This is a genomic window from Mesorhizobium sp. 113-3-9, from assembly GCF_016756515.1.
GTDB lineage: Bacteria > Pseudomonadota > Alphaproteobacteria > Rhizobiales > Rhizobiaceae > Mesorhizobium.
Map to the genome: position 1 here is coordinate 6462550 of NZ_AP023246.1, position 57465 is coordinate 6520014.

53 protein-coding genes (2 of these 53 cut by a window edge) are annotated in these 57465 nt (G+C 62.8%); 15 read left to right on the plus strand and 38 right to left on the minus strand.

The annotated features are described in order from the left end of the window. The 9 genes from MesoLj_RS31235 to MesoLj_RS31275 form a co-directional block, all read right to left on the minus strand. Window positions 1-225, minus strand: the 5' end (the start) of a protein-coding gene (locus MesoLj_RS31235; RefSeq protein WP_202323732.1) for an NAD(P)/FAD-dependent oxidoreductase. The gene continues 1041 nt to the left of window position 1, outside the view; only the first 225 of its 1266 coding nucleotides appear in the window; it begins with the start codon at window positions 223-225; its stop codon lies off the left edge, out of view. Between the two features lie 25 nt (window positions 226-250). Further along, a complete protein-coding gene (locus MesoLj_RS31240) occupies window positions 251-1033 on the minus strand; it encodes an HpcH/HpaI aldolase family protein (protein WP_140775071.1) in 783 nt (260 codons plus the stop codon). A gap of 17 nt (window positions 1034-1050) precedes the next feature. After that, window positions 1051-2745 (minus strand): GMC family oxidoreductase, encoded by a 1695-nt coding sequence (locus tag MesoLj_RS31245; protein WP_202323733.1) that lies wholly within the window; start codon window positions 2743-2745, stop codon window positions 1051-1053. Between the two features lie 14 nt (window positions 2746-2759). Next, a complete protein-coding gene (locus MesoLj_RS31250; protein ID WP_202323734.1) occupies window positions 2760-4238 on the minus strand; it encodes an aldehyde dehydrogenase family protein in 1479 nt (492 codons plus the stop codon). An 85-nt stretch (window positions 4239-4323) separates the two neighbouring features. Further along, window positions 4324-5181, minus strand: a complete 858-nt coding sequence (locus MesoLj_RS31255; protein WP_202323735.1) for an amino acid ABC transporter ATP-binding protein — start codon at window positions 5179-5181, stop codon at window positions 4324-4326. Next, complete coding sequence (locus MesoLj_RS31260) at window positions 5178-5831, minus strand: amino acid ABC transporter permease (protein ID WP_202323736.1); 654 nt, start codon at window positions 5829-5831, stop codon at window positions 5178-5180. Before MesoLj_RS31260 ends, MesoLj_RS31255 begins: the two co-directional genes overlap by 4 nt. A 74-nt stretch (window positions 5832-5905) precedes the next feature. Next, window positions 5906-6748, minus strand: coding sequence for a transporter substrate-binding domain-containing protein (locus MesoLj_RS31265; protein ID WP_202323737.1), 843 nt, complete (start codon window positions 6746-6748; stop codon window positions 5906-5908). A gap of 28 nt (window positions 6749-6776) precedes the next feature. Then, window positions 6777-7769: a proline racemase family protein gene (locus MesoLj_RS31270; protein WP_202323738.1), complete on the minus strand. Its 993-nt coding sequence runs from the start codon at window positions 7767-7769 to the stop codon at window positions 6777-6779. Between the two features lie 3 nt (window positions 7770-7772). Then, on the minus strand, window positions 7773-8453 hold the full coding sequence (locus tag MesoLj_RS31275) for a GntR family transcriptional regulator (RefSeq protein ID WP_064987884.1): 681 nt from the start codon (window positions 8451-8453) through the stop codon (window positions 7773-7775). 112 nt (window positions 8454-8565) lie between these two features. Between MesoLj_RS31275 and MesoLj_RS31280 the strand changes: the two genes are divergently transcribed. Further along, window positions 8566-9996 carry an NAD-dependent succinate-semialdehyde dehydrogenase gene (locus MesoLj_RS31280; RefSeq protein WP_202323739.1) on the plus strand — a complete coding sequence of 477 codons (1431 nt, stop codon included), beginning with the start codon at window positions 8566-8568 and terminating at the stop codon, window positions 9994-9996. A gap of 112 nt (window positions 9997-10108) precedes the next feature. Here MesoLj_RS31280 and MesoLj_RS31285 read toward each other — a convergent pair whose 3' ends face one another. Continuing rightward, complete coding sequence (locus MesoLj_RS31285; protein ID WP_202323740.1) at window positions 10109-10582, minus strand: RidA family protein; 474 nt, start codon at window positions 10580-10582, stop codon at window positions 10109-10111. Further along, the gene (locus tag MesoLj_RS31290; RefSeq protein WP_244735222.1) at window positions 10579-11361 is read right to left on the minus strand and encodes an HpcH/HpaI aldolase family protein; all 783 of its coding nucleotides are present in this window, start codon (window positions 11359-11361) and stop codon (window positions 10579-10581) included. Before MesoLj_RS31290 ends, MesoLj_RS31285 begins: the two co-directional genes overlap by 4 nt. 417 nt (window positions 11362-11778) lie before the next feature. Here MesoLj_RS31290 and MesoLj_RS31295 point away from each other — a divergent pair, with 417 nt between their 5' ends. Together MesoLj_RS31295 and MesoLj_RS31300 are read left to right on the plus strand one after the other, a co-directional pair. Next, window positions 11779-12918 carry an amino acid deaminase gene (locus tag MesoLj_RS31295; RefSeq protein WP_202323741.1) on the plus strand — a complete coding sequence of 380 codons (1140 nt, stop codon included), beginning with the start codon at window positions 11779-11781 and terminating at the stop codon, window positions 12916-12918. 51 nt (window positions 12919-12969) lie between these two features. Continuing rightward, window positions 12970-13797, plus strand: a complete 828-nt coding sequence (locus MesoLj_RS31300) for an SDR family NAD(P)-dependent oxidoreductase (RefSeq protein ID WP_140775060.1) — start codon at window positions 12970-12972, stop codon at window positions 13795-13797. Between the two features lie 44 nt (window positions 13798-13841). Here the strand turns inward: MesoLj_RS31300 and MesoLj_RS31305 are convergent, their stop codons facing one another. The 6 genes from MesoLj_RS31305 to MesoLj_RS31330 all read right to left on the minus strand — a co-directional run bounded on the left by MesoLj_RS31305 (window position 13842) and on the right by MesoLj_RS31330 (window position 20190). Further along, window positions 13842-14585, minus strand: coding sequence for a GntR family transcriptional regulator (locus MesoLj_RS31305; protein ID WP_140775059.1), 744 nt, complete (start codon window positions 14583-14585; stop codon window positions 13842-13844). A gap of 97 nt (window positions 14586-14682) precedes the next feature. After that, window positions 14683-15732 carry an ABC transporter ATP-binding protein gene (locus MesoLj_RS31310; RefSeq protein ID WP_202323742.1) on the minus strand — a complete coding sequence of 350 codons (1050 nt, stop codon included), beginning with the start codon at window positions 15730-15732 and terminating at the stop codon, window positions 14683-14685. Then, the gene (locus MesoLj_RS31315; RefSeq protein WP_202327553.1) at window positions 15729-16730 is read right to left on the minus strand and encodes an ABC transporter ATP-binding protein; all 1002 of its coding nucleotides are present in this window, start codon (window positions 16728-16730) and stop codon (window positions 15729-15731) included. Before MesoLj_RS31315 ends, MesoLj_RS31310 begins: the two co-directional genes overlap by 4 nt. Further along, on the minus strand, window positions 16727-17578 hold the full coding sequence (locus MesoLj_RS31320; RefSeq protein WP_202323743.1) for an ABC transporter permease: 852 nt from the start codon (window positions 17576-17578) through the stop codon (window positions 16727-16729). Before MesoLj_RS31320 ends, MesoLj_RS31315 begins: the two co-directional genes overlap by 4 nt. Window positions 17579-17586: 8 nt before the next feature. Continuing rightward, entirely contained in the window at window positions 17587-18606 is a 1020-nt protein-coding gene (locus tag MesoLj_RS31325; RefSeq protein WP_140775055.1) for an ABC transporter permease, read from the minus strand. 39 nt (window positions 18607-18645) lie between these two features. Beyond that, window positions 18646-20190 carry an ABC transporter substrate-binding protein gene (locus MesoLj_RS31330; RefSeq protein ID WP_244735224.1) on the minus strand — a complete coding sequence of 515 codons (1545 nt, stop codon included), beginning with the start codon at window positions 20188-20190 and terminating at the stop codon, window positions 18646-18648. Between the two features lie 451 nt (window positions 20191-20641). Here MesoLj_RS31330 and MesoLj_RS31335 point away from each other — a divergent pair, with 451 nt between their 5' ends. The 3 genes from MesoLj_RS31335 (at window position 20642) to MesoLj_RS31345 (ending at window position 24614) form a co-directional block, all read left to right on the plus strand. Next, window positions 20642-21520, plus strand: coding sequence for an SMP-30/gluconolactonase/LRE family protein (locus tag MesoLj_RS31335; protein ID WP_244735225.1), 879 nt, complete (start codon window positions 20642-20644; stop codon window positions 21518-21520). Window positions 21521-21586: 66 nt separating this feature from the next. Beyond that, window positions 21587-23050 carry an FAD-binding oxidoreductase gene (locus tag MesoLj_RS31340; protein ID WP_202323744.1) on the plus strand — a complete coding sequence of 488 codons (1464 nt, stop codon included), beginning with the start codon at window positions 21587-21589 and terminating at the stop codon, window positions 23048-23050. A 19-nt stretch (window positions 23051-23069) separates the two neighbouring features. Then, complete coding sequence (locus tag MesoLj_RS31345; protein ID WP_202327556.1) at window positions 23070-24614, plus strand: acetolactate synthase large subunit; 1545 nt, start codon at window positions 23070-23072, stop codon at window positions 24612-24614. 205 nt (window positions 24615-24819) lie between these two features. Here MesoLj_RS31345 and MesoLj_RS31350 read toward each other — a convergent pair whose 3' ends face one another. The 11 genes from MesoLj_RS31350 to MesoLj_RS31400 form a co-directional block, all read right to left on the minus strand. Continuing rightward, a complete protein-coding gene (locus tag MesoLj_RS31350; RefSeq protein ID WP_140775053.1) occupies window positions 24820-25749 on the minus strand; it encodes a LysR family transcriptional regulator in 930 nt (309 codons plus the stop codon). A gap of 58 nt (window positions 25750-25807) precedes the next feature. Then, the gene (locus MesoLj_RS31355) at window positions 25808-26722 is read right to left on the minus strand and encodes an SMP-30/gluconolactonase/LRE family protein (protein ID WP_140775052.1); all 915 of its coding nucleotides are present in this window, start codon (window positions 26720-26722) and stop codon (window positions 25808-25810) included. A gap of 15 nt (window positions 26723-26737) precedes the next feature. Continuing rightward, window positions 26738-28240: an aldehyde dehydrogenase family protein gene (locus MesoLj_RS31360; protein WP_140775051.1), complete on the minus strand. Its 1503-nt coding sequence runs from the start codon at window positions 28238-28240 to the stop codon at window positions 26738-26740. 21 nt (window positions 28241-28261) lie between these two features. Next, entirely contained in the window at window positions 28262-29761 is a 1500-nt protein-coding gene (locus MesoLj_RS31365) for an aldehyde dehydrogenase (protein WP_446720270.1), read from the minus strand. Beyond that, a complete protein-coding gene (locus MesoLj_RS31370; RefSeq protein WP_140775049.1) occupies window positions 29758-30135 on the minus strand; it encodes a carboxymuconolactone decarboxylase family protein in 378 nt (125 codons plus the stop codon). Before MesoLj_RS31370 ends, MesoLj_RS31365 begins: the two co-directional genes overlap by 4 nt. Before the next feature lie 29 nt (window positions 30136-30164). Further along, window positions 30165-30572 (minus strand): hypothetical protein, encoded by a 408-nt coding sequence (locus MesoLj_RS31375; protein WP_202323745.1) that lies wholly within the window; start codon window positions 30570-30572, stop codon window positions 30165-30167. Window position 30573: 1 nt separating this feature from the next. Then, window positions 30574-32247, minus strand: a complete 1674-nt coding sequence (locus MesoLj_RS31380) for a GMC family oxidoreductase (protein ID WP_202323746.1) — start codon at window positions 32245-32247, stop codon at window positions 30574-30576. A gap of 36 nt (window positions 32248-32283) precedes the next feature. Further along, window positions 32284-33252 carry an ABC transporter permease gene (locus MesoLj_RS31385; RefSeq protein ID WP_202323747.1) on the minus strand — a complete coding sequence of 323 codons (969 nt, stop codon included), beginning with the start codon at window positions 33250-33252 and terminating at the stop codon, window positions 32284-32286. A 2-nt stretch (window positions 33253-33254) separates the two neighbouring features. Further along, window positions 33255-34205: an ABC transporter permease gene (locus tag MesoLj_RS31390; RefSeq protein WP_202323748.1), complete on the minus strand. Its 951-nt coding sequence runs from the start codon at window positions 34203-34205 to the stop codon at window positions 33255-33257. Then, window positions 34202-35743: a sugar ABC transporter ATP-binding protein gene (locus MesoLj_RS31395; RefSeq protein WP_202323749.1), complete on the minus strand. Its 1542-nt coding sequence runs from the start codon at window positions 35741-35743 to the stop codon at window positions 34202-34204. Before MesoLj_RS31395 ends, MesoLj_RS31390 begins: the two co-directional genes overlap by 4 nt. A gap of 73 nt (window positions 35744-35816) precedes the next feature. Continuing rightward, complete coding sequence (locus MesoLj_RS31400; protein WP_181180074.1) at window positions 35817-37031, minus strand: substrate-binding domain-containing protein; 1215 nt, start codon at window positions 37029-37031, stop codon at window positions 35817-35819. Window positions 37032-37346: 315 nt separating this feature from the next. Here MesoLj_RS31400 and MesoLj_RS31405 point away from each other — a divergent pair, with 315 nt between their 5' ends. The 5 genes from MesoLj_RS31405 (at window position 37347) to MesoLj_RS31425 (ending at window position 42830) form a co-directional block, all read left to right on the plus strand. After that, the gene (locus tag MesoLj_RS31405; RefSeq protein ID WP_202323750.1) at window positions 37347-38111 is read left to right on the plus strand and encodes an electron transfer flavoprotein subunit beta/FixA family protein; all 765 of its coding nucleotides are present in this window, start codon (window positions 37347-37349) and stop codon (window positions 38109-38111) included. Window positions 38112-38114: 3 nt separating this feature from the next. Next, the gene (locus MesoLj_RS31410) at window positions 38115-39083 is read left to right on the plus strand and encodes an electron transfer flavoprotein subunit alpha/FixB family protein (protein ID WP_202323751.1); all 969 of its coding nucleotides are present in this window, start codon (window positions 38115-38117) and stop codon (window positions 39081-39083) included. Between the two features lies 1 nt (window position 39084). Next, window positions 39085-41040: a (Fe-S)-binding protein gene (locus MesoLj_RS31415; protein ID WP_202323752.1), complete on the plus strand. Its 1956-nt coding sequence runs from the start codon at window positions 39085-39087 to the stop codon at window positions 41038-41040. A gap of 69 nt (window positions 41041-41109) precedes the next feature. Further along, window positions 41110-42033, plus strand: a complete 924-nt coding sequence (locus MesoLj_RS31420) for an NAD(P)-dependent oxidoreductase (protein ID WP_140775039.1) — start codon at window positions 41110-41112, stop codon at window positions 42031-42033. A gap of 2 nt (window positions 42034-42035) precedes the next feature. After that, entirely contained in the window at window positions 42036-42830 is a 795-nt protein-coding gene (locus MesoLj_RS31425) for an N-acyl homoserine lactonase family protein (RefSeq protein ID WP_202323753.1), read from the plus strand. 219 nt (window positions 42831-43049) lie between these two features. On the opposite strand, the gene bktB is transcribed toward MesoLj_RS31425, so the two are convergent. From bktB to MesoLj_RS31465, 8 genes are all read right to left on the minus strand, one after another. Next, entirely contained in the window at window positions 43050-44234 is a 1185-nt protein-coding gene (gene bktB / locus MesoLj_RS31430; protein ID WP_140775038.1) for a beta-ketothiolase BktB, read from the minus strand. A gap of 250 nt (window positions 44235-44484) precedes the next feature. After that, entirely contained in the window at window positions 44485-45255 is a 771-nt protein-coding gene (locus MesoLj_RS31435) for an enoyl-CoA hydratase-related protein (RefSeq protein ID WP_202323754.1), read from the minus strand. Beyond that, window positions 45252-45857 (minus strand): 2-hydroxychromene-2-carboxylate isomerase, encoded by a 606-nt coding sequence (locus tag MesoLj_RS31440; RefSeq protein WP_202323755.1) that lies wholly within the window; start codon window positions 45855-45857, stop codon window positions 45252-45254. The genes MesoLj_RS31435 and MesoLj_RS31440 overlap by 4 nt, the downstream gene beginning before the upstream one ends. Window positions 45858-45861: 4 nt before the next feature. Further along, complete coding sequence (locus tag MesoLj_RS31445; protein ID WP_140775035.1) at window positions 45862-47469, minus strand: acyl-CoA carboxylase subunit beta; 1608 nt, start codon at window positions 47467-47469, stop codon at window positions 45862-45864. A gap of 2 nt (window positions 47470-47471) precedes the next feature. Then, window positions 47472-47969, minus strand: coding sequence for an acetyl-CoA carboxylase biotin carboxyl carrier protein subunit (locus MesoLj_RS31450; protein WP_202323756.1), 498 nt, complete (start codon window positions 47967-47969; stop codon window positions 47472-47474). Between the two features lie 2 nt (window positions 47970-47971). Then, entirely contained in the window at window positions 47972-49459 is a 1488-nt protein-coding gene (locus MesoLj_RS31455; protein WP_202323757.1) for an acetyl-CoA carboxylase biotin carboxylase subunit, read from the minus strand. Beyond that, on the minus strand, window positions 49456-51288 hold the full coding sequence (locus MesoLj_RS31460; RefSeq protein ID WP_202323758.1) for an acyclic terpene utilization AtuA family protein: 1833 nt from the start codon (window positions 51286-51288) through the stop codon (window positions 49456-49458). The genes MesoLj_RS31455 and MesoLj_RS31460 overlap by 4 nt, the downstream gene beginning before the upstream one ends. Further along, window positions 51285-52067: an enoyl-CoA hydratase-related protein gene (locus MesoLj_RS31465; RefSeq protein ID WP_202323759.1), complete on the minus strand. Its 783-nt coding sequence runs from the start codon at window positions 52065-52067 to the stop codon at window positions 51285-51287. The genes MesoLj_RS31460 and MesoLj_RS31465 overlap by 4 nt, the downstream gene beginning before the upstream one ends. A gap of 224 nt (window positions 52068-52291) precedes the next feature. Here MesoLj_RS31465 and MesoLj_RS31470 point away from each other — a divergent pair, with 224 nt between their 5' ends. Together MesoLj_RS31470 and MesoLj_RS31475 are read left to right on the plus strand one after the other, a co-directional pair. Continuing rightward, on the plus strand, window positions 52292-53500 hold the full coding sequence (locus tag MesoLj_RS31470) for an acyl-CoA dehydrogenase family protein (RefSeq protein WP_202323760.1): 1209 nt from the start codon (window positions 52292-52294) through the stop codon (window positions 53498-53500). Further along, window positions 53497-54363, plus strand: coding sequence for an SDR family oxidoreductase (locus MesoLj_RS31475; RefSeq protein WP_140775029.1), 867 nt, complete (start codon window positions 53497-53499; stop codon window positions 54361-54363). The genes MesoLj_RS31470 and MesoLj_RS31475 overlap by 4 nt, the downstream gene beginning before the upstream one ends. A 13-nt stretch (window positions 54364-54376) precedes the next feature. On the opposite strand, the gene MesoLj_RS31480 is transcribed toward MesoLj_RS31475, so the two are convergent. Together MesoLj_RS31480 and MesoLj_RS31485 are read right to left on the minus strand one after the other, a co-directional pair. Beyond that, a complete protein-coding gene (locus MesoLj_RS31480) occupies window positions 54377-55375 on the minus strand; it encodes an NADPH:quinone oxidoreductase family protein (protein WP_202323761.1) in 999 nt (332 codons plus the stop codon). Next, window positions 55372-56037 carry a TetR/AcrR family transcriptional regulator gene (locus tag MesoLj_RS31485; protein ID WP_202323762.1) on the minus strand — a complete coding sequence of 222 codons (666 nt, stop codon included), beginning with the start codon at window positions 56035-56037 and terminating at the stop codon, window positions 55372-55374. The genes MesoLj_RS31480 and MesoLj_RS31485 overlap by 4 nt, the downstream gene beginning before the upstream one ends. 243 nt (window positions 56038-56280) lie before the next feature. Here MesoLj_RS31485 and MesoLj_RS31490 point away from each other — a divergent pair, with 243 nt between their 5' ends. Further along, on the plus strand, window positions 56281-57357 hold the full coding sequence (locus MesoLj_RS31490; protein ID WP_202323763.1) for a phosphotransferase family protein: 1077 nt from the start codon (window positions 56281-56283) through the stop codon (window positions 57355-57357). Then, window positions 57354-57465 carry the beginning of a hypothetical protein gene (locus MesoLj_RS31495; protein WP_202323764.1) on the plus strand. 362 nt of this gene lie beyond the right edge of the window, so the window shows 112 of its 474 coding nt (coding positions 1-112); it begins with the start codon at window positions 57354-57356; its stop codon lies off the right edge, out of view. The genes MesoLj_RS31490 and MesoLj_RS31495 overlap by 4 nt, the downstream gene beginning before the upstream one ends.

The following is a 57465-nucleotide window of genomic DNA, read 5'->3' on the forward strand; positions in this document are numbered from 1 at the left end:
TTTCGGCACGTTGCGAAGCACACCCGGCATCGAGTTCGGGATGCAGGATCCCGGGCAGATGCCGCCGGCATTGCCGAAGGAGCACTGCTCCTCCGATCCGGGCAAGGCCGGATCGACCACCTCGACGGCAAAACCCTGCTCGAGCAAATAGTTCGCGGTGCAGACGCCGATGATGCCGGCCCCGATGACCGTCACCTTGCCGCGCGACGTGCTTGTCGATGTCATGTGCCGATCAATCCGGATGTGCCGATCAGGGCGCGATCGCGCTCGGCGTGCCGGCGCGGAAGGCCGGCAGCGACCGCGCCACCATCTGCTGCAGCATGCGGAAGTCGGAGAGATAGGCCATGAAGCGGTAGCCCATCTTGCGCATGTCGACGCCATAGGCGACCGAGCCGCAATGGATGCCCGGAATGACGCCGGCCTCCTTGCACTTGGCGGCGATGTATTCGATCGCCTCGTAAACCGGGGGATAGCGCGGGTCGAAACCGGGCGCCTCGCCCATGGTGACGGCAAGGTCCGACGGACCGACGAAGATGGCGTCGAGGTTCGGCGTCTTCAGAATGTCTTCCAGGTTCTTCACGGCCTGGTCGCTCTCGATCATCGCCATGGTGATGATGGTGTCGTTGGCGTGCTGGAAATAGTCCGCCCCGGCATAGAGCGAGGCGCGCAGCGGGCCTACGCTGCGGCCGCCCTTGGGGAAATAGCGGCAGGCCTTGACGAAGGCATCCGCTTCCTCGGCGGTGTTGACCATCGGGCAGATCACGCCATAGGCGCCGGCATCGAGCACCTTGCCGATGATCGCCGGATCATTCCACGGCACGCGCACCATCGGCGTCGTATCCGTCGTCGAGATCGCCTGCAGCATCGGCACGGCGTCGACATAGTCGGTCGCGCCATGCTGGAGGTCGACGGTCAGCGCGTCCCAGCCTTGCTGGGCCATCAATTCCGCCGAGATCGACGACGGAATGCCGAGCCAGCCCGTCACGACTTCGCCGCCGGCGGCCCAGATGTCCTTCACCTTGTTCTTGCGCATAGCCTTGAGGTCCTTTGCTATTGTCGGGAATTCAAAATCAGGTCCGCCGCTTTTTCAGCGATGGCGATGGTGGTGATGTTGGTGTTGGCCGCGACGATCGTCGGCATGATCGAGGCATCGACGACGCGCAGGCCCTGCACGCCGCGCACGCGGCATTCGGCATCCAGCACCGCCAACGGATCGCTGTCGGCGCCCATCTTGCAGGTGCCGGAGACATGCCAGCCCGACCAGACGGATTGCTTGACCCAATCGGCGATCAGCTCCTCATTGCCGAGCATCGCCTGGATGCGGTCGGTGGTGCCGAACTTGCGCTTGAGCAAGGTTTCACGGAAGAACGGCGCGTAGTCGAAGAGGTAGGCCGCGGTCGCGGTCTTGATCCAGTTCGACGGCTTGCGGACGCTGAGCGCACGCGCCTCGTCGCTATAGCCGGCCAGGAACCAGGTGTTGACGTGCTGCTGGACGTCGGGCGACTGCATGATCTTGCAGATGCGCTTGAAGCCGTCGACAAGGCGCATCAGGTCGCGGCCGTCGGAGGCCATGTTCAGATCGACGATCGGCTCGTCGGTCTGCACCGCGGACTTCAACGTCACGGTGCCACGCGAATAGGATTTGTTGACGCAGACATTGAGCGCGCCCATCGCCTTGCCGAGCGGATGCCAGCCGGCGCGGTTGACGGGCATCAGCAGCATGTCGCCAGGGTGACAGTTGGCATGGTTCGAAGAGTATCTGACGCCCAGAAATATGTGGCGCCGCTGACCGGGCTTGAGCCGCGCGGATTTCTTGAAATGCGCGCCGACGGCCAGATGCGGATGATCGGTCAGGTTCTCGCCGACACCGGGGCGGTCGGCGACCACGTCGATGCCCAGCCGCTTAAGCTGCGCCGCCGGACCGATGCCGGCGCGCAGCAGGATGGCCGGCGAATGCAGGGCGCCAGCCGAAACGATCGTCTCGTTGGCGCTATGGATCTTCGTGCGGCCGGCGATCGTGACCTCGACACCGGTGATGCGCGTCCCCTTGGTCACCAGTCTCTCGACAAAGGCATTGGCGAAGATGTGCAGGTTCTTGCGGGCACGCGCCTCGGCGTCGAGATAGCCGATCGCGGTCGAGACGCGGCGGTCGTTCTCGTTCGACAGCGGCAGCGGGAACGAGCCGTCCTCGAAACTGCCATTGTAGTCCGGCCGGTAGGGGTATTCGCTTTCCGTCACTTTGAGGACAGATCTGGTGAATCCGGCCCAGTCCTGCGGAAAGACGCGGCGGATCGGAATCCGCCCGGTCTTGTTGTGAAGCTCGCCATCGAAATCGAGATCGCGTTCGAGCTTCTTGAGGTAGGGCAGCATGCTGTCCCATCCCCAGCCGGGCAGGCCGAGACCTTCCCATTCGTCATAGTCGTGCGGCATGCCGCGCACCGCGAACTGGCCGTTGATGCTGGAGCCGCCGCCCATCACCTTGGCCTGTTCGAGTTTGGCCGTCTTGACCACCTGCGCATTCTGCTTGGGCGAGCGGTTGAAGACGCGCAGTTCGGTCCAATGGTATTTCGGGTCGAAATAGGACAGGCCGGGATAGCTGTCGGCGATCACCTCCGGAACGTCATCCGGCGGCGTGTCGGGCCCGGCTTCGAAAAGCGCGACTTGCTTCGTGCCGTTCTCCGAGAGACGGCTGGCGAGCACGGCACCCGCCGAGCCACCGCCGACAATGATGTAGTCGAATTGCATGTGCTTGCGCTCGCTCAGCCGTAATTGGCCCAGATGGCTTTCTGGCGCAGGAACGCCTCGATGCCGGCACGACCCATGTCCTTGCCGAAGCCGGAGCCCTTGTAGCCGCCGGCCGGATAGGTGAACTCCGGTCCGCGCCCGTGCTGGTTGATCCAGACCATGCCGGCCTCGATCGAATCGGCCGCCTTGAGCGCTTTCTTCAGGTCCGTGGTGTGGACGCTGGCGGCGAGTCCGTAGACCGGATGCGCAGCCAGGGCGAGGCCTTCCTCAAGATCGGCAAAGGTGCGCACCGTCAGCACCGGACCGAAGAATTCGTCCTTGAAGCCGATATTGTCGTCGGCGACGTTTTCGAGGATCGTCGGCGCGAAAAAACTGCCTTCGTTGCGTCCTTCCAGCACCGTGCCGCCAGTGACGACCGAGGCGCCTTCGCTGATGCTGGCGCGCACCATCGTATCGATGCGCTCAAGCTGCTTGCGGCTGATGATCGGCGCGAAGGTGGTCGTCTCGTCCCAGGTCGGTCCCGCCTTGATCGCCTTGGTCCGGGCAATGACGCGTTCGAGAAGTTGATCCGCGATCTTGTCCTCGACGATCAGCCGCGAACCGGCCGTGCAGACCTGGCCGGCATTGTCCATGAACGCCGCCGCGACGCGGCCGGCCACCACATCGATGTCGCCGGCATCGGCCAGCACCAGCTGCGGGCTTTTGCCGCCGAGTTCGAGCGTGACGGGCTTGATGCCGGACTGGGCCGCGAGCGTCATGATCGCGGCACCGGTCTGCGTCGAGCCGGTGAAGGAGATTTTCAGGATGTCGGGATGGCGCACGATCGCCGCACCGGTCGTATGACCATAGCCGTTGACGACATTGAACAGGCCGGCGGGAATGCCGGCCCTGGCGGCAAGCTCCGCCAACGCCAGAAGGCTGTGCGGCGTCAGTTCCGACGTCTTCATTACAACCGCATTGCCGGCGGCCAGCGCCGGGGCGAATTTCCAGGCCGCGGTGATCATCGGGAAGTTCCACGGAACGATCGCGCCGACAATGCCGTAGGGCTCATGCTTGACGATGCTCAGCGCATTCGCCTCGGTCGCGGTGACCGTGCCTTCGATCTTGTCGCAGAACTCGGCGTAGTAGCGCACGACGCCGGCGGTACGTACCGCGTCGCGGACGATCGTCATCGAGATCAGCCGGCTCGATCCCATCGCTTCCAGCTGTCCGAGATAGGTCGCGTTCTCTTCGATCAGCGCTGCAAAACGCATGAGCATGGCGGCACGGTCGCGGGGCGCGATCTTCGCCCAGCGGCTTTGCGCCAGCGCCTTCTTCGCGGCATCGACGGCTTGCTGTACCGCCGCCTCGCCGCCATCGGTGATCAACCCCATGGGTTGGAGATCGGAAGGGCGAAGAACCTCGATCTCCACGCCAAGCAGTTCAATGTACTGCCCGCCGATATGATGGCCCCTGGGAATGGCGATTGTGGCCGGATCGAAACTCAGTGTCATTGGTGTCTTCCTTTTGCGGCCAGCTCGAAAGGGGGGCGCATTCGACGATGTCCGCTTGGCTGTTTTCGCGTGAAGCGGCGTGCCTTCAGCACGCCTTCTCGGCTTCACGCGCCTCGAGGAACGGGCGAAGCAGGTCCGCCGATTCATGGAAGCGTCCGACAAATGTCTTCAGACGCGGATGTTCGGGATGCAGCAGCACCTTGGCGGGTGGCCCCTGCTCCGCCACCAGCCCCTGATCGAGGAATACGACCCGATCGGCGACCTCGAAGGCGAAGCCCAGCTCATGGGTGACGATCACCATGGTCATGCCGCTCCTGGCCAGCTCGACCATCGCCTTCATGACCTCGCCGACCAGTTCGGGATCGAGCGCCGAGGTCGGCTCGTCGAACAGCATCACCTTCGGCTGCATGGCCATGGCTCTCGCGATCGCGACGCGCTGCTGCTGGCCGCCGGAAAGCTGGCGCGGATATTTTTCGACGTGCTGCGACAGCCCCATGAGATCGAGCAGTTGCAGCGCCTTCTGGCGCGCCTGCTCCTTCGGCTCCTTCTTGACGATGACCGGGCCTTCCATGACGTTTTCGAGTGCCGTCATGTGCGGGAACAGATTGAACTGCTGGAAGACCATGCCGGTCTTGGAGCGGATGCGCTTGACTTCCTGCGCTGGTATCTGGGCGCCCTTGCCGTCGGCCTGCCTTTGGAACAGCGTCTCGTCATCGATGACGATGCCGCCGCTGCTCGGCACGTTGAGCAGGTTGATGCAGCGCAGCAGCGAGGTCTTTCCCGACCCGCTGGCGCCAATCAGCACGACCACCTCGCCTTCGACGACCGAGAGATCGATGCCGTTCAGCACACGCTTGTCGCCGAATTTGAGGCAGATGCCGTCCAGCCGCAGGACAGGCTTGTCGCCTTTGTCGATCACGGCGCTTGGTTCGCTGATGCTCATTTGAGGCTCCCGCTCTTTTCGAGCTTCCGGGACAGCAGTGTCAGCGGCACCAGGATGATCAGAAAGATGACGCCGACGGCGGTGTAAACTTCCATCGGCCGATAGGTGAAGCTCGAGATGTAGCTCGCCTGATAGAGAAGGTCGGGAACCGTGATCATCGACAGCAGCGTGGTGTTCTTCATCTGGATGATCGACTGGCCGGCCAGCGGCGGGATCATCTTGCGGAAGGCCTGCGGCAGGATGATGCGGCGCATGCGCTGGCCGTAGGACATGCCGATGGCGGTCGCCGCATCCGTCTGGCCGGGATCGACCGACTGGACGCCGGCGCGCAGGATCTCGGCGTAGAAGGAGCCGACGTAGCAGCTCAGCCCGATGAAGCCGGCCCAGAATTTCGTGACATTGATGCCGGCGAAGATCGGGAAGGCGTAATAGACCCACAGAAGCGTGACGAGCAGCGGAATGTTGCGGAAAAACTCGACATAGATCTGGCCGAGAATGACCAGCGGCCTGAACGTGCTGAGCTGGATAAGCCCGATGAACAGGCCGATCAGCATGCCGGCACCGATGGTGATGACGGTGAAGTACAGCGTCATCAGCAGGCCCTGCCAGAGCAGCCCGATATTGTTGGTTATGACTGTATAGTCGAACATGGCGTCCTCACTGGTTCGATGCACGTCCAGTGGTGGCCTGACCGCCGCACCAGGCGGCGGTCAGGCTGTTGCGATCAGAAGGAGAACCCTGCCGGAAGGATCGACAGGTCGATGCCGCGGGCTTCCCACGAGCGGGCAAGCTTGCCCTGGGCGAGGCCGAGCGAACGCTCCTGCAGGATCCAGTTGGTCAGGAAGTTGATGTAACCGGCATTGCCCGGCTTGCGGGCGACGGCCAGCGTCGCCGGATTGCGCAGGATCGGCTCGGGCAGCGAAACATTGCCGATCTTCTGGTTGGTGATCTGCAGCGCATCGAAGATGGAAAGCACGACGCCATCGGCGCGGCCGGCTTGCAGTTCCATCAACGCCAGGCCACGATCTTCCACCGGCGTGATCTTGGCCTTCGGCAGCAGGGCTTCGGCGACGACCTGCATGGTGCTGCCCTTCTGGACGACGACGGTCTTGTCGGGCGTGTTGAGCTCGGCCCAGGTCTTGACCGGCTTGCCGGGAGGCGTCAGCACGGCCCAGGCGTCGGTGAACAGGGGCTCCCACAGATAGTCGACGACGAGACCGCGCTTCGGGTTCGGATTGACGCCGATGGCGATGTCGATCTTGTTGGACTGGAAGTCTGCGGCCAGATTGCCCCAGGTGGTCTCGACAGGCTCAAGCTTGACGCCGAGCTGGGTCGCGATCTCGCCCAGGAATTCGTAGTAGAAGCCGCTCCACTGGCCCGTGGCCGGATCCTTGATGTAGCCCGGCTCCTCGCCGGTCATCACAGGAACCTTGAGCACGCCGCTGGCGCGGATCTGGTCGATGACGGCGGACGGATTGTCGTCGGCGGAAGCAGCGATCGGCGCGGTGAGCAGGCCAAGACCGATGGTCAAAGCGGCCACGAACGTACGCATTACTGTGAGTTTCATGTCATTCCCCTTTCTGAGTTATTTGTGGTTAGCGGGCTAAAAATCCCTTCGAGAGGGGGTCGCCCTTCTCGAAGTAGATTGTCTGGGTCGAGGTGATGAAGGCCGAGCCCTCGATCTCGATGATCATCGCCTCGCGGCCTTGCTCCTCGACGCGCCTTTGCAGGCGCGCCTCGAACGGAATGCCGAAGATATTCTTGGCGTGATAAGTCTGGTCGGGGTCGATCAGCCCCTTCCCAAGCAGGTAGGTCAGGCGCGCCGAGGTGCCGGTGCCGCACGGCGAGCGGTCGAACTTGTTGGATTCCAGGACAAGAAAATGCGTCGCCGAATGCGCGCTGTCGGCATCGTGGAAAAGCACGCTCGGCGCGGCAGCACCTGCCAGCAGCGGCAGGTCCGTCGTCGCCGCCTTGATCGCGTCCTTGATCCTGGCGCCGGCTTGCATCAGGGCCGACGCATTGTCCGGGATCAGCTTGAAGCCGAGCGGCGCGGCGTCGACCAACGCATACCACATGCCGGCATAGACGGTCGCGGCATCAACCTTGCCGATGCCTTCGACGGAAACGCTCAAGCGCTCCAGCCCGACATAGCTCGGGACATTGGCTATGCGCACCCGGTCCAGCGAGCCGTCTTCGCTCCAGATCAGATGAACAGTCACGATGCCCGCAGGCGTTTCCAGCGTGAAGCTGTCGCCCGTTTCGACAGAGATCTGGCCTGTGAAGGCCAGCGTCCTGGCAAGGCCGATCGTGCCGTGACCGCACATATCGAGATAGACATAGGACGAGATGAAGAACGCGCCATAGTCGGCGACATCGGAGGCGACCGGCACCAGACCGACCATGGCGGCATGGCCGCGCGGCTCATGCAGCAGCGCTGGGCGAAGATGGTCGAAGCGCCGGCGGAAATGGTCCCGCTTCTCCCGCACGCTCGAACCGGAGAGTTTCGGAACGCCACTCAGAATGACGCGCGTGGGGTGGCCGGCGGTATGGGAATCGATGACGCTGAACGCTGACGAGAAGCTGGACACGGACTAGCCCTCTCCGAAGGCGTCGCGAATGCCGGCCCGCATGCTCTGCCAGATTTCCCGAATGAGGTTTTCGGTCATGGCCTTGGCGCTTTCGCCATCGCCGGCGGTGATCGCATCATAGATGCGGGCCGTGTCGTCCAGCGACAGCTGGATGATCTTCGGATCCTGCTCGTAGGCATGATAGCGGTAGCGCAAGGCCTGCTTTTCCAGCCCGCCAAGCAGGCGTGTCAGCGTCTTGTTGCCGGCCAGCGTGTAGGTCAGGAAAGAGCCGCGCACGTCAACGATGAAGAACTGCCGCGCATCGTTCCTGGCCTGGGCCTGCTTCAGCTCCGACAAAAGGTTCTTGAATTCGGCCTTCTTTTCGATGTCGGCGGATTCTGCCGCCTGCTTGGCGACCAGCCCTTCGAGTTCGATGCGGCAGGTATAGACCTCGTCGAAATCGCGCTGCGACATCGGTGAAACCCAGATGCCGCGCCTGGCCTCGCGCATCACCAGGCCGTCGCGCTCGAGCAGCCTGAGCGCCTCGCGCACCGGCGACCGGCTGACGCCGTAGCGCGCGGCGACCATTTCCTCGGTCAACCGCTCCCGCGATTTGAGGCGGCCGAAGATGATCTCTTCCTCGAGCATCTCGGCGAGATTCTCCGGGATGGCGACCGACAATTTCTGGATGCGCGCTAAAATCATGTCGACACCATACTGTATACAATGTACAGGTCAAGCCATCGCGGAAATTTTCTTGTGACGTGCAATCCGCCGGCGGCTTTCCGCGCCCCGCCGGGCTGAAAGGGCCAGGAACATGTATCCAGAGACGATCGAGCTGCTGATTGACGGCGTGTGGTGCCAGGGATCGGACGGCAAGTCCGAACCATTGATCAATCCTGCCACCGAGGAGGTGTTGGCTATCGTGCCTCATGCCACGGTGGCCGATCTCGACCGTGCTCTCGCCGCATCGCTCAAGGGCTTCAAGCTTTGGAAGACGATGACCGCGATGCAGCGCTGGGCGATCATGGACAAGGCCGCCGACCTGATCGAGCAGCGCAAGGAGACCATCGCCCGCATCCTGACGATGGAGAACGGCAAGGCGCTGGCGGAGGCCACCGGCGAGGTGCAGTTCGCGGCGGACGCGACCCGTTGGTATGCGGAAGAAGGCAAGCGCGCCTATGGCCGCATCGTCCCTGCCCGGCTGCCCGGCGTGCGGCAGATGGTGTTCAAGGAGCCGGTCGGGCCTGTCGTCGCCTTCGCTGCCTGGAACTTTCCGGCCAGCAATGTCATCCGCAAGATTTCAGGTGCGCTCGGCGCCGGCTGCTCGATCATCCTGAAGCCGGCGGAGGAAACGCCCGGAACCGCCGTCGCCATCGCCCGCTGCTTCCAGGACGCCGGATTGCCGGCGGGCGTGCTGAACATCGTGTTCGGCGAGCCGGCCAAGGTCTCGTCCTATCTCATCGCCTCGCCGATCCCGAAGAAGGTCTCGCTGACCGGATCGACGGCCGTCGGCAAGCTGTTGCAGAAGCAGGCGGCGGATACGCTGAAGCGCTGCACCATGGAGCTGGGCGGCCACGCCCCGGTCATCGTTTATGAGGACGCCGATCTCGACAGGACGCTCGATACGCTCGTCGCCTTCAAGTTCCGCAATGCCGGCCAGGTATGCACCTCGCCGACCCGCTTTTACGTGCATGAGGCTGTCTATGGCCGCTTCATCGAAGGCTTCGCCTCGCGCGCCGAAAAGCTCAAGATCGGCGACGGCCTCGATGCAAACGTGCAGATGGGCCCGATGATCGCGCCGCGACGGCTGGACGCCATGGACGGCTTCGTCAGCGATGCGACAGCGAAGGGGGCGAGCGTCGTCACCGGCGGCAAGCGGATCGGCAACAAGGGTTATTTCTACGCTCCGACCTTGCTGAAGGACGTACCGGATACGGCGCGCATCATGTCCGAAGAGCCGTTCGGGCCGATCGCGCCGACCACCACCTTCTCAACCTTCGACGACATGATCGAACGGGCAAATTCGCTGCCTTACGGCCTGGCCTCCTTCGTCTTCACCCGCAATCTCAGCCTCGCGCAGAAGACCGAGGCAGCGCTGGAGGCCGGCATGGTCGGCGTCAACCACATGATGGTGTCGACGCCGGAAACGCCGTTCGGCGGCGTCAACGAATCCGGCTACGGTTCGGAGAGTGGCATCGAAGGCCTCGACGCCTATCTGCGGACGAAGTTCGTGACGGAGATGTAGAGCGCGCAATCGATGCGTGCAGAGATGATTGTCGAGCGTGGGGATCAAGGCGGGGCATGGCTTCCGTTTTGCGATCACCTGCCGAGCGCGATGCCGAGCCACCAGACGATTTTCAATCGATCGCGAGCGCAACGATCATCTCGATTTCCACCGTGATCTGGTTGGGCAGTGAACCTGCTCCGATGGCCGATCGGGCATGCATGCCTTGTTCTCCAAACACGGAAACGAGCAGATCCGAACAGCCATTGATGACAGCGGGATGGTCGGTGAAATCTGCAGCCGCGTTGACAAATCCGAGGACCTTGACGATCTCCGCGACCCGGTCGATCGAGCCGGCCGCCGCCTCTGCGACGGCCAGCAGATTGAGCGTGGTCAGTTGAGCGTGCTGGTACGCCTCGCTTACGCTGACGTCGAGGCCGACCTTGCCCGTATACCTCACGCCTTCATGGCTCACAGGGCCTTGCCCGGAGAGGAAAAGCAGGTGTCCATACCGCTTGCACGGCAGAAAGTTGGCGACCGGCTTTCTTTGCGGCGGCAACGTCAGACCTAGCTTTCTCAACCTCTCCGATGGCGCCTCGAATGTCATCGGGCGGCCTCGCCGGCAGCGGTCTGGATTTGCCGGACCGTTTCCTGGGCGATCTTGCCAAGGAGGGTGGCGTCGCTAGTGATGGTGATGACGCGGAATCCCAGCCCTATCATACGCGCGGCATAGGCAGGGGCGGCGTTGTGGAGACCCGCGATCAGACCGCGCCTGCGGGTCCCCTCTATGATCCGCGCGTAGATATCCAGGATTTCCGGTTCTTCCCGATCCAGCGTGGGAGACATTCCGAAGGACAGACCCAGGTCGCTGGGGCCGACATAGACACCGCTGATCCCAGGTACATCCAGAATCGCTTCGAGATTGTCGACCGCTTGCCGTGTCTCGATCATGGGCAGAACAAGCAGCTCGTCATTGGCGAACCCTTGATAGAGATTGCCTGGTTCGCCATAGCCGCCAGCGCGGACTGGGCCGTTCGAACGATTGCCTTTTGGAGGATAAAGACAGGCCGCGACCAAGGCTCTGGCTTCCTGCGCGGTGTTGACCATCGGGCAGATGACACCCCACGCCCCGGCATCAAGAACCTTGCCGATGATTCCAGGCTCATTCCAAGGCACGCGAACCATGGGCGTCACGGGATATGGGCCCATAGCCTGAAAACATTGAATCATGCTGAGATAGTCCTGGACACCGTGCTGCAAGTCGACGGTCAAGCTGTGCCAACCTGATCGAGCCATGACTTCCGCGGAAAAACCGGAAGGGATCGCAAGCCAGCCGTTCAGGCAGGCCTTGCCGGCCGCGAGCCGGGCTTTGAGGGCGTTCTTCAAGAGAATTCTCCATCGGGGTTCAGTGCGCGTGGCGCCTGTCACTGCTAGCCCAAGATTGGCATTTTTGAAATATCAAAAATAGGAAATTTTCTCGCTTGTCGCCCGTGTCCGGTTCAGCAGAAGGCGAGCAACCTAACATCAACGTGCTCTCGGAGCGCCATTTTGGTCGCATCGGACAAATTTCAATGGGAGACCCTACTTGCCGAAGCAGGCTGAAGAATGTATCAATCATATATCAAAATAGGTCTTTAGTGGATGCCATCGCTTCTCAACTCCATGGATCTCCCCTTGTCCTCCCTGGACAAGGGCGTCCCGCCAATGAGCGGACCCACGCCAATCAAGGATGTAGCGGCAAAACACTGGAATCTGTTGCGGGAAGACCTGCCACTTCCTGTTGCGGTCCTCAGGGATCAGGCCGTGCGGGACAACAGCGCATGGATGAAATCCTTCCTGGCCGATGCCGGAGCGATCCTGTCGCCGCACGGCAAGACCACGATGTGCCCTGCCCTGTTCGACCTCCAGCTTGCCGACGGAGCCTGGGCGATTACCGTCTCGACGCTGCATCAGATCCAGATCGCCCGAAGCTTCGGCGTCAAGCGCATCTTCCTGGCCAACCAGCTTATTGGACGGCAGGCGATCGACTATGTGATGGGCGAACTGGCCGCGGATTCAAGTTTTGAATTCCTGTTTCTCGCGGACTCGCAGGAGAACATCCGCACGATTGCCGACGCCGCCCGCAAGGCAGGATCGAAGCGCCCACTGCACGTGCTGGTCGAACTCGGCTATGCCGGAGGGCGTACCGGATGCCGTGGCCTCGACGAGGCCGTGGAGCTCGCTCGTTGTATCGAGCGCACCGACGGGGTACTTGCTCTTCGCGGCATAGAAGGCTTCGAAGGTCTCCTCAAGGGCGCTGACAACAGGGCGACGCTGAAGCTTGTCGAAAATTTTGTCGGACAGATGGTTTCGCTGGCCCGCCTTTGCGATGCCGAAAACCTCTTTGCCGCCGAACCAATAATCCTGAGCGCCGGAGGCTCCGCCTTCTACGACGTGGTGGTCGAAGGACTGGGCGCCGCGGCGTTGTCGCGGCCAAGCATGGTTCTGGTGCGATCCGGCTGCTACATAACGCACGATTCCGTCCTTTACGCCAAAGCCGTCGATGCGCTCAGGGAACGCAATCCCGGGCTTGCCAGCTCTCGCGGTGGGCTCACGCCGGCTCTCGAAGTCTGGGCTTATGTGCAATCCCGGCCGGAGGAAGAAAAGCTGATTGCCGGACTCGGCAAACGCGACGTTTCCTACGACGACCAGCCGGTGGCGCTGACATGGTTCCGGCCTGGAGGCGGCATGGAAAGCCCGCAGAGACTATCGCCGGATCATACCGTCACACGCCTGAACGATCAGCACTGTCACATGACCATCCCGGCGGGCTCGCCGCTCAGAGTCGGCGACATGATCGGCTTCGGCATCTCGCACCCTTGCCTGACCTTCGACAAATGGCGCGTCATGCATGTCGTTGACGAGAGCTACCAGGTGGTCAGTTCCGTCCGCACCTATTTCTAGCAGGTTTATCGTCCAGGTCGCAGCGCCTGGCCCACAAGAGACAGAGGCAAAATGAAACCGTCCAAACCAAAGGTCTTTCTCATTACCGGCGCGGCAAGCGGCATCGGCGCGGCTCTGGCCAGGTTGGCGGCCGAAGCCGGCAACACGGTGGTGCTGGCCGATATCAACCTCCCCGGCGCGACGACGGTTGCGAAGGAAATCGGTCCTGCCGCCTCGGCGGTCAAACTGGACATCTGCTCTTCCGAGCAGTGGGAACAGGTGCTCGGGCACATCTGGGAAAAATTCGGACGCCTTGATGTTCTGGTGAACAATGCGGCGATCGTCCACACGGGTTACGCGCGCGACCTGACGATGGAAAAGCACGAGGACACGATGCGGACGAACTTCTTCGGCCCCGTCAAAGGCATGATGGCCGCATTGCCGAAGTTCAACGCACAAGGACATGGCCACCTGGTCACCGTCTGCAGCATGACGGCATTCCTGCCGTTTCCCGGCATTGCGAGCTATGCCGCGGCAAAACATGCGCTTCGTGCGTATCATCTTGCCCTCGCGCTCGAGGAGCGCGGCAGCCCGGTGAAATTCACGATCGTTCATCCGACCTCGACCGAAACACCGATGCTCGACAAGGAGGCCGAGGACGATGCGATGGCGCTGTCCTTTGCCGGAACGCCAGTGACCGCGGAGTTTGTCGCAGGCATCGTCCTGGAAGCCATTCGCAAGAATACGATCGAGGCCTTTGCGCCGCTCGAACGCGGCAAGGTCGTCAAGAAGCTCGGGGCCAGTCCGCGCAGCCTTTGGAAGATGATGGACCGGAATGCGGCAATCGGGGCAGAGAAGCTCAAGGCCCGCCGCGCAGCCAGGACGACACCGTCAAAATAGGGCCGACACCGACCGCGCCACTGCGGCCACCAGTAGCGGACCGATCAAGCCTCGGCCTTCTTGCGTCGGGACTTTTTCACATGCCCTGCATTGGCCTCGTTCTTGATCTTCTCGAGGATCACATAGGACCCTTCGCGCAGATCCCGGACGACCAGCTCGCCGGTTTCGCCGGGCGCCCGGCGTGCGAGAGCGTCGATAATCAAAAGATGCGGATGCACGCTGTGGGCCGCGCTGCGGACAAGGGGGTACTGATTGTTCACGAACGGGCCAGCCAGGAGCCACAGATTCTCGATGCAGCGGACCAGCACATCATTGCCTGATGCCCGGTAGATGGTGAAATGAAACTCCTGATTGGCGGCCAAGGCCTCCTTCCAGCGTTCCTGGTTTTCGGATTGAACGAACCTGTCGTGTAGTGCCTTCAGGGCTTCTATGTCGTCCTCGCTGATATGGACGGCGCCCAGTTCCGCCGCGAGACGTTCAAGCGGCGCCCTGGTCTCACGGATGTTGATGTATTGGGGAATGGTCAGGACAGGCACGCGTGGTTGATGGCCAAGCCGCAATTCCAGCGCGCCCTCGCGAACGAGTTGAACGATCGCTTCCCGCACCGGGGTTGGAGACATATCGTAGGCGGCGGCGAGCCGGCGAATATTGAGCCGGCTGCCAGGCTCGTATTGTCCGGTCATCAAATCGATGCGCAACCGCGCATAAATGCGCTCCGACAGACTGTCGCGGTTTGCATCCTGTCCCTCAGGCTCCAAATCGATTTCTTCCGTCGCCGGGGAACTCATGACTGCTCATCACATAGGGCCAAACCGCGAAATGCTCTTTCTCCCATAGCATAAGTCTGGAGGCGTTCCATCGCTGCGCTAAAGCTCGGAACAAACCCTATCTCACGTCGGGCTCCGGAAAATGGCAAGCGAAAGTAGACCTGCCGACGGTGCGCAGCATGGGTTCTTCGGTTGCGCATAGATCCTGTGCCTTCCAACACCGGGTTCGGAACCTGCAGCCGCTTGGCGGCGCAGCAGGGCTCGGCAAGTCCCCCTTCAAGACGATCCGCTGTCGCTGACGCTCGCTCCTTGGATCAGCAGTGGGCACGGCGGAAAGCAACGCGACGGTATAGGGATGTCTGGGGCTGTCGAATATCTGCTCCCTTGGCGCGAGTTCGACGATCTTTCCAAGGTACATGACCGCGACCCGGTTCGAGATATGACGGACCGTGGAAAGATTGTGCGCGACGAAAAGGTAGGAGAGGCCAAGCCGTTCCTGCAGATCCGCAAGCAGATTCAGAATGCCGGCCTGAATGCTGACGTCGAGCGCTGAGACGGGCTCATCCAGGATCACCACCTTGGGATTGACCGCAAGCGCACGTGCTATGCCCACGCGTTGCCTTTGACCGCCCGAAAGCTCGTGCGGGAAGCGCTGAAGATGCTCTTTGTTCAGCTTGACCAGGTCGACAAGTTCGTGAAGGCGCTCCAGTCGCTGCTTCTTCGTCATATCGAGAAGGCCCAAAGGCTCTGAAATGATCTCGCCGATACGCATGCGCGGATGAAGCGATGCGAACGGATCCTGAAACACCACCTGGAGATGACGGCGCTGCCGGCGCATCTCCTCCTCGCTGAGTTTTGCGAGGTTGACGCCGTTGAGGAAGACCTCTCCCGAGGTCGGGGGAGACAGCCGCAGGATGCAACGCGCGAGGGTCGACTTGCCGCAACCGGATTCGCCAACAAGACCCAGCGTCTCTCCTGTCGCCAGATCGAAAGTCACTCCGGCGACCGCGCGGATCACCGGCGCGTTCTTTGATCCCGAAAAGGCTCCCCCAGTACCGAATTCCTTGACGAGATTTTGCACTGAGAGCAGAACCGGCCTGTCCGCTTGCGACGGGCTTTCGTCGGCGGTTTGCTTCAGTGTCGGATCGTCGCGTGTGGCCGACGTCATGCCGTTTTCCTTCGGCTGTGATACTGCGGCAGCGTTGGTGCCAAATCGCATGCCACATCCGAGGCGCCAGCCTTCATCAATGATGGAGATTCGCTCCGGCACCGATCGATAGCGAAATGACAACGCGGGTTGAACGCGCAACCTGACGGTATGGTCTGAGCCGTTGGCGGAGCACCACCAATGTCGATGAGCCGGCCGATCTCGCCTTTCATTTCGGGAAGCGAGCCCAACAGGCCTCGGGTATAGGGATGGCCGGGCCGATCAAACAGATCGTCGACGGCGGCACGCTCGACGATCGATCCCGCATACATGACCGAGACCCCTTCGGCCATGCCGGCGACAACGCCGAGATCGTGCGTGATCAGGACCAGCCCGGTGCCCTGCTGGCGGCAGAGCTGCCTCAAAAGCTCCAGGATCTGAGCCTGGACCGTGACGTCGAGCGCCGTGGTCGGCTCATCGGCGATGATCAAGTCCGGCTTGTTCGCGATGGCGATGGCAATCACCACCCGTTGACGCATGCCACCGGAAAATTCGTGCGGGTATTGCTGCATGCGCTTTTCCGGAAACGGTATCGCGACTTCGGAAAGCAACGCGAGCGCCTGATCATGCGCCTGTTTCGCCGAGATCGTCGGATTGTGGATCCGTATCGCCTCCATGACCTGGTCTCCGACGGTCAGCACCGGGTTCAAGGCGGTCAGCGGATCCTGGAAGATCATCGACATCCTGGAGCCGCGCAATTGCTCGAGTTTCTTGGCCGGGCAGCCTATCAATTCGCTGCCGAGCAATTTTACCGAGCCGCTGATACGCGCGGACGGCGGCAAGAGCCCCATGACGGCACGCATGGTGATGCTTTTGCCGGACCCGGATTCGCCGACCAGGCTGATGATCTCGCCCTTGCGAATGGAAAACGACACGCCGCGCACGGCGTCGACATATCCGAACGGTGTGTCGAACGCGATCTTGAGATCCCGGACATCGAGAAGCGCTTCATCCTTCATGCATGCTTCCTCGGATCCAAAATGTCGCGCACCCGGTCGCCGATGAAATTCAGGGCCAGCACGACGCTCAGAATGGCGGCCCCCGGGGCTGCCGCGATCCACCAGTAGTAAAAATTGACCGCGCCGTCAGAGACCATCGCTCCCCATTCCGGCGCCGGCGGTGCGGCTCCAAGCCCGATGAAACTCAGGGAGGCCGCCAGCAAGACGACCTGGCCGAAATCCATCGTCGCGTTGATCAGAATGGGCGTCCAGCAAAGCGGCAGAATGTAGCGGGTCAACAGCCGACGCGGCCTGACACCAGACGAGATGGCGGCATCGACATGCTCCATCTGCTTGACGCTTATGACCTGTGCCTGCATCAACCGCGTGTAGAGCGGCCACCAGACGGCAATCATCGCCAATGTTGCGGTCCACAGCCCCGGTCCGAGAGAGGCGGCCACGGCCATGGCCAGGAGCATGGGCGGAAACGACAACGTCACGTCGACCAGGCGCATGATCACCGTGTTGGTCCAGCCGCCGAAGAAACCGGCGATGGCACCGAGCAGGCTGCCAAAAAATGCGCCGACCGAGACGACGAGCAAAGCGATGGGGATCGAATAGACGGCGCCAGCCATGGTGCGCGAAAACACATCGCGGCCGAGCGCATCGGTACCCAACAGATGCGCGAAGCTTGGTGGCTGCAGGCGCCGGCCGACCATGTCGAGCGGAGCATAAGGCATCCAGTATTGGGACGTCAGCGCGGCCATGATCCAGAACAGGATGATGACCAGGCCGATATAGCCCGGGACGACAGACCAAAGGTCGCGGCGGCGGCGCTGCCGGGACGGGGCGAATATGATACTGGCCATCTCGCCGCCTATTGGAGTTTGATTCTTGGATCGACCAGCACGTAGGTGAGGTCGGTCAGGAGATTGGTCAGCAGGAAGGCGGCGCCACCGAGCATGGTCACGCCCATGATCGCCGGATAATCCAGGGCTCGCGCCGAATCCACGGCATATGAGCCTATGCCTGGCCACGAGAAAATGGTCTCGGTCAGAACCGCGCCAGTGATCAGGAATGCAAAGGAATAGCCGATCACGGTGATTGCCGGGATAAGTGCATTGCGCAACGCATGATGGAAGAGCACGCGTTTGCTACTCGCCCCCTTTGCCCTGGCCATCATGATGTAATCCTGGCCAAGGACGTCGAGCATGCTGGCCCTTACCAGCCGCGAGATAATGCCGGTGATCGACCAACCCAGAACAGCAGCCGGAAGGATCAGATGCGAAACGGCCTCGAAGAAGCTGGAGATGTTGCCATGCAACAGCGCGTCGACGGTGTAGAACCCGGTGATTGGATCCACAGGAGTGGAACGTGAATCGAGCCTGCCTGGCCCAGGCAGGATTCCAAGCTGCACGGAGAAGATCGACAGCACTGCCAGACCCGACCAGAAGACGGGAATGGAAGAGCCGAGCAGCGCGAACAACCTGACCAGGTGATCGACAATCGTGTCTCTCATTCTCGCTGCCAGCACACCCAGCAGAATACCGGAGACCGAACCGACAAGCAGGGCTGCGATGACAAGCTCCAGCGTGGCCGGCAGACGTGCCAGGAGATCCTGCGAAACCGGGCGCTTGGTACGAAAGGAAATGCCGAGATCGCCGGTGACGACGTTCTTGACATAAAGGACGTATTGCTCGACCGGGCTCTTATCGAGCCCCCATCTTGCCTTGGCGGCCGCCACGGCCTCGGGATTGCTGAGCTGGCGCTCCGGCAGGATCGATGACAAGGGATCGGCCTGCGTGCCATGTGACAGGATGAAGGCGACGGTCAGAACACCAAGCAGAAGCGGCGGCAGCCCGATCAAGCGACGAAAGACATATCGGTAGGCTTGCATGAATTCGAACTCTCGATCAGGCCACTCCGCGACTGGGCGCTATTTCTTGATGCTGAGATCCTGCAACGGCAGCACGGCGGTGACGCTGTACTTCATGCCTTGCACCTTGCTGCTGTAGGCAAGCACCGTGTCCGGCCCGACCAACGGGACGATGACGCGATCCTTTATCATCTCCAGGGCGATCTCATTGTAAAGTTTGTCACGCGCCTCGGTGGGCGATGCGACAGCTTTGTCCAACAACGCCTTCTCCTCCATGTTGAGGACTCCCTGCACCCGCTCCGCTCCCGAACGCTTCAGCCAGCGCGTGCCCGGGATCATGCCAAATGTCTTCACATACTGGTCGGTGCCGTAATAGTCGGGCGCGTAGAAGGACGCCGTCAGCGATGTTCCATCGCCTTTGACGGTATCGAGCCAAACGGGGAAGGTAACCGGCTTCAGCTGAAGCCGGATGTTGACCTTGGCCAGGTCCTGCTGGACGAGCTGCATCAAGGTCGACATGTCGACACCATAGTAATTCTCGTTTGGGAACACTGACTCGATGTCGAATCCGTCCGCCAGTCCCGCTTCCTTGAGAAGGGCCTTTGCCTTCTCAACGTTATGGACCGGCATCGGCAGACCGTCGGTCCCCGGGAAACCGTTCGGGATTGCCACCGGCACCATCTTGCCGGCACCGCCGATGGTGAAGTCGATAATGCCCTGGTAGTCGAGCGCGTAGGCGATCGCCTGGCGGACCTTCGTGTCCATCGGGACCTTGTTGGATTTCGCTCCCGGGCTGATCGCCATGTAGATGAAATTGTACGAGGGAACAGTCTCGACGGTAACGCCAGGCGCATTGATCGTCTTTGCCGTGTCGGGCGCGATCTGCATGGCTATATCCACATCGCCACTCTGCAGGACCTGGGCCTGGGCAACCGAGTCCTTCGTCTGCTTGATGACAATCTCCTCGATCGCCGCCGGCTTGTCCCAATAGGCCGCGTTACGCTTGAACCGCAGCTCATCATTGGGGCTGTAGGATTCCAGCGCATAGGGGCCACTCCCGGCGGAATTGGCAAGGAACCAGGGCTCGGCGGAGTCGGTGGCGGCATCGTCCTTGCCGGCCTTGGCGCCATGTTCGATGGCGACGTCGCTGTTCACGATACCAGCGTAGGGCGCAATCACCTTCCCCAGAAATTCGGAGTCGGGCTGGGCGAGCTTGACGACCACCGTGTGAGCGTCCGGCGTCTCGATCGACTTCACCGTTTCAAACAGCCAGGCCATGCCGCCTTGCAAATTGGTCAGCCGATCCCACGACCACTTCACATCCTTGGCTTCGACCGGCGACCCATCGGCGAAAACAGCCTTCGGGTTGAGATGGAAAGTGAACTCCGTGTTGTCGCCGTTGACTTCCCACTTCTGCGCCAAGGCCGGAATGATGGTCTTGTTGTCGTCGCCGAGGCGCACCAGCGTCTCGTAGACGGCATAGAGGAAGATATTGCAGGTGTCGCAGGAGGTCCGCGCCGGATCGAGCGAATTGACCGCGAGGTTGCGCGCGATGATCAACGGCTTCTCCTGCGCCGACACGGCGCCGAGCGAGGAGGCCAGCATCACAGCCACCGTGGTTGAGAGAAGGACGGTCCGGATTGCACGCCCGGTACTGGGCATATCAGCTGTTTTGATCATTGCTCATTCCCCTTGTTGTCCGCCTGATTCAGTTCAGAGCGCCTTATTTGATATATCATAGATGCCAATCCCGAACGCCTGTCAATCTCTTTTTAAGCGACAAGGCAGACCGGCTCACCTTGAGCGCATTTCGACAGAATCCATGCCTATCCCTATTTGACGGTACGATTCTTGGTGTAAATCCCTGATTCTGATGACATTCAGACAGCCAAACACCAGGCTGCCTTGCCCAAAACCCTGCCGAAAAGCCCCCTCTCCGAGAAATATGACGGCCACAAGCATGATCAACAGTCGACAAAGATAGCAATTTTGCTATATCAAATTTCCAACATCGCATCGGACGCCGACTGTCTTGGAGTGCAAGGTGGAGATAGACGTGCCCATAACGACCAATTCGTTCGAGACCTGCATCGATTTCGGGCTCGAGATTGGCGAGAGTCCGGTGTGGGACCCCATTCGGTCCATCCTCTGGTTCGTCGATATCCTGCGCCCGGCCATCTACAGCCTTGATCCCATCTCCAGGAGCATCGCGCACTACAGGATGCCGTGCGAGGTCGGCAGCATCGGCAGGGCAAATGGAGGCCTCCTCGTCGTCGCCTTGCGCAGCGGCATCCATCTCTTTGATCCGGCAACGCAGCGTCTCGACTTCCTGGTCCATCCGGAACCCGAGATGACGATGAATCGCCTCAACGACGGAAAGGTCGGACCGGACGGCTGTTTCTGGGTCGGCAGTATGCACGATGCGGTGCCAAGGGCGCCTTCGGGCGCCCTTCATCGCATCACGCCTGATGGGCGAAGCAGGAAGGTTCTCGATGGGCTTTACGTCTCGAACGGACTGGCCTGGAGCCCCGATGGACGGACCATGTATCACGCGGATTCCCGCGGCCCCTTCATCCAGGCGTTCGATTTTGATGCAGCGACCGGGAACATTTCAAATGGCCGCATGATCGCCCTACTCGACGAGATGAAGGGGTTGCCGGACGGCGCGGCCGTCGATCAGCAAGGCACATATTGGAGCGCCGGTGTCTCCGCGGGACGGCTCAATAGAATAACGCCTGACGGTTTCATGCTCGACCCGGTGAAAGTGCCGCTCGATGCGCCCACCATGCCCTGCTTTGGGGGGAGCGATCTGCGAACCCTCTTTGTGACGTCTCTCTCCACGATCGCGCCCGGCAGGACCAACAGCGGCTCGCTGATAAGCTTCAGGGTGGCCGTGCCCGGAGCACCTGTCGGGCAGTTCGGATGGCCCGGCTGAGGCGCATCGACTTTCGCCGGCGAACAAACGTGCTCCAGTCCCAGCGGAAACAACGGAACAAGACATATGTCAGTCCTTGAGATCGAACGCCATGTTGCTGAACTGCGCGCCATCCTCGGCGACAACGGCGTGCTGACCGGCACCGACATGGCCCCCTATGAAGTCGGCGCCCGGTTCGATCAGGGAAAGTCGGCCTTTGTCTTGCGTCCGGCAACGACGCAGCAGGCCGCAGCCGCCATCTCCTACTGCGTGCGCGAGAGAATCCATATCGTGCCGCAGGCGGGAAACACCGGAGTGGTCGCGGCATCGACACCCGATGCCAGCGGCCGGCAGGCGGTTCTGAGCATCGACCGAATGAACCGGAAATTCGAACTTGACCTCGACAACCGCTCCGTTCGCGCCGACGCGGGCATGCGGCTGTCCGAACTCAATGCGAAATTGGAAGGGCACGGGCTGTTTTTCCCCATCGATCTTGGCGCGGATCCGCGGCTGGGCGGCATGCTGGCGACCAACACCGGAGGCGCACGCTTCCTGAAATTTGGCGATGTCCGCAAGAATACCTTGGGCTTAACGGTCGTCCTGGCGGACGAATACGGAACCGTCCTCGACCTGAATTCCGACCTGCGCAAGAACAACACCGGCGTCGACTGGAAGCAATTGTTCATCGGCACGTCAGGGGTTTTCGGCCTGATCACGGAATGCGTCCTCAATCTCGAGCGGCTGCCCCGCCAGACGGCGGCGGCGCTGCTGGTGCCGACGAATCCGGCCAAGATCATGCCACTACTCAATGCCATGGAAGTGCGGCTGGGCGCATACCTGACCGCTTTCGAAGGCATGTCGGGGAATGCGATCGCAGCGACCTTAGCCCATATCCCATCGCTGAGAAACCCGTTCCAGGGCGGCTTGATACCCAGCTATGTCATCCTCGCCGAGATCACGCGCAGCTGGGACCCGAGGCAGGGCGAGCAGCCCCTCTCCGAGACACTCGAAAGCGTGCTCGCTGAAATCTGGGAAAGCGCGGACTGTCCGTTAGCGGATGCGATCTTCGGACCACCGCATGAGATCTGGTCACTGCGGCATGCGATCTCCGAAGGGGTCAAGCATCTGGGCAAGCTTGTCGCCTTTGATCTTTCGTTCCGCCGTGGGCAACTGATGGCGTTCTGCGAACGAATGGCGATCGAGATCCCGCAAAAATTTCCCGACGTTTCCATCTGCGATTTCGGCCATATCGGCGATGGCGGCGTGCATTTCAATCTGGTCGCGTCGAAGGGCGGTGCAAGTGCCGCCGACAGCACCTTCGAAAGACGCGTCCGCGACTGGGTGGTCGACATCGTCGTCAACGATTTCGGCGGCAGCTTCAGCGCCGAGCACGCAATCGGCCGCAAGAACCAAGCCTACTACGATGCGTACACACCACAGAAACTCAAGGATCTCGCCTCCGCCCTCAAGGCCGTCACGTCCCCCGCGGGGATCGGCATAGCGCGCTACGACGGAGCCGCCAGCCGACCGACCTCGAACGCGACGTCTTGAAGGATCGGACAGGAAAATGATGAACGGTGCCGAGAGTCTGGTCAGGACCTTGCTGGCGTGTGGGGTGAGCACGTGCTTTGCCAATCCGGGAACCAGCGAAATGCACTTTGTCGCGGCGCTGGACCGCATTGCCGGGATGCGCTGTGTACTTGGCCTGTTCGAAGGCGTGGTGACCGGCGCCGCGGACGGCTATGGACGAATGACCGGCAAGCCAGCCGCCACCTTGCTGCATTGCGGCCCGGGCCTGGCAAACGGCCTCGCCAACCTTCACAACGCACGCCGTGCGAACACTCCGATCGTCAATCTGGTTGGTGACCAGGCGACCTATCACCGCCCGCTGGACGCACCGCTGACGGCCGATACCGAAGGCTGGTCACGGCCGGTTTCGCGATGGGTCAGAACATCCGCGAGTTCGCACACCGTTGGAGAAGATGCCGCGGCCGCCGTCGAAGCCTCACAGCAAAGCCCGGGCGGCATCGCTAGCCTGATATTGCCGTCGGATGTCTGCTGGAGCCCGGGCGGTATTGTGGGGTCGCCCCGCGCCGTCTCTGGCGCCCCGCAAGTGAGCCCCGACGCCGTTATGACGGCAACGCGCCTGCTGCGTTCAGGCCGGCAGACGGCGATCATTCTTGGCGGCGTGGCGTTGCGCGCGCCGCAGCTCGAACTGGCGAGCAGGATCGCCGCCGCAACGAATGCCAGGCTTTATGCTCCCGTTTCAAATGCCCGCATTGAACGTGGTGAAGGACGATATCCGATTGCTCGGCTCCCTTATCCCATAGACCAGGCCGTCAAGGTGCTGTCGGACGTTTCAAACGTCATCCTTGTGGGCGCAACGCGTCCGGTGGCATTCTTTGCCTACCCGGACAAGCCTGCTTCGGCCGAGCCAAGAGATGCGGTCGTTCATGTCCTTGCCCGACCGGAACAGGATCTGAATGATGCCCTTTTGCGGCTTGCGGACGAACTGTGCGCCACTGATCATCCGATCTTGCCTGCTGTCAGGGAAAGGATATCGCCTCCGACCGGAATGATAACGTCGCATGCGGTCGCACAGGCCTTGAGCGCCCTTTTGCCGGAGCAAAGCGTCATTGTGGATGAGAGCGTCAGCTTCGGCCGCGATTTCTTCTCCGAAACCCAGGATGCCGCCCCGCACGACTGGCTGCAACTTACGGGCGGCGCGATTGGCGCCGGTATTCCGCTCGCCACGGGAGCGGCCATTGGCGCGCCCGGGCGAAGGATCGTCAACCTGCAAGCGGACGGATCCGCTCTTTATTCCGCACAGGGGCTGTGGACGCAGGCACGCGAAAACCTCGATGTCACGACGATCATTCTTTCCAATCGCAAATACGCAATTCTGCTGGGCGAATTGGCCAATGTCGGAGCCGATCCGGGGCGGGTCGCGCTCGACATGATGAGCCTTGAGAACCCGTCGATCAGCTGGATCGATCTGGCAAAGGGCTACGGCGTCGAAGCGGCACAAGCGGCTACGATGGAGCGTTTCACGCAATTGCTGACGATGTCGTTTCGACGCAAGGGGCCATTCCTCATCGAACTGGTTGTTCCCTGATCACATGGCTGGCAACCGAGTTGCGTGCACGCTATCGCGAGTTTAGCCAATGTCCTGGCCGCAAGCCCGACACCTCGACAATCGCCATAGAGGTCTCACCGTCACTCGAATGCTGACGGGTAGTTCAGGGCATTCGGCATCGACCCGACGGATAAGCGGGTTGCGGCCGATCTTTCCACCCGATCGGGAATGACGGCACCAACACTCATTCAGGATAAGTTGTCGGTTTCCAGATGTGGGTGGAAATGATGTCCCGCAGTTCCGTGCGCACCGCGCGGAAGAGCGGGCGAAAATTCGAGGACATCGGTCGCTGCGACGAGGTCGCGAGGATCAGCTGCCGGGTAATCGGCGGGTCGAATGGCCAGACCTCGATGCGGCCAGCCTCGACAAGGAGATGGACGGAAGCATAGGGCAGAACCGTATAGCCAGTGCCCTCCTCGACCAGAAGCAAGGTTGAAGGCATTGCCTCCAGCTCCATCTCGACGCGCGGATAGATGCCATGCTCCGCCAGGGTGTTGTCGATAAGCCGCCGCAGCCCGTGCGGGCGGCTGGGCAGGATCATCGGCAGCTCGGCGAAGATGTTGAGGCCGACCGGCCCGCGCGGCAGCACGCGCTCGGATAAGACCGGCCCGATCAGAAACAGTTCGTCATCGGCGAGCGGCTCGGTCAGCACCGAGGGATGGTTCGGCGAATTGTAGAGCACGGCGGCATCGATGCGGCCGGCGATCAGCCATTCCAGGATATGGCCGCTGAAGCCTTCGATCACCTGCAGCGCGACATTGGGAAACTCGTTCTTGATCTTCTTGACCAGCGGCACCGTCAACACAGTGCCGACCGAAGGCGGCACGGCCAGCACCAACCTTCCCTTCGGCGAGGATTTGAGGTTCGAGACGGCATTCTGCGCCAGCCGCATCCGCTCGACGATCTCGTCGGCATGGGCCTTCAGGAGCACGCCCGCCTCGGTCAGCACGACACCGCGGCCGTTGCGATAGAACAGTTCGACGCCGAGTTCCTCCTCAAGCCCACGAATATGGCGCGTGACCATCGGCTGGGTGACGCTGAGGTCGAGTGCGGCCTTCGAGAAGCTGCCAGCCGCACCGACGGCGATGAATACCTGTAGCTGCTTCGTGTCCAACTTTCACCCCAACCATCCGCTGCCGCAGCGCTTCCAAGCTCCCCCAGTGGTGTCCGTGTCACGTGCCGAACGGGTACTTCTGGCCTCGGACATTCAGGAACACGGCATAGACCGATGTTGTCGCCGTGATGAACAGCCGATTGTTGCGCGGCCCGCCAAAGGCCAGGTTCGCAACCATTTCCGGCACCTGGATTTTCCCGATGAGTTCACCCTCGGGCGTATGGCATTGTACGCCATCCCAAGCGCTGATCCAGAGATTGCCCATGACATCAACGCGAAAACCATCCGGAATGCCAGGCGATATGTCGGCGAAGATGCGGGAATTTGCCAATCTGTCGCCGTCAACGTCAAACCGCCTGACGTGATGGGGAGCGCTGCGGTCGGTTAGAAAACCGGAGTCCGAAATATAAAGGTGCTTCTCGTCGGGCGAGAAGGCGAGCCCGTTCGGCATGGAAAAATCATCGGCAACGACGGTGATCTTCCCCGATAGCGGATCGATCCTGTAGACGCGGCAGCCCGGTTGCTCCTGCAGGCCCTTGCGCCCGACATAATCGGAGATGATCCCGTAGTTCGGATCGGTGAACCAGATGCTGCCGTCGGACTTCACGACAACATCGTTCGGCGAGTTCAGCGGCTTGCCATCATAGGCGGAGGCCAGCACCGTGATCGAGCCGTCCCATTCGGTACGCACGACGCGGCGTTCCCCCTGCATGCAGGTGACCAGCCTTCCGCTGCGATCGCGCGTGTTGCCGTTCGGGTTGGAGACATGGCTTCGGAACAGCGAAACCGCGCCCGTCTCCTCGTCCCATCGCAGCATGCGGTCGTTGGGAATATCACTCCAGATCAACGAGCGAAGGTCGGCGAAATAGACCGGCCCCTCCGCCCAGCGATTTCCCGTGTGGATGGTTTCGAGGAATGCGACCGGATCGATCAGATCCCCGAACCGCGCATCGATCGTCTCGTAGCAGGACATCGGCCGCCCCCTCGCCTATGGCAGCCGGATCGCGACGGTCTTGGTCTCGGTGTAGAGCTGGAGCGCCTGTTCGCCAAGTTCGCGCCCCCAGCCCGATTGCTTGAACCCGCCGAACGGCATGGTGACGTCATTGAAGTTGTGGCAGTTCACCCAGACCGTGCCGGATTTGATCTTTGCGGCCAGCCGATGCGCGGCGCCCAGATTGTTGGTCCAGATCGATGCGGCCAGGCCATACTCGGTGTTGTTGGCATCCCTGGCGAGTTTGTCCAGGTCCTCGTCGTCGAAGGGCATCGCGCAGGCCACCGGCCCGAATATCTCTTCGCGGATCACCGACATGTCAGGCCGCGTACGGGAAATGACCGTCGGTTTGACGAAATAGCCGACGTCACCCGCACGCGCGCCGCCAGTGACGATCTCGGCGCCATCGCTCCTGCCTTCCGAGATCAGCCGGGTGATGCGTTCCATCTGCTGCTGAGAGACGACGGGGCCAAGCTCCGTCGCAGGATCAAGCCCGGCGCCGAGCTTCAGCTTTTCGGCGCGCTCCGCGATCCCGGACATGACCTTGTCGTAGATCTTCTTGTGAACGAAGAAACGCGTTCCCGCGCCACAGCTCTGCCCGGCATTGAAGAATGCCGCGCTTGAGGCGCCGGCCACCGCCATGTCGATGTCGGCATCGCCAAGCACGATGGTCGGCGCCTTGCCGCCAAGTTCCAGGCTGACCTTCTTGAGATTGCCGGTCGCGGCGCGGGCAATCAGCCGGCCGACCTCGGTCGAACCGGTGAATGCCACCTTGTCGATGTCGGGATGGGCAGACATCGCCGCACCGACGGTTTCGCCAAAGCCGGTCAGGATGTTGACTACGCCTTCCGGAAAACCGGCGTCCTGGACCAGCCTGCCGAAATAGAGCGCGCCGAGCGGCGTCTGCTCGGCCGGTTTGAGCACGATTGTGCAGCCGGCCGCCAAGGCCGGCGCCACCTTCCAGGCGAGCATGCTGAGCGGGAAGTTCCACGGGATGATCTGGCCAACGACGCCGACCGGCTCGCGGCGGGTGTAGGCATGCCAGTCGCCGGGCGCGTTGATCGTCATCGTCTCGCCATTGATCTTCGTGGCCCACCCCGCATAGTAGCGGAACGTCTCGGCGGTGAATGGCACCTCGCCATTGCGGGAATCACCGATCGGCTTGCCGCTCTCATAGGAATTGAGCGTCGCCAGCATATCGACATTGGCATCGATCAGATCGGCGAGTTTCCAGATCAGCCTGGCGCGCTCGGCCGGCACCATTTTCGACCAGGGGCCGTCGATCGCCTTGCGCGCGGCCCGGACCGCCAGATCGACGTCGGCGCTGTCGCCGGCCGGCACGGCGGCAATGATCCGGCCGTTCGAAGGATCGACCACTTCCAACGTCTTTCCCGAGGCCGCCGGGAGCCACGCGTTGCCGACAAGCATCGCATGGCTGCCGCCGACGAACGCCGCCACCTTGGGATCGAGTGGCGGCACGGCATCGAAACGTATGGTCATGGTTTCCTCCCGAAGCATCGATCAGCGCTGGACGAACGGCGCGGGAATGGAATTCCCGGCATCGATCCAGATGCTTTTTTCCTGAAGATATTCGTAGATGGCGGTCTGGCCGTTCTCGCGGCCGATGCCCGACTGCTTGTAGCCGCCGAAAGGCGAGAGATAGCTGGTGGCGCGGTACATGTTGACCCAGACGCTGCCGGCCTCTAGCCGCTCGGGCAGGCGGATCGCCCGACCAAGGTCCTGCGTCCACATCCCGGCCGCAAGGCCGTAGATGGTGTCGTTGGCGATAGCCACCGCCTCGTCCTCGTCCTCGAAGGGGATGACCGACAGCACCGGTCCGAAGACCTCTTCCTGGGCGATGCGCATGGACTGCTTCACGTTGCCGAAGATCGTCGGCTCGACGAACCAGCCATCGGCAATCGATGTGTCCTCGGGTACCTTGCCGCCGAGCAATTGCGCGGCGCCCTCGCCATTGGCGATGCCGATGTAATCGAGCACCTTGGCGCGCTGCGGCAAGGTGGTGATCGGACCCACCTGGGTCTCGGGATCAAGCGGATCGCCGATCCTCGCGGTCTTTGCGAAGGCGACCAGCTTCTCCGTCACCTGGTCATAGACCGAGCGCTGCACGAGCGCGCGCGATCCGGCGATGCAGGTCTGCCCGGTCGCGGCGAAGATCCCCGAAACGAGGCCTGGAATGGCAGCGTCCATCTTGGCGTCGGCAAAGACGATGTTGGCGGATTTGCCGCCGAGTTCGAGCGTAACCTTCTTGAGCCCGCCGGCGGCGGACTGATAGACGCGGCGGCCGGTCGCGTCGCCGCCGGTGAAGGCCACTTTGGCGACATCGGGATGCGTGACCAGTCGATCGCCGATTTCGTGGCCGAAACCGGTGACGATGTTGACGACGCCCTTGGGAAAGCCCGCCTTCTCGAAAAGCTGGCCGAAGAACAGAGCCGACACCGAGGAGAATTCCGACGGCTTCCAGACGACCGTGTTGCCTGCGGCGAGCGCGGGAGCAAGCTTCCATGTCGCCAGCATCAGCGGCGAGTTCCATGGGGTGATCGCGGCCACCACCCCGAGCGGCTCGCGGCGCGTGTAGTTGAAAACGCCCGGCTTGTCGATCGGGATGACGCGCCCCTCGATCTTGTCGGCGAGGCCGCCAAAGAAGCGGAACCATTGCGGGATGTATTTGCACTGCATCCGCATTTCATTGATCAGCTTGCCGTTGTCGCGGGTTTCGAGAACGGCCAGGGTCTCGGCCTCCTCCGCCACGAGGTCGGCAAAGCGCGTCATGATCTGTCCACGCGCTGTTGGGGTCATTGTCCGCCATTCGCCGCGGAAGGCGGCCGCGGCTGCCTGAACGGCCGCATCGACATCGGCTATCCCAGCGCGCGGGAGGAGCGCCCAGGCCTTGCCGGTGAAGGGATCGAAGGATTCGAAATAATCCCCCGACTGAGCGGCGGCCTGGCGGCCGCCGATCAGCATCGACAGCTTTTCCGTGGCGAGCGGCGGACGGGTTGTCATGCTCCGACTTCCTGCAAAGCTTCGCGCGCCACCCGGAAAGAATCCACGCCTGCGGGTACGCCGGCATAGATCACGACCTGTAGAAGGACTTCGCGGATTTCGTCCTTGGTCACACCGTTGGTCAGCGCACCCTTCACGTGCATCTTCAGCTCGTGCGGACGATTGAGGGCAGCGAGCATGGCGAGGTTCAGCATGCTGCGGGTCTTCTTGTCGAGCGTGTCGCGGCCCCAGACGGCGCCCCAGCAATATTCCGTCACGAGTTCCTGCAGCGGACGATTGAAATCGTCGGCGCTGGCGAAGGACTTCTCGACGAATTCTGCGCCCAGAACCGATTTGCGGATTTCAAAACCCTTGTCGAATACATCTTTGCTCATTGGATTGTCCTTTCCGGTTGATTGGGAGATCAAAGGCCGGGAGTCGGCCGATATTTGCGGCCGCGCGCAATGACGTGGCCGAGCGAGCCGTCGGTCAGGTAAATCTGCGTCGCCTTGGAATCGTAGGGGACGTTCTCCTGGCCGGGATAGCCGATCAGTTCGCGCACGCGCGGGCTCATATAATAGGTGGCGATGGCAATCGTTGTGATCGCCGAGAAGGCTTCGCCATCCTCCTTGTTGAGGCTTTCCAGGCAAGCCTCTGCGCCGCTGGCCGGATCGACCGCGATGCCGCGCGCAAAGCCCGGCTTCAGGTCCGTGCGAAAATCCAGCGACTTCTCGACGTCGGCATAGCCGCAGACGTCGCTGAACTTCGGCATCTTGCGATATGCGGGGATGAGGAAATCGGCGAGCGCGAAGAAGGTGTTCTCGTTCGACATGTCAGGCCACCTTCTGGTTGCGGCGCTCGGCGATCATGCGTCGCGTGTTGCGCAGCGCGACCGCCATGATGGTCGCCGTCGGGTTGGTGGCGCCCGAGGTCGGGAAGGTCGATGCGTCCATGACGTAGAGGTTGGGCACGTCGTGGCAGGCGCCCCATTGATCGACGACCGAGCGCTTCGGATCGTCGCCCATCACGGTGGTGCCGATGAGATGCCAGCCCGATTCTCGCACCGGTGTCGAAACCAGCGTCTCGATGGCGCCGGCGGCGCGCACCGATTCCAGGCAGCGATCGATGTTGAACTTCAACAGCCGGTTGGAGTTCTCGTTGACCTTGTAGACGATCTGTGGCGCGGGCAGACCGTCTGAGTCCGTCATATCCTTGGACAGGATCACCTGGTTGCTCTCTTCCGGAAGATCCTCACCGACAATGCCCCAAATCAGCGAGTGGCCGAAGCGGCGCGCCACATTCTCGTGCAGGTTGGCGCCCCAGAAATCCTGGAACCGGCCGCTCTCGGCGACATAGACCTTGGATCCGGTTGCCCCGGATACGCCAACCGGTCCGCCCGAGGGCATGCAATTCCATTTCGAACCGCGCACGAAGCCGCGGCTTTCGTCGGTCTCGTAGAACTCGAGCGAATAGACCTGCTGGCCAAAGGGGCCGCGCCAGGAATCGAGCGGATCCGAGTAAGAGGCAAGCACGCTGGCGAAAGGATGCATCATCAGCCTTTTGCCGACCATGCCCGATGAGTTGGCAAGGCCGTCCGGGTTCCTGGACCCTCCTGACATCAGCAGCAGTCGCGGCGTGCCGACGCCATTGGCGCACAGGATGACCACCTTGGCGCGCTGGCGCCGCTCCCGGCCGTTCGCGTCGATATAGACGACACCGGTCGCCAGCCCTTGCTCGTTGGTCTCGACTTCCTTGACCCGGGCACGGGTGACCAGCCGCGCGCCGGCTTTCAATGCCAGCGGCCAATGCGACCGGTCGGTCGTGGATTTCGCGCCCTCCGGACACCCGGTAAGACAGGTTCCGCGGCGCACGCACGGATTGAGTTCGCCGAACGTCTCCGACGGGATGGCATTGCTGCCGGGCCACCAGTGCCAGCCCATCTTTTCCATGCCCAGCGCACCACGCAGACCGACGGAGCCGATGGGCAGCGCCGGGAAGGGATAGGCACCGCGGGGCGGATAGGCCGGATCGCCGGCGAGACCGGAAACGCCCACCTCGCGCTCGATCTCGAGCTGGTAAGGCAGCAGGTCTTCATAGCTGAACGGCCAGTCCTCGGCCACGCCGTCCATCGACCGCACGCGGAAGTCAGACGGCAGGAAATGCATCCACTGCGCGCCATAAAGCGTCGCGCTGCCGCCGACGCCGGCGAACATCAGCGGGTTGATGTCCGTCGTCGACGTGTCGACCGGATAGTCGTTGGGATTGTCACGGACGTTGGGATTGGGATGCCAGAGCTTGGTGCTGACAAGTTCGTGCTCCGGACGCGCGCCGGTATAGTCGGCATAATCAGGCCATTCGCCCTGTTCGAGCACGACAACGGAAATGCCGGCACGCGCCAGGTGAAGCGCGGCGACCGAGCCGGATGGGCCGGCCCCGACGATCACGACATCCACTTCCTCGTCGCGCCTTGCCCGTGCACTGCGATCCGCCAGAACTTCAACGGTCATTTTCTTCCTCCCTTGGGGTCCAACGGCAGCATCGGGTCAGGCGAGCCGCGTCCGGTAAAACGCCGCCGCGCCGATGATGATGACGCCCTTGATGATGAGCTGCATCTCGATCGGAAATCCGAGCAGCAGCACGAGATTGTTGATCACCACCAGAACAGCCACGCCAAGCAGCGCCGCGAAGATGTTGCCGCGTCCACCGGTGAGCGCCACGCCGCCCATCACAGCGGCAACGATGGAGTCCAGTTCGTAGCCTTGCCCGACCCAGTTCGAGACGGTACCGACATAGCCGAGCAGGAACAGGCCGCCTATTCCCGCACAGACCGAGCAGATGACGTAGCAAAGGATGACCACGCGATCGGGCGCGACACCGTTGAGGAACGCGGCCTTCGGATTGCTTCCCACCATGAATATCTCACGGCCGAGGCGTGACCGGTGCAGCACGATGCCGAACGCGATCGCCAGGAATGCCAGGGTGATCAGATTGACTGGTACGCCAAAAATCCGCCCCGAGGCCAGAAAGCCCATGCCCGGCGGCAAGGTGCTGATCGGCGCCCCGCCGGTATAGGCGAAACGAATGCCCTGCAGGATGATCATCATCGCCAGTGTCGCGAGAAACGGGCTGACATTGCGCTTGGCGACGAGCCAGCCGTTCACCAGGCCCACCATGGCCGACAGGGCGATCGCGGCGATGAAGATCATCGGAATCGCTTCATTGGTGGTGGCTTTGAAAGCGGTCGCCAGCACCGCCACCGTCGCCATCAGCGAGGCCACTGACAGGTCCAATCCGCGCACCAGGATGACGAAGGTCTGACCGATCACAACCATGCCAAGCGGTGCCGCGATGGTCAGCACATTGACCAGGTTGGCCGGTCGCAGAAAGGTCGGTGAGGCAAGAGCCGCGACGGTCATCAGCACGACCAAGAAGACCACCAGCCCGTAGCGCTCGAAGACAGACGCCAGGGAAATGCCTTGCGATCGCGGCATCGGGGTATCGAGAGGCGCCATCATTATCTCCGCCTTGGTGTGTGGATGCCGACGGCGATGATGATGATAAGCCCCTGGATGACCCACTGGTAGTAGGACGAGACATTGACGAAGTTCAGCAGGCTGTTGAGCATGGTGACGAGCAGCACGCCAAGGAAAGTGCCAAGCACGCCGCCTCTTCCGCCGGCCAGGATGGTGCCTCCGACCACCACTGGCGTCACCGACTGCAGCGTCAGCGCGGCACCGATCCGCGGGTCGCCAACGCCAGTTCGCGCAGTCAGGAAAATCGCCGCTATGCCCGCGCACAGGCCCGACAGCGCGTAGGCAAGCACCACGATACGATCGACCGGCAACCCGTTCAGCCGCGCCGCTTCCCGGTCGCCGCCGACGAAGTAGATGCTGCGGCCGGTGCGCGTGCGCTGCAGCCAAAGCCCGGCGAGCGCGAAAATCACGACGAGCACGACGGCGCTGAGCGGAATGCCGCCGACCTTTGCATAGGCGATATCCGCGAAGGCACGCGGTACGGAGCCACCGGGCTCCTTGCGGTACATCAGCGTTCCGCCGAAGATGATCGAGGACATGCCGAGCGTGACGATCAACGGATGGACGCGCAGCACGACCGTCAACAACCCGTTGAGCGCGCCCACAGCGGTCGCTGCGACCAATGCGAGCGGCAGTGCAAGCCACACCAGATCGGGGCGCCATTCGAGGAAGTTCGCCAGAAAGACGGTGAGCGCACCAACCAGCGAACCGACCGCCAGATCGATGCCGCCCATCAGCACGACAAACGTCTGGCCCAGGCTGACCATGCCCAGCACGATGAGCTGCTGGAACAGGTTGCCGATGTTGCGCCAGGTCAGGAACCGATCGGACAAGAAGCCGCCGGCGACCGCAAGCAGGACCAGCAGCACAGCCACGATCAGATAGGAAAGCATCAGCCGGTTGCGGCGAAGATCCATCGTGATCGCACTCATCCTACCGGCTCCGCACGTTGATCAATTTCCGCCTTGCGGTGCCCGACAGATCGCACGGCGAGATCCATGATCGCCTCCTCGCCGAGCGCATCGCCTTTGATTTCGCCGACGACATAGCCTTGCGCCATCACGAAGACCCTGTCGGAAAGGCCGACGATCTCGGGCAGTTCCGAACTGATCATCAGCACGCCGACGCCAGAATCCGCCAGCCGGCGCACGATGCGATAAATCTCCACCTTGGCCCCGATATCGACCCCGCGCGTTGGTTCGTCGAGGATAAGCAGCCTGCTGGCGATCCGCGACCAGCGGCTGAACAACACCTTCTGCTGGTTCCCACCGGAGAGATTGCCGATCTTCACGTCAGGCGACGGCGTCGCGACCGAGAAGTCCTGGATCTGCCGCATGGCCACCGCACGTTCCTGCTTGCGGTCGATCAGGCCATGTTTCGTTATGCCTTCGAGGTCGGGCGCTACGATGTTGGCGGAAATCGGCAGGCCGAGAAACAGGCCGTCGTCCTTTCGGCTCTCGGTCAGAAAACCGAGCCCGTGGCGTATCGAGCCCTTCGGAAGCTTCGCCGCAAATGGCTTGCCATCGAATTCGATCACACCACTCTCCACGGCGCGCGTGCCGAAGATCGCCTCGGCGACCTCCGTGCGCCCCGAACCGACCATGCCGGCGACGCCGACGATTTCGCCAACCTTGACGTTGAGGCTGACGTCACGGACGCGCGGACCAGCCTTGAGGTTGCGAACGGTGAGCACATCCGGGCCGCTCGCCGGTGCGGTGCGCCGCGGCGGATAGATCTGGCTGAGCCGGCGACCGACCATCCGGGTGATCATCTCTTCGCGCGTGAGCGCGCTTACCGGGCTCGTGCCGACGAGCTGGCCGTCCTTGAGGATCGTGACCGTGTCGGCGATCTCGAAGATTTCCTCCAGCCTATGGGAGACGTAGACGATACCGACGCCTTCGTTGCGCAGCCTGCGCATGTTCTCGAACAAAAGATCGACCTCGCGTCCGGCGATGACCGCCGTCGGCTCGTCCAGGATGAGCAGCCGCACCTTGCCGACCAGGGCTTTCGCGATCTCGACCATTTGCTGGTCGGCAAGCGGCAATTCGTCGATCCTGGCGTGGGTTGGAATGTCGACGCCGAGCTGTGAGAGAATTTCAGCGGCGCGGACGTGGCGGGCGCGGTTTGAAATGAGACCCAGCATGCCGCGGGGCTGCGTATCGACCAGAATGTTCTCGGCAACGGAAAGCTCGGGAAAAAGAGCAAGCTCCTGATGGATCACGTGGATGCCGGCCGCGCGTGCTTCCTTCGGCGACTGCCAGGAAACCGGCCTGCCGAGATAGGTCATGGTCCCGGAATTCGGTTTGGTCACGCCGCCCATGACGCGGATCAGCGTCGACTTGCCCGCGCCATTTTCGCCGAGAAGGGCGTGAATCTCGCCGGGTTGCACGGCGAAATCGACCTTGTCCAGGGGTTTGACTCCAGGATAGTCCTTCTCGATCTGACTGAGTTCAATAACAGACGCTGACATATCCGGTGCTCGAACTGTTCAATGCACGTCCGGTGCGCGCCCAGAAGGGCGCACACCGGGTCGCTTGGGAGGCTTACTTCGGATAGTCGGGATTGAATGTGCTCGGATTGTAGCCGGCAGGCAGCCCGTTGCTTGGCGACAGATCGCCCGGGTCGCTCATGCTGACATGGTCGAGCAGATGCCTGTCGCCCTTGACCGAGACCGTATCCGCGCCGGGCGACGTGACGACCTGGAAGCTCACCTCGACCTTGTCCGGGACCGAGATACCCTTGAGCACGTCGAGCGCGGTCTCGATGCCGGTGATGCCCATCGACGTCGGATAGTCGATGCCGACCATCTTGATGTTGTGCTGGTTGGCCAGCTGATACATCCGGGCAACGTCGCCACCGGTCATCGGCGGGAATTCGCCGTCCTTGTAGCCGGCGTCAAGAAACGCTTCGATCGCGCCATAGCCCTGTAGCGCGCTGTCGGCCAAGACACCGTCGATGGCCTTGCCGTGCTTCTGGATCAGCGCGGCCATCACCGACTTGCCGGTTGCCGGATTCCAGTCGCAATACTGCTTCTCCAGCACCTTGATGTCGGGAAACTTCGAGAACACTTCCTCGTTCGCCTTGATGCGGATTTCCGCGACGCTCGACCCGGCGATGCCCGGAAGCATCACGATGTTGCCCTTGCCGCCCAGCGTCTCGCACAACCACTGCGCCTCGAGACGGCCCAACGCCCAGTCGGATGCCGTGACGTAGGTGATGTAGTTGGCCGGCGTCTTCACCTTGCGATCGACCATGACAACAGGGATGCCCTGTTCGGTTGCACGGCCGACGACGGAATCGAGCGCGTCCTCGGTCGAGGCCGCAATGAGCAGAATATCGACGCCCTGGCTGATCAGATCCTGGATATCCGCGATCTGCTTGGAAGGATCGTCATTGGCGTCGGTGACGAGAAGATGAGCGATCTCGTCGCGATGCTGGCCGGCGGACCACAGGACGCCATGCTGAAAGGCGACGCGCCAGGCATTGGAAATCGAAGCATTGGAGAACCCGATCGTGTACGGACCCGCCTTCTTCCATTTCGAGGTGTCGACCATGGTGTTGGCATTGGGGTTCCACATCCAGGTGCGCGGCGCGCCGTAATAGCCAGGCTTCTTTTCCGCCGTCTCTGAAGCGACGGCCGCGCTGGTCTGGGCGAGTTGGATGGCCGGCGCGGCGGCCATGGCTGCCGCCACGGCCGGCATGCCCCGGATAAAGCCCTTACGGGAAATCTTGTGGTCTAGAATGCTCTTTATTGACATTGGTTCCTCCTCCTTAACGCTCGACAGAGCGTTTAAAATTCTCCTCAGATATTCTCGCAACCGAGAAAGTATAAACAAAGAATATATGTTTATATCTCGGGCAAATCGCACGAGCATTCTCCTGACAACCTCCAATTCAGGAAAATTCGATTGGACGCGATTTGACGCAAGTTAGCAGTCGATTACCCATGATCGTCAATCTGCCGTCTTGTAATAGCTGCTATTACCTTTTTGGCCATTGGGAGCAGCGAAGAATACGACTTATCTAGCAGCCGGTTCTGGGCGCTTGAGGTGCGTTCCGTCGGAGGAGAGGCCGTGAATATTCTTGTCGTCTTGCGCATGATCCCGGATTCCGCGGGCGAGCTGCAACTCGCCGAGGACGGCCGCAGCATCGATCGGGAATGGCTGGATTTCCAGCTCAACGATTTCGATGATCATGCCCTCGAGGAAGCAATCCTGCTCAAGGAAGCCGTCGGTGCGAAGGTAACGGCGGTGGCCGTTGGCGAAGGTGCCAACCGGATCCTGCAGATGGCCGCGGCGCGCGGCGCCGACGAAGTCGTGGCCCTCCAATTCGAGGAGGACGCCATGATCTCCTCACGAGAGATCGCGGCTTCCATCGCCGCGATGGCGAGGGCAAGGTCGGCAGACCTGGTTCTGTGCGGCGTCCAATCGAGCGAGGATGTCTTTGGCCAGCTCGCGCCCTATGTCGGCGCGCTGCTCGACTGGCCGCATGTCTCGGGAACCAACCGTATCGTTGCGAACGGCGCCGTGCTTCGGGTCACGCAAGAGCGCGGCGCGGGTGTCGCCGTCACCTATGAGCTGGCCACGCCGGCGGTGCTCGGCGTTCAGACCGCGTCGAAGGCGCCCCGCTATGTCTCGGGCAGCAAGCTTCGCGAGGCGTCCAAGACGCCCATCGGCCGCGCCACGCCCGAATTGTCGGGCTTCGAGCGTACCGCCGAGATCATCACATTGCGCCTGCCAGTCCAGGGCGGCTCCGGCGAGAACCTCGGCGGCAACGCTGAGACAGTCGCGGATCGCTTGATCACCATCCTGGCAGCCAAAGGCCTGGCGAGGAACTAAGCCATGAAATTGATTGCCTGTACCGAAGGCCATTCCGGCAAGATCGAAGCCTTCTCACTTGAGATGATCGCCGCGGCGCGCTCGCTGGCCGAGGCCGACGACGAAGTCGTTGCCTTTTTCGCCGGTCGTGACGCGGAAGGCGCATCCGCTTGCCTTGGTGCCGCCGATCGCCTGATAGTGGCCCGCTCGACAAAATCGGATGTCATTCCCGCCGAGGCCTACGCGCTGCTTCTGCGCGACGTCATCACCGCCGAAAGCCCCGGCCTGATCCTGGTTCCCTATTCGGCAAACGGACTGGACGTGGCAGCGGACATCGCGGCGCGAACCGGCTGGCCGCTCATCTCCTATGTCAATGAAATCAAGCGGCATGGCGAAGGCCTGACGATCGTCGCGCAGATGTATGGCGGCAAGATACTGGCCGAATGTGAAGTGCGGCTGCCCGCGGTTCTGATGATCAACCCAGGAGCCTTCGCGGCGGCAGCGCCGGATCCGATCGCGCCCATGAACGTGCAGACGATCGATGCCGAACCCGTACTCACCAGCGGCAAGGTGAAGATGGTGGCCATCGACATGCCGGATTATGCCGACGTCGATCTGACGACAGCCGACAGGATCGTGTGCGTGGGCCGCGGCATCGGCGACGAGGCAAGCATCGACCTTGCTCGCAATCTGGCGACGATGCTGGGGGCGGAGATCGCCGGCAGCCGTCCTGTGGTCGACAATGGCTGGCTGCCGAAGCTGCGCCAGGTCGGCAAATCCGGCCAGAAGGTGAAGCCGAAGCTCTACCTGGCGCTCGGCGTGTCCGGCGCGCCCGAACATCTCGAGGGCATGTCGCAGGCCGACCTCATCATTGCCGTCAACACCGATCCGAAGGCCCCCATCTTCAATGTCGCGCATTACGGCGCGACCTGTGACCTGTTCGATCTCGTCGCCAATCTGAGCGACAGGCTGCGAGCCGGCTCTGGCCGTTGAGATGGCATCGACCCTGCCACTCTGGATCCTGGTCGTCACAGCACTCGCGTTGACGGCCTGGCGCTCTCGCCGTTACGTGGTCGCTCTCGCCAATGCACCGGCAGCGGCCCGCTTCGACCGCCCGATGCTGCGTCTCCAGGGCGTGATGGTCGCCATCGGCGTGCACCGGAAAATGCTCCGCAAGCCGCTTTCCGGCGTGCTCCACGCAATCATCTTCATTTCATTCTTCGTGCTGTTCACCGCCACGATCGATGCCTTCGGTTCGCGGCTGTTTCCCGGGTTCTCGCTTGCGCCCATCGGAGGCGAAACCTGGATTGCCGCTCTGCAGGATATCTTTTCGGTGCTGATGCTGGTCGGCGTCGCACTTGCACTCTATCAGCGCTACGTGCTGAGGCCTGCCCGCTTCGATGGCTCGAGCGGCAGCGATGCGGCAATCATCTATGTGTTGATCGTTCTGATTGTGGCGTCTCTGCTGCTCGAGGCGGCGGCGCGCATAGCCGGCGGCGCCGACGGCTCGTGGCGGCCCGTCGCGTCGACGCTTGCCGGACTGCTCGAGCGTGCCGGCATACCGGGACATGCGGGCGAAGAGCTGTTCTACTGGGTTCACGTCGGCGCCATTCTGGCGTTCCTCGTCTATATCCCCGGCTCGAAACACCGGCACATGTTCCTTGCCGCGCCCAACATCTACTTCCGCAGCCTCGAGCCGCGCGGCCTGGCGCCCGCGGTCCCGGAAGCGCGTGAGGCTCCAGGCATCGACAGCCTGGGACAGTTCGACTGGAAGCAGCAGCTTGACCTTCTGTCCTGCACCGAATGCGGCCGCTGCCAGGCGGTCTGCCCAGCCTATGCGGCCGGTCTGCCGCTCAGCCCGAAGTTGCTGATCACCGACATGCGCGATGCGCTTGCCGCGGGACCATCGGCGGCCCCGCTGGTCGGCGGCGTGATTTCCGAGGAGACGCTGTGGGCCTGCACCACCTGTCGTGCCTGCATGGAAGCATGCCCGGTCGAGATCGAGCATCTGCCCAAGATCATCGACATGCGCCGTCATCTTGTCGACGAAGGCCGTATCAGCCCCGGGCTCCAGGAGGCGCTATCGAACCTGACCCGCCTCGGCAACTCCATGGGCAAGCCTTCCAAGATGCGGGCCCGCTGGACCAAGGAGCTCGGCTTTCCGGTCAAGGACGCGCGCGAGGAGCCTGTCGACGTTCTGTGGTTCGTCGGAGACTACGCGTCCTACGATCCGCGCGTTCAGGAAATCACCCGCAAGGTGGCCGAACTGCTGACCGCGGCCGGTGTCGACTTCGGCATTCTCTTCGATGCCGAGCGCAACAGCGGCAACGATGTGCGGCGGGCCGGCGAAGAAGGTCTGTTCGAGACGCTCGCTCAGTCCAACATCGATGAGATCAAGGCGTGCAGCTTCAACCGGATCATGACCACCGATCCGCATAGCCTGAATGCGCTGAAGAACGACTATCAGCATTTCGGCGCGGCGTTCGAGGTGCTGCACTATACGGCGCTGCTGGCGGAACTCATCGCGGCGGGAAAACTCGACCTGCATGTCGCCGACGGCGCCAGGGTCACCTATCACGATCCCTGCTATCTTGGACGCTACAATGGCGGCTTCGATGCGCCGCGCGACCTGATCCGGGCCGCCGGCTATACGCTTCATGACATGCCGCGCTGCCGGGAGAATTCCTTTTGTTGCGGCGCCGGCGGCGGCCGCATCTGGCAAGGTGACGACGGTGTGACCGAGCGGCCGAGCGAGAACCGCATCCGCGAGGCACTGAGCCTGGGCGACGTCGCTTATTTCGTCGTCGCCTGTCCGAAGGACAAGGTGATGTACACAGCCGCGATCGATGCACTCGGCGTGGCCGACAGATTGAAGGTCGTGGACATAGCGGAACTTCTCGTGCCGCGTACAAGCCAGGCGCTCGAAATGCCCACGGTGGAAACGACCTGACGGAATGCGATCCGGGAAATCGAGACCAAGCACCATGGGCAATAGGCCCCGAAGGAGGAGAGAGCGATCATGTCGACCCTGAAAATCGGCTTTGTTGGCATTGGAAAAATGGGCACGCCGATGGCGACCCGTCTCATCCAGGCCGGCTATGAGGTGATAGTCCACGATATCGACGCCAACGCCGTGCTGGAGCTGACCAATTCGGGCGCAAAGGCCGCGGGCAGCGCAGGCGAGGTTGCCGATGCTGCGGAGATCGTCTTTGCCAGCTTGCCCAGCCCGCAGATCCTGGAAAAGATCGTGCTCGGCGATGGCGGGATCGCCGACGGCAAGGCCGTCCGCATCTTCGTCGACATTTCCACCACCGGCCCGCGAACGGCCGCCAGGGTTGCAGAAGGCCTTGCAGCCAAGAACATCGCCATGATCGATGCGCCCGTCAGCGGCGGATTGAAGGGAGCACGCAACGGCACCCTCGCTGTCATGGTCTCGGGTCCAAAGGCCGCCTTCGAGACGGCGAGGCCGGTCATCGAGAATTTCGGCCGGATATTCTTCATGGGCGAGGTTCAGGGTGCCGCCCAGACCATGAAGCTAGCCAACAACCTGCTTGCGGCGGCGGCCCTTGCGGTCTCCTCCGAGGCGGTGGTGATGGGCGTGAAGGCGGGCCTCGATCCGAAGGTCATGATCGACGTCATCAACGCATCGAGCGGCCGCAACAGTGCCACCGAGGACAAGTTCCCGAAATCCGTCCTGCCGCGCACCTTCGATTTCGGCTTCGCCACCGGCCTGTCCTTCAAGGATGTGCGGCTGTGCGTGGATGAGGCGGAGGCGATGGGCGTGCCTATGGTGGTGGGCAGTGCCGTGCGCCAGCTGCTGAGCGTGACGAACCAGCTCTATGGGCCGGATTCCGATTTTACCTGTATGGTCAAGACGGTTGAGACATGGGCGCATGTGGAGGTCGGCTCAGCCCAGACCCCAGATGTCGCCAAAGCGAGCTGATCATGGGTGACTCCGAACGCTATGAGATCCATGCCGTTCGCTACGGCCATTTCGAACGCCGCTCGGGTGAGAATTTCCTGGGCGGGGACACACATGATGTTCCCATGCCGCTCGACTACTTCGTCTGGGCGATCGTCGGCGAGAAGCGCACTTTCATCGTCGACACCGGTTTCGACAAACCGACCGGTGACAAACGCGGACGCAGTGTCGTGAGGCCCGTCGATGACGGCCTGGCGGCAATCGGCATCAACCACGCCGATGTCAGCGACGTCATCGTCTCCCACATGCATTACGACCACTGCGGGAACCATCATCTGTTTCCGAACGCGACCTTTCACCTGCAGGATGCGGAGATGGAGTTCGCGACCGGCCGCTGCATGTGCCACCATGCCATGCGCCATCCCTTCGAGGCTGAAAACGTCACCACCATGGTGCGGCGCGTCTTTGCCGGAAAGGTTTGCTTCCACGACCCCGAGTCGCAGATCGCGCCCGGCATCACGCTCCACAAGGTTGGCGGCCACTCGCGCGGATTGCAGGTGGTGCGGGTGGAAACCGACAACGGCGCGGTGGTGATCGCGTCCGACGCAGCCCATTTCTACGCCAATATGGAGCGCGAAAAGCCCTTTCCGGTCTTCGACCGACTGAGCGACGTGATCTTCGGGGTGGAACGGATGAAGCAGCTTGCCAGTTCGCCCGCTCACATCGTGCCGGGGCACGATCCGCTGGTGCTCAAGCGCTTCGCGCGCAGCCGCCAGGACGTCGAGGACATTGTAAGCCTTACCCACCCGTTGGACTGATCATGTCGATGCCGTGACGGCTGGGATCCAGCGGCACCTTCGGGAAGCCGGCGGGCCATGAATTGGTTCCCGGCCTCGCCAGGAGCGCGCACCGAACATTCGGATACGCACGGCCTCACACGGATCAAGGCGATGACCGACTTCATCGCCAGCGCGGTGCGTGGGCGGGAGATCTGTTCCTGCCGAGACAGAGACAGGACGGTGGCCGAAAGCCGCGGCTCAGATCCTTTCTACAGCCAGCGCTATGCCTTGCCCGCCGCCGATGCACATGGTGATGAGCGCGAGACGTCCCCCGGTCCGTTGAAGGTAATTGATTGCCTTGACGGTCAGGATCGTGCCTGTCGCGCCGACCGGATGGCCGAACGCGATAGCGCCCCCTTCGGGGTTCACCTTGGCAGGATCCAGTCCGAGTTCGCGATTGACCGCCAGGGCCTGCGCGGCAAACGCCTCGTTGGACTCGATCACGTCGAAATCCTCGATCTGAAGCCCCGAGCGGGCGAGAAGCGCGCGCACCGCCGGCACCGGACCAATGCCCATGATGCCCGGCTCGACGCCGGCATGCGCGTAGGCCGCGATCCTGGCGAGCGGCCTTGCGCCGCTGCGTTTCACATAGCCCTCGCCCGCAAGGATAACGGCCGCGGCGCCATCGTTGATGCCGGAGGCATTCCCCGCCGTAACCGAGCCGTCCTTCTTGAAGGCCGGTCGCAACGCCGCCAACGATTCGGCCGTCGTGCCCGGCTTTGGATGTTCGTCGGTCTCGAACCTTACCGTCTTGCGGCCAGCCGTGACGTCGATCGGCAGGATCTGTTCCTTGAAATGGCCGGCGTTGATCGCCTCGGCGGCGCGGCGCTGGCTCTCCAGAGCGAAGGTGTCCTGCTGTTCGCGCGATATGCCGAACTTCGCCGCCACGTTCTCGGCCGTCATGCCCATGATGCCGCTGCCGAAAGGATCGGTGAGGACGCCCGTCAGGCCATCGGCCATGGAGACATCCCCCATCTTCTGCCCAAAGCGCCCGACACCAAGATAGTGCGGCGCCCTGCTCATCACTTCCGCGCCGCCGGCAAGCGTCACATCAGCGTCACCGAGCATGATCGACTGCGCCGCCGACACGATGGCCTGCGCGCCGCTGCCGCAGAGCCTGTTCAACGTCATGGCAGGTGTTTCCTTGGGAATGCCGGCGTCGATCGCCGCCACGCGGGCGAGATAGGCATCCTTCGGTCCGGTCGGTATCACATTGCCGAAGACCACATGGCCGACTTCGGAAGGCTCGATGCCGGCGCGCTTGATCGCTTCGGCGGCTACCCTGGCGCCAAGCGCGGCCGGCTCCTCGCCGCTAAGCGTTCCACCGAAAGTACCGATGCCGGTACGTACGCCCGAAAGGATGTAGGTCGTCTGGATGGTCATATGCTGTCACCGTTCCTTCTGGCATCCTGGGGATTTTTCATGCGCCCGGTCTCGAGATGGGCGAGCAAACGCGGATAGAACGCCCGCATGCGAAGACAGCGTCATCGAGCAGCGGCGAAAGCGCGGCGAGGTTCACCGCTCTTTCGAGCGGCCCGCCGGCCCCCGCGTGCCGGGCGGCGAACTCGCGCACAGCGGGATGGTCGCTATCGATGAAGCGGGGCGGTCTCAGCGCTGTCTCCATTGCCGGATCCTACTCTTTCCGCCGAGCGAAGAACTCCGCGATGCGCGCCTTCATCGCCGGAGAACGACCCGCCTCGCCTTGCAGATCCTGCTCAAGTTGAAGCTGTTCGCTCGCGCCGAAATCAGCCGCGCTCGCTATCAGTTGCTTGGTAGCCGCCACCGCCTGCGCGTCGAGAGCCGCGAGCCGCGCGCAAATCGCCAGGGCCGCGGCATGCAGACCGTCGTCCTCCACGATCTCCCAGACAAGGCCCCATTGCAGCGAGCGTTCCGCTGTGATCCGGTCCCCCAACAACATCATGCCGGACGCGCGTACGCGGCCAAGGATGCGCGAAAGAAAAAGTGTGTTGCCGGCATCGGGCACGAGCGCGATGCCGACGAAAGGCTCGTAGAAATAGGCCGAGCGGGCGGCGATGACGATGTCGGCGGCGAGCGCGATACCCACGGCAGCGCCGGCGCAAGGGCCGTTCACGGCTGCCACGATGGGCAAACGCGACGCCCGCATTGTCTCGACGAGAGGGTTGAAGTGGCGCTCCAGCACATCGTCGAGCGCGGGAGTCTCGCCCGGGTCGATCGTCGACAGGTCGTAGCCCGCCCCGAACGCCCTTCCTTCTCCGGTTAAAAGAACCGCCCGCACATCGCGATCGGAGGCCGCTTCGGTGATCGCGGCACGCAGTTCGTCGGCCGTTTGGTTGCGATAGGCATTGAGCTTCGCCGGTCGGTTGACCGCGACGCGCGCGACCCCGTCGGACACGCTGTAGCTCACGTCTTCGTACCGGTTCATCCACCACCTCCTGCCAGGAACCATCGCAGTTGCGGAAGCCTATCGGCCCCGAAGAACCCTTCTCCGTCGACCAGGACGTAGGGCGAGCCCACGACCCCTGCGTCGATTGCCTCGCGCACGGCGGCCTCCAGGCGCGTACGGCCGAGCTGCCCGTGCATCGCTTCAAGCGCCTCAGCCTCGGAAATGCCTGTCTCGCTGGCAAGGGCGACAAGCGTTGCCTCGCCGGAAATGTCCTGGTGCTCCACGAAAAAAGCGTTGAGCAAGCGGCGCGCCAAGACGTCGACGAGATCTTGGGCAAGCCTGTCAAAGCAGCCGTGGAACAGACGCGCCGCCAAGTGGGATGAGAGCGGCAGCTTCACCGGATGACGGTAGGGCAATCCATGAAAAGCGGCAGAGCGCCGCATGTCCTTGAGGAAATAATCACGCTTGGCCGGCGGGTCCATTGGCGCCTGTATCCCAAGCGCCTTGAGGACCGCCCACACCAGGATCGGCCGCCACTCCACAGGCCGCCCGAATTCCTCGCCGATCCGGTTGATCTCAGCGGCCGCGAAATACGCGTATGGCGACGCGAAGTCGAAATAGAAGCGGATGGGCCCGGCCACCTGCCTAGAACCTGAAGACGCCGTAGCCCGCCTCGCCCAGCGGCGCGTTGAGCGAAACGGAGATCGCGATGCCCAGCGAATTGCGCGTGTCCAGCGGGTCGATGATGCCGTCGTCCCAAAGTTCGGATGTCGAATAGTAAGCCGATAATTGCTCCTGGTAGGCGGAGCGGGTCGCGTCCCAGACGCGCCTGACTTCCGCCTCGTCGACGGTTCCTCCGTTGCGCCGCATCTGGTTCACCTTGACTTCGGCAAGCGTGTTCGCCGCCTGATCGCCACCCATAACGCCGATCTGGTGGTTCGGCCAGGTGAAGAGAAAACGTCCGTCGAAGGCGCGTCCGCACATGCCGTAATTGCCGGCGCCAAACGATCCGTTGCACATGACGGTGAATTTCGGCACCCGGCTGCAGGACTGCGCCATGATCATCTTGGCGCCGTCCTTGGTGATGCCCTTGCGCTCGTATTCGCGTCCGACCATGTAGCCGGTAATGTTTTGCAGGAACACCAGCGGCGTGTTGTTCTGGTTGCAAAGCTCTATGAAATGGCCGCCCTTCAGGGACGAGTCGTTGAACAGCACGCCGTTGTTGGCAAGGATACCGACCTTGAAGCCCCATATGTGCGCGAACCCGCAAACCAGCGTGGTGCCGTAGTTGGGCTGATACTCATGGAAGCGGCTGCCATCGACGATGCGGGCGATGATCTCGCGCATGTCGAAGGACTTCTTGATGTCGTCGGGAACGATCCCGTAGATTTCCTGCGGGTCGTAGGCGGGGTCCTCCGGCGTTTCCCGCTGGCAATCCCACTTCCTGGGTCTGTCCCACTGCGCGACGATCTCGCGCCCGATATGAATCGCCTCCTGCTCGCTCGATGCGGGATAGTCGGCGGTACCCGAGACGCTGGTGTGCATGTCGGCCCCGCCGAGTTCCTCGACCGTGACCTCCTCGCCGGTGGCAGCCTTCACCAGCGGCGGACCGCCCAGGAAGATCGCCCCGGTCTTGCGCACGATGACGCTGTAGTCCGACAAGCCGGGAATATAGGCGCCGCCCGCCGTGCAGTGTCCGAACACCAACGACAGCTGCTTGACCCCGAGCTTGGAGAGGATCGACTGGTTCCTGAAGATGCGGCCCGCCATGTACTTGTCGGGAAACACCTCGGACTGAAGCTGCAGTAAACCACCAGCGGAATCGCACAGATGGATCACGGGCAGCCTGTTCTCCATCGCGATATCGAGCGCGCGCACGATCTTCTTGGCTGTCAGCGGATACCAGGCGCCGCCTTTCACCGTCGGGTCGTCGGCGCGCACCACCACCTCGCGCCCCGAGACGATGCCGATGCCGACGATCGAGGACGCGGAAGGCGAATCGCCGTCATAGGCCATGTTGGCGGCGAGCGAGGAAAGTTCGAGGAAGGGCGTGCCGGGATCGAGCAGCTTTTCGATCCGCTCCCGCGGTCGCATCTTGCCCTGGCTGGCCAACCGGTCGAGGTCGCGCGTCGGCCGCTTGTACCGGCTGGCCTCCTGCTTTTCGCGGAACTCGGCGACAAGCCTGCGATTATGCGCGTCGTTGCGGCGAAAGTCCGCCGATGATGTGCTGAGCGCGGACTGGATCTTGCGCATGGTCAGACGTCCTGTGGCTCGAGCATGGCGACGACTTCGTCCTTCTCGAACGTGGTGCCGGAACTGCGCAGTATCTTGGCGACCACTCCGTCGCGCGGCGCGGACAGGACCATCTGCAGCTTCATGCTTTCGATCGTCAGGATGGGTTCTCCACGGACGACCTTGTCGCCGACTTCGCGATGGACATCGACGACGGCGCCAGGCATCGGCGCCTTGATTGCATCCTGCGGGCCTGCTCCGCCCGCCTCGCCGGCGAAGGGATCGACCATGCCCACTTCAAATGTGCGGCCCGCCAGCCGGACGATCTGCCGGTCGTGGAAACCGGCGCGCGCGAAAGCGACGCTGTGCCTGGCTATGCCAAGCACGCGGCGCCCGTCCCCGACATCGGCCACCTGGTCGATTTCGTGCTCTCGGCCATCGATCGAGATCACCAGGTGCGGCCGCCGGCGCACGATCGTCACTTCGTGGGTATGGCCGTCCAACGTCAGCCTGAAAACCATGCTCAGTTCCTCCAGCCGCCGATGGCCGCGTAGGGCTCGGGCGTGCGGATCGCGAGTTCATGGAAATCGCGGAAGCCGAGCGCCGCCGCCGCCAGCACCTGGACGCGCAGGGCCTCGCCGACCGGAGCCGGCGCCAGGGCACCGCCATGCTCGGTCACAAAGGCTGTATGGAGATCGCCCGCGCGGAACGAAGCATGGCCGAGGACCCGCATCAGATAGTCGACATTCGTCCTGACGCCGAGCACGGCAAGCATGTCGAGGGCGGCTATGGACCGCTCGATCGCCTCGTCGCGGCTTGCGCCGTGAACCACCAGCTTGGCGAGCATCGGATCGAAGTCCGACGTCACCTTCCTGCCCTGGTCCAGCGCGTTCTCGAAACGGAGCCAAGGCTCCTCGGGCACCCCGATATACGCGATCGTGCCCGTCTCCGGCATGAAGTCGCGTTCCGGATCCTCAGCGCAGATCCGGCACTCGATCGCATGTCCGCCGATCTTCGCCTCGTCCTGCCGAAGCGGCAGTCCCTTGCCCGCCGCGATCTCTATCTGCGCGCGGACAAGGTCGAGGCCGGTGATCATCTCGGTCACTGGGTGTTCGACCTGGAGGCGGGTGTTCATTTCGAGGAAGAAGAAGCGTCCATCCGCGCCAAGGATGAACTCGACCGTTCCTGCATTGCTATACTTGGCCGCGGACGCAAGACGCACCGCGGACGCACAGATCTCGTCGCGTAAGCCTGCCGGCAGGTTGGTGGCTGGTGCCTCCTCGATGATCTTCTGGAAGCGGCGCTGCACCGAGCATTCCCGTTCGAACAGGTGGATCGCCCCGCCTTCGCCGTCCCCCAGCACCTGCACCTCGATATGGCGAGGGCGCTCGATATAGGTTTCGGCATAGATCCGTCCGTCGCCGAAATAGCGCTGTGCCTCGCTGGCCGCGAGGGCGGAGGCGCGGTGCAGTTCGCCGGCTGAGCGGACAATGCTCATGCCCTTGCCGCCGCCGCCGGCCGCGGCCTTGATGAGCAACGGAAAGCCGATGGTCTCCGCCTGCCTCGTGAAGTCCTCTATACTGTCCGTCGGCATGACGGATGGCGCGACCGCGACGCCGTTCGCCGCCGCGAAATTGCGCGCCGAAATCTTGTCCCCCATGAGCGCGATTGTCTCGGAATCCGGACCTATGAAAGTCATGCCGGCCTGCGCCACGGCGGCGGCAAAGCGGGCGTTCTCGGACAGGAAACCATAGCCGGGATGGATGGCGTCGGCTCCGACGGCAATCGCCGCCTCGACTATCCGGCCGATGTCGAGATGAGCCGCGACAGGCGTCTGACCCTCGATCTCGACGGCTTGTGAAGCCATGCGCACATGCCGGGCGCCTGCCTCGACACGATGATGGATCGCCACGGACTGAATGCCCATGGCATCGAGGGTCCGGAAGACGCGACAAGCGATCTCGCCCCGATTGGCAACCAGGACCTTCTTGAACAAAGGGGTCTCGCTCATGGGGCGACATCTTCCTGCCAGGCAGCCAACGGTCCGTCCAGGTCGAGCCAGACGGCGGGAACCTCGATCGGGATATCCATCAGGATTTGCGCCAGGGCCTTGCCCTGCGGATCATGGCGCAGCGAGGCGATGCCGCCCCCGCCGAGGCCCTGATGCAGGAGGAAATTCAAACCTTGCAGTCCGGGCCAGTCGTAGCGGACCACCTTGCCATTGGCGAAATGCGCGAAGTAATGCCGGACGGCTTCCTCGGTCAGGCTGCGGCGGATCCATGGGAGATAGTCACCACGCCTTGCCAGAACGCCGATATTCCCGATGTCGCCCTTGTCGCCGCTGCGACCGTGGGCAAGCGCGATCAGCGGGACGGCGGCGAGAGCAACGCCCGCGGCATCCGCGTCGGAAACGCTCGTCGACCCGCGAACAGACAGGCTTGCGCCGTCGTTCGGGGTGAAGGGGGCGACGACAAGGCTCGTGCCGCCGATCTCGACCGTCGCCGCGATGTCCCCCTTGGGGACGAGGAAGGAGAACAGCCGGATGACCGGCTGCGGCTCCGGGCGGCCGCCCGCGAAGCCGGTGATGCCCTGCGCCATCGCGGTGGCGGTCGGATAGATCTCGCGCGCGAATATCCCGAGCGCATCCTTCTGCGGATGGCGGACGCCGATCTTGAGGATCACTTCGCGCGCGCCGGTCGCGCGGGATTGGGCGCCGTAGTTCGATTCAGCGCCCAGCAGCTCGATCGACGTCTCGGCGAAACCGCCGAACCCCGCGGCGTGCATGAGCCGCTCCGACCGCTTGAGGATCGCCTCGCCGGTTGCCCTCGCCTTCGCAGCGGCATGACGTCCCGCTATCATCATGGTGGCGCCGGCGCGGTAACCGTCCGCATAGGTCGCGCTTGCCTTGTAGCTTGCGGTGGGCGCGGCGCCCCGGGCGCCGGAGACGCGGACACGCTCGGTCCCTGCCTCCTCGAGCTTGACCGCGCTCCAGTCGGCGACCACGTCAGGCAGGATGTAGCGGCTCGGATCACCCACCTCGTAGACGATCTGCTCCGCCACCGTGCGTGGCGTGACAAGCCCCCCGGTTCCGGCAGGCTTGGTCAGGACAAAGCTGCCGTCGGCCGAGCATTCCGCGATCGGAAAGCCCATGTCGTCCCAGCCTTCCACCTCTCGCCAGTCGGTGAACACGCCGCCCGTCGCCTGCGTGCCGCATTCGACGACATGGCCGGCCAGGCTGCCGGCTGACAGGAGATCATAGTCGGTCGGCCGCCAGTCGAACTCGTGGATGAGCGGCCCCAGCACGATGGCGGAGTCGACCGCGCGCCCGGTGATGACAACATCAGCTCCGGCATCCAGCGCGGCCGCAATCGGAAAGGCGCCAAGATAGGCATTTACGCTCGAGAGTGACGCCGGCATCGGCGCATCCGAGAACATCTCGCGAATGCCCTCGGCGCGATAGCGGTCGCAGGAGGCGGACAGGTCGTCGCCCAGCACGACGGCGATCTTCAGGTCCACCCCCGCTTCGGCGAAGACGGCCTGCAGGGCTTCGCGACAGGCAAGGGGATTGACGCCGCCAGCGTTTGTGACCACCCGGATTCCCCGCTCCGCGATATCGCGCGCCAAGGGTCTCATGACCATCGAAACGAAGTCGGTGGCATAGCCGAGTTCCGGCCGCTTCGCCTTCATCCGCACCAGGATCGACATGGTGATCTCGGCCAGATAGTCCATGACGAGATAGTCTATCCCGCCAGAGCGGACGAGCTGCGCCGGTCCGTCCGGGCTGTCCCCCCAGAACCCGGCGCCGCAACCGATGCGAACGACACGGCCAGCCGCGCTCATTCCGCGGTCCATTCCGGCGCGCGCTTCTCGTTGAAGGCTGAAAGTCCCTCGCGGGCGTCCCGGGTCCGGACCATGTTGGTCAGCATGAACTGTGCGTATTCGAGCGCGCTGTCCGTCGACATCTCCCGGATCTTTGCCAACGCCTGCTTGCCAAGGCGGATACCTGTGGGTGACTTGTCCACGACACGCGCCAGCAGCCAATCGAGCCGGGTATCCAGCTCTGCGGCCGGCACCGCATAGTTGACCAGATTTTCGGCGGCGGCCGCGCCGGCCGTCATGGCCTCGCCGGTGATGCAGAGCTCCATCATGCGGCGATAGGAAACCGTTCGCAGCAAATAAGGCAGGATCATCATGGGAAAGAGCCCGACCTTGACCTCAGACACACCGACCAGCGCATCCTCGCGCGCCACGACCAGGTCACACGCACAGACAAGCCCGAAGCCGCCCGCTAGCGCGTGGCCGTTGACCCGCGCAATCAGCGGCAGGCGGCAGGCATCCATCCGGCGCAGCAACCGCGCCACATAGTGGCGCGGATCGGCTGCATCGATGGTGAACGGCGTTCCGTCCGCCTGCAATTGCAGGTCACCGCCAGCGCAGAAGGCCTTGTCGCCGGCCCCGGTCAGGACCACCGCGCGTACATCGCGATCGGCTTCCGCCATGTCGAGCCCCGCCTCGATACCGCGCGCCACGGCCTCATTAAGCGCGTTGCGCCGCGCCGCGCGATCGATGGTGATCCACAGGGCCGCGCCACGGCGCTCGATTTTGACCGGCTCCTCCACTCGTCCTCCTTGATCGCTGGCATCGGCAAGCACATAAATGAATTGAATTCATCAGCGTTGTCAATCGCGGCAGCAAGAACATTCCTGTGAAAATTTTGGCAATTGCACTATCATACGCCTTGGTGAATGGCCGGTTGACAACCTCTTCATCATCTGATGATGAAATTGTCTCATTAACGGCTGATGCAGATTGGAACCTTTGGAAGAGGGAGGAAGGACGCCAGATGAGCGACGCCACGGGACAGACTGATCCGGCCGCCCGCTTCGGTCTCGACGCCGAACAGCAGATGATCCTCGACAATGCGGACCGCTTCGCGCGCAACGAATTCTATCATCTGTCCGAGCGCATGGACGCGGAGGAGTGGTGGCCCGAAGACGTGTTCCCGAAAATCGGCGACAACGGCCTGTTCGGGATCACGATTCCGGAAACCTATGGCGGCGCCGGGCTCGATCTCGTCGCGGCCGGGCTGGTGCTGCAGGGCTTTGCCCGGTGGAACCATGCGATGGCTCTTGCCTGGGTCGCGCATGACAATTTGTGCGCCAACAACATCTACCGCAATGGTAGCGAGGACCAACGGCGGCGCTACCTGCCGGACCTTTGCGCCGGACGCAAGATCGGCGCGCTGGGGCTGACCGAGCCGGGGGCAGGGTCCGACGCGCTCGGCGCCATGCGCACGACCGCTCGCCGCGACGGCGGCCACTACGTCCTGAACGGCAGCAAGATCTACATCACCAACGGGCCGGTCGCCGATGTGCTGCTGATCTACGCCAAGACCAGCCGGGACAAGGGGACGCACGGTATTTCGGCCTTCATCGTCGAGAAGGGCATGCCGGGCTTCACCGTCGCCCAGAAGCTCAACAAGATGGGATATCGCGGCAGCCAGACCGGCGAGCTTCTGTTCGAGGACTGTCGCGTTCCGGCCGAAAACCTGGTCGGCGGCGAGGATCGCGGCGTTGCCGTCGTGATGAGCGGCCTGGACCTGGAGCGCGCGATGATTGCGCCGCTGTGCCTCGGCGTGGCCGAGCGCGCGCTGGAGCTCTCGGTCGACTACGCCAAGACACGCAGGCAGTTCGGCAAGCCGATCGGCTCTTTCCAGATGGTCCAGTCGATGCTGGCCGACATGTATGTGCAGGTGGAAACCGCGCGCAGCCTCACCTACCGCGTCCTGGCCGCGGCCGCGCCGCTGGAAGTCGGCGGAGGCGGCCGCGGCGACATCCACATGCTGACGGCCGCATCGGTGATGTACGCGGCGGAGGCCGCCCACAAGGTGCTCGATCTCGCCGTGCAGATCCATGGCGGAACCGGCTATATCTGGGAGTCGGAGATCAACCGCCTGTTTCGCTCCACGAAGCTGATGGAGATCGGGGCCGGCACGACCGAGGTTCGCAAGATGATCATCGCGGGCGAATTGCTGAAGGGGATGGACCGGTGAGCGAGCTTGAAGCCGAACCTTTCGGGTTAACCGAGGCCGAACTCGCCGAACACCCTACTGTCTTTGCCGGCGGCACATTCGCGGGCAAGGTTGTGGTGGTATCCGGCGGCGCCGGAGGCATCGGCCGCGCGACAGCCTGGCTGTTTGCCCGGCTCGGGGCGCATGTGGTGGTGGCCGGACGCAGCGAGGGCAAGGTCGCCGATGTTGTCGGCGCGATCGGCGCGCGCGGTTTTCCGTGCAGCGGCCATACGGTCGATATCCGCGAGCCGGACAGCGTCGCGGCTTTCTTCGATCGCGTCTGGACCGACCATGGCCGCATCGACGCACTGGTCAACAGCGCCGGCGGCCAGTTCCCGCAACCCGCGATCGACTTCAGCGTGAAGGGCTGGAACGCCGTCATCAACACCAACCTCAACGGCACCTGGTTCATGATGCAGGCGGCCGCGCGCAAATGGCGTGATGCCGGCGCGGCAGGCAACATCGTGAACATCGTTGTCGTGACGACCCACGGCCTCTACGGCGTGGCGCATTCGATCGCCGCGCGATCCGGCGTCATCGGATTGACACGTAGCGTGGCGGTCGAGTGGGCGCCGCTCAACATCCGCGTCAACTGCGTTGCTCCGGGAGCAATCGAAACCGAGGGCTGGAAAGTGTACACGCCAGAGGCGCGGGCGGCTTATCCGCGCTCGAACCCGATGATGCGACCGGGCGACGTCTGGGACATTGCCGAGGCCTGCGTCTATCTGGCGGGGCCGTCGGGCAAATATATCACCGGCGAGCTGCTGACGGTCGACGGCGGCAGTCAGCTCTGGGGCGAGACCTGGACAACCGGAAAGCCCGACTACTTCAAGACGCCGGAATAGTCGATCCCCTCGCTCAGGGGACGGTCACCACGATCTTCCCGCTTGCCCGGCGCGCCGCGAGTTCGGTAATCGCGTCGGCACCGCGTTCCAGCGGAAAACGGGCTGATACGACCGGCTTCACATGGCCCTGCCGGTAGAGCGCGAAAAGCTCGGCCAGCGCCTCGCGATGACGCCGCGGGTCGCGCTCCATCGCCGCCCCCCAGAAGATGCCGAGCACATCGCAGCCCTTGAGCAGCGGAAGGTTGAGCGGTATCCGGGCTATGCCGGCCGGGAAGCCCACGACGAGGAAGCGGCCTAGCCAGGCGATGCCGCGCAGGGCAGGCTCGGAATAGGCTCCGCCGACCGGATCCAGGACCACGTCCGCTCCGCCGGAGCCGCAGAGCTTCTTGAACTCGGCCGCGAGTGCCTTCTGACCGTCGCCTTCCGTCAGCCGCGCATCATACACGACGCCCGCATCCGCGCCGAGGCTGATGGCAAGGTCGACCTTCTCCTTGCTCGATGCCGCGGCAACCACGCGCGCGCCGAGCGCCTTGCCGATCTCGACGGCGGCAAGTCCGACGCCTCCGGCGGCCCCCAGAACAAGCAGCGTCTCTCCGGCCTTGAGGCCGGCACGGTCGACCAGCGCGTGGTAGGATGTGCCGTAGGTGAGCAGGAAGGCCGCCGCCTCGTCGAGAGGCATGTCGTCGGGTATGCGGGCGCATCGCCAGGCGTCCACCGCCACCTTCTCCGACATCGCGCCCCAGATCGTCATCGCCAGGACGCGGTCGCCAGGCGCGAAATCCGTGACGCCCTCTCCCACGGCTTCGACCGTTCCAGAAAACTCACCGCCGGGGGCGAAGGGCCGCTCGGGCCGGAACTGATACCGATCGGAGATGATCAATGAATCCGGAAAATTGACGCCGACGGCGGCAACGCGCACGAGCAACTGGCCGGGCCCCGCGGCCGGCTCGGCGACATTCTCCAGCACCAGCGTATCGGGACCGCCGGGAGCCTTGCTCAGAAGGGCTTTCATGATTTGAACACCGTTCCCGTGACGAGTTTCATGTAGACATCGACGACAAAGGCCGGCGGCCGCGTGAAATGACCGTCGACAAAGCAGAACCGCGCGCTGAGATACTCGCGCGACGACAGCAGCATCTGCACCACCACCTCCAGTTCCTCCGGATCGGTGACGATCAGGTTGCCGCGTTCCAGTTCGAAAGCCAGCGCGCGGCGATAGCTTGCCGTCTGCTGGTCGAGATGCCGCCGGAAGCCGAGCGGCGCCTGGACGGGCCCCTCGCTGAGTATCTTGAAAAGGTGCGGCGCCGTCTCGAGAAATTCGAAGAAGGCGCTGATGCGCGCCCGTTCCCGCTCCAGCGCGTTGTCGGGCGCCGCGCGGACACGCGCCCTCACCATGTCGTGCAGCTTGTCGCTGATTGCAGGCAGCAGCTGATCCAACAAATCCTGCCGCGATTCGAAATAGTTGTAGAATGTGCCCTGCGCGACCTCGGCACGAGATGTGATGAGCGCCACCGAAGTCGCCGCATAGCCGGATTCGCCGACGATCTCCACGGCGGCGTCGAACAGGCGGCTGCGTGTCGCCTCCGCCTTTTCCGCGCGCGTCAGCCTGCCCTTCGTGCCTTTCGCTGGCGCGGCATGACTTCCGGATTCTCCCAGTGTGGCGGGACCATTCATGACGAAAAGCCTAGGTGCGGCCAGCCAGCCTGTCAAACAAAATGAATCATGAACCATGAGTCATTTTTGTTTACAACAGCGAAAATCCGGTTAGCATGATTTGCATCGGAGGCGGTCGAGGAGGATCGCCATCTCCGGCCGCGCCCAGGCGCTGTCCGGGCGGAACCCGTTTCCGGGCAAGCCGCGTTGATCGAGGGAGGAGGCCCCTGTGAGCATGAACGCATCTGCAGGCGATCTTCGCGCATGACCGCCCTTGCCGTCGGCCAGCAGCAGGTGTCGCGCCTGTTCGACGCGACGGATGTAGACGCGGTCCGCGCGGCTCTCGCGGATTTCGTGCGGGTCCAGACGAACGGCCCGGTCGAGATCGGGCCGCTGCGCCGTTTCACCGTCGGTTTTTCCTGGGTCACCTATGGCTTCCAAGCGAAATGGAGCGAGGGCGGACAGGTCCATCAGAAGGACCTCATCTTGAGGGTCGGCCCTCCGACCGGCATCTTCGGCCCCTACCGCGCCTATCCCGAGTTCGTCACCTTGCGCGCGCTTGCCGGCAGCGCGGTGCCGGTTCCACGGGTCTACTGGCACAGCGACGACGATTCTGTCCTGGGCGCTCCGTTCTTCGTGGCCAGCCTTGAGCCTGGCGAGGCGCCGATACCCTGGACGAAAGACGGGGGGCCGGCCTTCGACGATGCGCGACGGGCCGTGCTCGGCGAGCAGTTCGTCGGCGCTCTGGCAGCCCTCCATGGGTTTGAATGGCAGCGGACCCCCGTCGCGAATATCGACGGAACGAAGGATGTCCGGCGCGCCGCCGTCGATCAGGTGGATCACTGGATGGGCCTGCTCACCAGATGGTCCCCGGAGCGCGTGCCCATGCTTGAAATGGCGGCGCTGTGGCTGCGCGAGAATGCGCCCGTCACGAGACGGATCGCCATCACTCACGGCGACTACCGGATCGGCAATTTCCTGGTGGTGGAGGACCGTATCACCGCGATCCTCGATTGGGAGCTTGTCCGCCTTGGCGATCCGGTCGAGGATCTGGGCTGGATCTGCCTACAGGCCTGGCGGGGGCGCTCGCCCTATATGTGCCATCTGTTCGGGCGAGAGGAATTACGCGACCGTTACGCGGCGCTCTCCGGCCAGGAGGTAAGCCTGGCCGACATGGCCTACTGGGAGGCGTTCGGAACGCTGAAGCTCGCCGTCATGCATTTCGGCGCGACCGATTGTTTCGCCCGGCGCGGCTTCAACGATCTGCGCATGGCGGGCATGGGCGCGCAAATTCCCCGCATGCTCCTCCAGGTCGAGTCCGCAGTGGAGCGCGCCTCATGAACATCCCTCTTTCACGCCTCATCGAAGGTATCATCGCGACCATGCGCAGCGACGTAATTCCGCATGTCGGCGATGCCTACGCGCGCGGCCAGGCGGTCGGCGTGATCG

Bases quoted from the DNA above. Each gene is read 5' to 3' on its own strand.
- MesoLj_RS31485 (WP_202323762.1), bottom strand. From the start codon at position 56,037: ATGAATGGTCCCGCCACACTGGGAGAATCCGGAAGTCATGCCGCGCCA.
- MesoLj_RS31390 (WP_202323748.1), bottom strand. From the start codon at position 34,205: ATGAGTGCGATCACGATGGATCTTCGCCGCAACCGGCTGATGCTTTCC.
- MesoLj_RS31325 (WP_140775055.1), bottom strand. From the start codon at position 18,606: ATGCAAGCCTACCGATATGTCTTTCGTCGCTTGATCGGGCTGCCGCCG.
- MesoLj_RS31310 (WP_202323742.1), bottom strand. From the start codon at position 15,732: ATGACGTCGGCCACACGCGACGATCCGACACTGAAGCAAACCGCCGAC.
- MesoLj_RS31255 (WP_202323735.1), bottom strand. From the start codon at position 5,181: ATGAGCATCAGCGAACCAAGCGCCGTGATCGACAAAGGCGACAAGCCT.
- MesoLj_RS31300 (WP_140775060.1), top strand. From the start codon at position 12,970: ATGAAACCGTCCAAACCAAAGGTCTTTCTCATTACCGGCGCGGCAAGC.
- MesoLj_RS31340 (WP_202323744.1), top strand. From the start codon at position 21,587: ATGTCAGTCCTTGAGATCGAACGCCATGTTGCTGAACTGCGCGCCATC.
- MesoLj_RS31280 (WP_202323739.1), top strand. From the start codon at position 8,566: ATGTATCCAGAGACGATCGAGCTGCTGATTGACGGCGTGTGGTGCCAG.
- MesoLj_RS31250 (WP_202323734.1), bottom strand. From the start codon at position 4,238: ATGACACTGAGTTTCGATCCGGCCACAATCGCCATTCCCAGGGGCCAT.
- MesoLj_RS31370 (WP_140775049.1), bottom strand. From the start codon at position 30,135: ATGAGCAAAGATGTATTCGACAAGGGTTTTGAAATCCGCAAATCGGTT.
- MesoLj_RS31410 (WP_202323751.1), top strand. From the start codon at position 38,115: ATGAAATTGATTGCCTGTACCGAAGGCCATTCCGGCAAGATCGAAGCC.
- MesoLj_RS31435 (WP_202323754.1), bottom strand. From the start codon at position 45,255: ATGAACCGGTACGAAGACGTGAGCTACAGCGTGTCCGACGGGGTCGCG.
- MesoLj_RS31285 (WP_202323740.1), bottom strand. From the start codon at position 10,582: ATGACATTCGAGGCGCCATCGGAGAGGTTGAGAAAGCTAGGTCTGACG.
- MesoLj_RS31330 (WP_244735224.1), bottom strand. From the start codon at position 20,190: ATGCTGGCCTCCTCGCTCGGCGCCGTGTCGGCGCAGGAGAAGCCGTTG.
- MesoLj_RS31415 (WP_202323752.1), top strand. From the start codon at position 39,085: ATGGCATCGACCCTGCCACTCTGGATCCTGGTCGTCACAGCACTCGCG.
- MesoLj_RS31320 (WP_202323743.1), bottom strand. From the start codon at position 17,578: ATGGCCAGTATCATATTCGCCCCGTCCCGGCAGCGCCGCCGCCGCGAC.
- MesoLj_RS31400 (WP_181180074.1), bottom strand. From the start codon at position 37,031: ATGTCAATAAAGAGCATTCTAGACCACAAGATTTCCCGTAAGGGCTTT.
- MesoLj_RS31385 (WP_202323747.1), bottom strand. From the start codon at position 33,252: ATGGCGCCTCTCGATACCCCGATGCCGCGATCGCAAGGCATTTCCCTG.
- MesoLj_RS31375 (WP_202323745.1), bottom strand. From the start codon at position 30,572: ATGTCGAACGAGAACACCTTCTTCGCGCTCGCCGATTTCCTCATCCCC.
- MesoLj_RS31245 (WP_202323733.1), bottom strand. From the start codon at position 2,745: ATGCAATTCGACTACATCATTGTCGGCGGTGGCTCGGCGGGTGCCGTG.
- MesoLj_RS31480 (WP_202323761.1), bottom strand. From the start codon at position 55,375: ATGAAAGCCCTTCTGAGCAAGGCTCCCGGCGGTCCCGATACGCTGGTG.
- MesoLj_RS31425 (WP_202323753.1), top strand. From the start codon at position 42,036: ATGGGTGACTCCGAACGCTATGAGATCCATGCCGTTCGCTACGGCCAT.
- MesoLj_RS31490 (WP_202323763.1), top strand. From the start codon at position 56,281: ATGACCGCCCTTGCCGTCGGCCAGCAGCAGGTGTCGCGCCTGTTCGAC.
- MesoLj_RS31275 (WP_064987884.1), bottom strand. From the start codon at position 8,453: ATGATTTTAGCGCGCATCCAGAAATTGTCGGTCGCCATCCCGGAGAAT.
- MesoLj_RS31365 (WP_446720270.1), bottom strand. From the start codon at position 29,761: ATGACAACCCGTCCGCCGCTCGCCACGGAAAAGCTGTCGATGCTGATC.
- MesoLj_RS31420 (WP_140775039.1), top strand. From the start codon at position 41,110: ATGTCGACCCTGAAAATCGGCTTTGTTGGCATTGGAAAAATGGGCACG.
- MesoLj_RS31360 (WP_140775051.1), bottom strand. From the start codon at position 28,240: ATGACCATACGTTTCGATGCCGTGCCGCCACTCGATCCCAAGGTGGCG.
- MesoLj_RS31470 (WP_202323760.1), top strand. From the start codon at position 52,292: ATGAGCGACGCCACGGGACAGACTGATCCGGCCGCCCGCTTCGGTCTC.
- MesoLj_RS31445 (WP_140775035.1), bottom strand. From the start codon at position 47,469: ATGCGCAAGATCCAGTCCGCGCTCAGCACATCATCGGCGGACTTTCGC.
- MesoLj_RS31395 (WP_202323749.1), bottom strand. From the start codon at position 35,743: ATGTCAGCGTCTGTTATTGAACTCAGTCAGATCGAGAAGGACTATCCT.
- MesoLj_RS31240 (WP_140775071.1), bottom strand. From the start codon at position 1,033: ATGCGCAAGAACAAGGTGAAGGACATCTGGGCCGCCGGCGGCGAAGTC.
- MesoLj_RS31455 (WP_202323757.1), bottom strand. From the start codon at position 49,459: ATGAGCGAGACCCCTTTGTTCAAGAAGGTCCTGGTTGCCAATCGGGGC.
- MesoLj_RS31355 (WP_140775052.1), bottom strand. From the start codon at position 26,722: ATGTCCTGCTACGAGACGATCGATGCGCGGTTCGGGGATCTGATCGAT.
- MesoLj_RS31345 (WP_202327556.1), top strand. From the start codon at position 23,070: ATGAACGGTGCCGAGAGTCTGGTCAGGACCTTGCTGGCGTGTGGGGTG.
- bktB (WP_140775038.1), bottom strand. From the start codon at position 44,234: ATGACCATCCAGACGACCTACATCCTTTCGGGCGTACGTACCGGCATC.
- MesoLj_RS31380 (WP_202323746.1), bottom strand. From the start codon at position 32,247: ATGACCGTTGAAGTTCTGGCGGATCGCAGTGCACGGGCAAGGCGCGAC.
- MesoLj_RS31315 (WP_202327553.1), bottom strand. From the start codon at position 16,730: ATGAAGGATGAAGCGCTTCTCGATGTCCGGGATCTCAAGATCGCGTTC.
- MesoLj_RS31450 (WP_202323756.1), bottom strand. From the start codon at position 47,969: ATGGTTTTCAGGCTGACGTTGGACGGCCATACCCACGAAGTGACGATC.
- MesoLj_RS31260 (WP_202323736.1), bottom strand. From the start codon at position 5,831: ATGTTCGACTATACAGTCATAACCAACAATATCGGGCTGCTCTGGCAG.
- MesoLj_RS31460 (WP_202323758.1), bottom strand. From the start codon at position 51,288: ATGAGCGCGGCTGGCCGTGTCGTTCGCATCGGTTGCGGCGCCGGGTTC.
- MesoLj_RS31305 (WP_140775059.1), bottom strand. From the start codon at position 14,585: ATGAGTTCCCCGGCGACGGAAGAAATCGATTTGGAGCCTGAGGGACAG.
- MesoLj_RS31265 (WP_202323737.1), bottom strand. From the start codon at position 6,748: ATGAAACTCACAGTAATGCGTACGTTCGTGGCCGCTTTGACCATCGGT.